This is a genomic window from Embleya sp. NPDC050154 (assembly GCF_044460165.1).
Classification (GTDB): domain Bacteria; phylum Actinomycetota; class Actinomycetes; order Streptomycetales; family Streptomycetaceae; genus Embleya.
The window spans coordinates 1-55,633 of sequence record NZ_JBITJP010000043.1; the positions used below are offsets into that span (position 1 = coordinate 1).

The 55,633-nt window shown below is 71.8% G+C and carries 53 protein-coding genes, 2 pseudogenes and 1 riboswitch (1 of these 56 cut by a window edge); of the genes and pseudogenes, 28 read left to right on the forward strand and 27 right to left on the reverse strand.

Going from position 1 to position 55,633, the window contains the following annotated elements; translation table 11 throughout:
- Positions 1-578 precede the first annotated feature (578 nt).
- Positions 579-3,098, reverse strand: a complete 2,520-nt coding sequence (locus ACIBSV_RS47845; protein WP_395873873.1) for a hypothetical protein — start codon at positions 3,096-3,098, stop codon at positions 579-581.
- A gap of 143 nt (positions 3,099-3,241) precedes the next feature.
- Here ACIBSV_RS47845 and ACIBSV_RS47850 point away from each other — a divergent pair, with 143 nt between their 5' ends.
- On the forward strand, positions 3,242-5,464 hold the full coding sequence (locus ACIBSV_RS47850; protein ID WP_395873874.1) for a copper-translocating P-type ATPase: 2,223 nt from the start codon (positions 3,242-3,244) through the stop codon (positions 5,462-5,464).
- Between the two features lie 162 nt (positions 5,465-5,626).
- The gene (locus ACIBSV_RS47855) at positions 5,627-6,598 is read left to right on the forward strand and encodes a phosphotransferase family protein (RefSeq protein WP_395873875.1); all 972 of its coding nucleotides are present in this window, start codon (positions 5,627-5,629) and stop codon (positions 6,596-6,598) included.
- A gap of 94 nt (positions 6,599-6,692) precedes the next feature.
- Here the strand turns inward: ACIBSV_RS47855 and ACIBSV_RS47860 are convergent, their stop codons facing one another.
- Positions 6,693-7,784 carry a Gfo/Idh/MocA family protein gene (locus ACIBSV_RS47860; RefSeq protein WP_395873876.1) on the reverse strand — a complete coding sequence of 364 codons (1,092 nt, stop codon included), beginning with the start codon at positions 7,782-7,784 and terminating at the stop codon, positions 6,693-6,695.
- A gap of 168 nt (positions 7,785-7,952) precedes the next feature.
- Entirely contained in the window at positions 7,953-8,414 is a 462-nt protein-coding gene (locus ACIBSV_RS47865; RefSeq protein ID WP_395873877.1) for a hypothetical protein, read from the reverse strand.
- 121 nt (positions 8,415-8,535) lie between these two features.
- On the opposite strand from ACIBSV_RS47865, the gene ACIBSV_RS47870 reads away from it, so the two are divergent.
- The 3 genes from ACIBSV_RS47870 (at position 8,536) to ACIBSV_RS47880 (ending at position 11,811) form a co-directional block, all read left to right on the forward strand.
- Entirely contained in the window at positions 8,536-9,024 is a 489-nt protein-coding gene (locus ACIBSV_RS47870; protein WP_395873878.1) for a PaaI family thioesterase, read from the forward strand.
- Positions 9,025-9,269: 245 nt separating this feature from the next.
- Positions 9,270-10,922, forward strand: coding sequence for an AMP-binding protein (locus ACIBSV_RS47875; RefSeq protein ID WP_395873879.1), 1,653 nt, complete (start codon positions 9,270-9,272; stop codon positions 10,920-10,922).
- A gap of 37 nt (positions 10,923-10,959) precedes the next feature.
- Positions 10,960-11,811, forward strand: coding sequence for a PaaX family transcriptional regulator C-terminal domain-containing protein (locus ACIBSV_RS47880; RefSeq protein ID WP_395873880.1), 852 nt, complete (start codon positions 10,960-10,962; stop codon positions 11,809-11,811).
- Between the two features lie 258 nt (positions 11,812-12,069).
- On the opposite strand, the gene ACIBSV_RS47885 is transcribed toward ACIBSV_RS47880, so the two are convergent.
- Together ACIBSV_RS47885 and ACIBSV_RS47890 are read right to left on the reverse strand one after the other, a co-directional pair.
- Positions 12,070-13,164, reverse strand: a complete 1,095-nt coding sequence (locus ACIBSV_RS47885) for an alpha/beta hydrolase (RefSeq protein WP_395873881.1) — start codon at positions 13,162-13,164, stop codon at positions 12,070-12,072.
- Positions 13,165-13,204: 40 nt separating this feature from the next.
- Positions 13,205-14,230, reverse strand: coding sequence for an alpha/beta hydrolase (locus ACIBSV_RS47890; RefSeq protein WP_395873882.1), 1,026 nt, complete (start codon positions 14,228-14,230; stop codon positions 13,205-13,207).
- A 350-nt stretch (positions 14,231-14,580) separates the two neighbouring features.
- Here ACIBSV_RS47890 and ACIBSV_RS47895 point away from each other — a divergent pair, with 350 nt between their 5' ends.
- Positions 14,581-15,075 (forward strand): hypothetical protein, encoded by a 495-nt coding sequence (locus tag ACIBSV_RS47895; RefSeq protein WP_395873883.1) that lies wholly within the window; start codon positions 14,581-14,583, stop codon positions 15,073-15,075.
- A complete protein-coding gene (locus tag ACIBSV_RS47900) occupies positions 15,072-16,310 on the forward strand; it encodes a PrsW family intramembrane metalloprotease (RefSeq protein ID WP_395873884.1) in 1,239 nt (412 codons plus the stop codon). The genes ACIBSV_RS47895 and ACIBSV_RS47900 overlap by 4 nt, the downstream gene beginning before the upstream one ends.
- Before the next feature lie 129 nt (positions 16,311-16,439).
- On the opposite strand, the gene ACIBSV_RS47905 is transcribed toward ACIBSV_RS47900, so the two are convergent.
- Together ACIBSV_RS47905 and ACIBSV_RS47910 are read right to left on the reverse strand one after the other, a co-directional pair.
- Positions 16,440-16,661: a hypothetical protein gene (locus tag ACIBSV_RS47905; protein WP_395873885.1), complete on the reverse strand. Its 222-nt coding sequence runs from the start codon at positions 16,659-16,661 to the stop codon at positions 16,440-16,442.
- Between the two features lie 115 nt (positions 16,662-16,776).
- Entirely contained in the window at positions 16,777-17,151 is a 375-nt protein-coding gene (locus ACIBSV_RS47910; protein ID WP_395873886.1) for a hypothetical protein, read from the reverse strand.
- Between the two features lie 158 nt (positions 17,152-17,309).
- Between ACIBSV_RS47910 and ACIBSV_RS47915 the strand changes: the two genes are divergently transcribed.
- Positions 17,310-18,074: a GNAT family N-acetyltransferase gene (locus ACIBSV_RS47915; protein WP_395873942.1), complete on the forward strand. Its 765-nt coding sequence runs from the start codon at positions 17,310-17,312 to the stop codon at positions 18,072-18,074.
- Positions 18,075-18,214: 140 nt separating this feature from the next.
- Here the strand turns inward: ACIBSV_RS47915 and ACIBSV_RS47920 are convergent, their stop codons facing one another.
- A complete protein-coding gene (locus ACIBSV_RS47920) occupies positions 18,215-19,132 on the reverse strand; it encodes an NAD-dependent epimerase/dehydratase family protein (RefSeq protein WP_395873887.1) in 918 nt (305 codons plus the stop codon).
- Between the two features lie 323 nt (positions 19,133-19,455).
- Between ACIBSV_RS47920 and ACIBSV_RS47925 the strand changes: the two genes are divergently transcribed.
- The 4 genes from ACIBSV_RS47925 (at position 19,456) to ACIBSV_RS47940 (ending at position 21,485) form a co-directional block, all read left to right on the forward strand.
- Positions 19,456-19,992, forward strand: coding sequence for a hypothetical protein (locus ACIBSV_RS47925; RefSeq protein WP_395873888.1), 537 nt, complete (start codon positions 19,456-19,458; stop codon positions 19,990-19,992).
- Positions 19,993-20,367: 375 nt separating this feature from the next.
- On the forward strand, positions 20,368-20,832 hold the full coding sequence (locus tag ACIBSV_RS47930) for a hypothetical protein (protein ID WP_395873889.1): 465 nt from the start codon (positions 20,368-20,370) through the stop codon (positions 20,830-20,832).
- Between the two features lie 111 nt (positions 20,833-20,943).
- Positions 20,944-21,240 carry a DUF6247 family protein gene (locus ACIBSV_RS47935; RefSeq protein WP_395873890.1) on the forward strand — a complete coding sequence of 99 codons (297 nt, stop codon included), beginning with the start codon at positions 20,944-20,946 and terminating at the stop codon, positions 21,238-21,240.
- Positions 21,237-21,485: a hypothetical protein gene (locus tag ACIBSV_RS47940; RefSeq protein ID WP_395873891.1), complete on the forward strand. Its 249-nt coding sequence runs from the start codon at positions 21,237-21,239 to the stop codon at positions 21,483-21,485. The genes ACIBSV_RS47935 and ACIBSV_RS47940 overlap by 4 nt, the downstream gene beginning before the upstream one ends.
- Positions 21,486-21,582: 97 nt before the next feature.
- Here ACIBSV_RS47940 and ACIBSV_RS47945 read toward each other — a convergent pair whose 3' ends face one another.
- Positions 21,583-22,212 (reverse strand): hypothetical protein, encoded by a 630-nt coding sequence (locus ACIBSV_RS47945; protein ID WP_395873892.1) that lies wholly within the window; start codon positions 22,210-22,212, stop codon positions 21,583-21,585.
- A gap of 235 nt (positions 22,213-22,447) precedes the next feature.
- Between ACIBSV_RS47945 and ACIBSV_RS47950 the strand changes: the two genes are divergently transcribed.
- Positions 22,448-23,371, forward strand: coding sequence for a sigma-70 family RNA polymerase sigma factor (locus tag ACIBSV_RS47950; RefSeq protein WP_395873893.1), 924 nt, complete (start codon positions 22,448-22,450; stop codon positions 23,369-23,371).
- A gap of 106 nt (positions 23,372-23,477) precedes the next feature.
- Here the strand turns inward: ACIBSV_RS47950 and ACIBSV_RS47955 are convergent, their stop codons facing one another.
- The 5 genes from ACIBSV_RS47955 to ACIBSV_RS47975 all read right to left on the reverse strand — a co-directional run bounded on the left by ACIBSV_RS47955 (position 23,478) and on the right by ACIBSV_RS47975 (position 27,400).
- A complete protein-coding gene (locus ACIBSV_RS47955; RefSeq protein WP_395873894.1) occupies positions 23,478-24,152 on the reverse strand; it encodes a response regulator in 675 nt (224 codons plus the stop codon).
- Positions 24,149-25,450, reverse strand: coding sequence for a sensor histidine kinase (locus ACIBSV_RS47960; protein WP_395873895.1), 1,302 nt, complete (start codon positions 25,448-25,450; stop codon positions 24,149-24,151). Before ACIBSV_RS47960 ends, ACIBSV_RS47955 begins: the two co-directional genes overlap by 4 nt.
- A 112-nt stretch (positions 25,451-25,562) precedes the next feature.
- Positions 25,563-26,123, reverse strand: a complete 561-nt coding sequence (locus ACIBSV_RS47965; RefSeq protein WP_395873896.1) for a hypothetical protein — start codon at positions 26,121-26,123, stop codon at positions 25,563-25,565.
- Positions 26,124-26,719: 596 nt separating this feature from the next.
- Complete coding sequence (locus ACIBSV_RS47970) at positions 26,720-26,875, reverse strand: hypothetical protein (protein ID WP_395873897.1); 156 nt, start codon at positions 26,873-26,875, stop codon at positions 26,720-26,722.
- Positions 26,876-27,079: 204 nt separating this feature from the next.
- Entirely contained in the window at positions 27,080-27,400 is a 321-nt protein-coding gene (locus ACIBSV_RS47975; protein WP_395873898.1) for an SRPBCC domain-containing protein, read from the reverse strand.
- A gap of 435 nt (positions 27,401-27,835) precedes the next feature.
- Between ACIBSV_RS47975 and ACIBSV_RS47980 the strand changes: the two genes are divergently transcribed.
- Together ACIBSV_RS47980 and ACIBSV_RS47985 are read left to right on the forward strand one after the other, a co-directional pair.
- A complete protein-coding gene (locus tag ACIBSV_RS47980; RefSeq protein WP_395873899.1) occupies positions 27,836-28,390 on the forward strand; it encodes an EboA domain-containing protein in 555 nt (184 codons plus the stop codon).
- 227 nt (positions 28,391-28,617) lie between these two features.
- Complete coding sequence (locus ACIBSV_RS47985; protein ID WP_395873900.1) at positions 28,618-29,826, forward strand: hypothetical protein; 1,209 nt, start codon at positions 28,618-28,620, stop codon at positions 29,824-29,826.
- Between the two features lie 67 nt (positions 29,827-29,893).
- On the opposite strand, the gene ACIBSV_RS47990 is transcribed toward ACIBSV_RS47985, so the two are convergent.
- Positions 29,894-32,116 (reverse strand): SDR family oxidoreductase, encoded by a 2,223-nt coding sequence (locus ACIBSV_RS47990; protein WP_395873901.1) that lies wholly within the window; start codon positions 32,114-32,116, stop codon positions 29,894-29,896.
- A gap of 441 nt (positions 32,117-32,557) precedes the next feature.
- On the opposite strand from ACIBSV_RS47990, the gene ACIBSV_RS47995 reads away from it, so the two are divergent.
- The 4 genes from ACIBSV_RS47995 (at position 32,558) to ACIBSV_RS48010 (ending at position 36,874) form a co-directional block, all read left to right on the forward strand.
- The gene (locus ACIBSV_RS47995; protein ID WP_395873902.1) at positions 32,558-33,466 is read left to right on the forward strand and encodes an MEDS domain-containing protein; all 909 of its coding nucleotides are present in this window, start codon (positions 32,558-32,560) and stop codon (positions 33,464-33,466) included.
- Positions 33,463-34,092, forward strand: coding sequence for an ATP-binding protein (locus tag ACIBSV_RS48000; protein ID WP_395873903.1), 630 nt, complete (start codon positions 33,463-33,465; stop codon positions 34,090-34,092). Before ACIBSV_RS47995 ends, ACIBSV_RS48000 begins: the two co-directional genes overlap by 4 nt.
- 14 nt (positions 34,093-34,106) lie before the next feature.
- A complete protein-coding gene (locus ACIBSV_RS48005; protein WP_395873904.1) occupies positions 34,107-35,669 on the forward strand; it encodes a hypothetical protein in 1,563 nt (520 codons plus the stop codon).
- Between the two features lie 62 nt (positions 35,670-35,731).
- Entirely contained in the window at positions 35,732-36,874 is a 1,143-nt protein-coding gene (locus tag ACIBSV_RS48010; protein WP_395873905.1) for an FAD-dependent monooxygenase, read from the forward strand.
- 126 nt (positions 36,875-37,000) lie between these two features.
- On the opposite strand, the gene ACIBSV_RS48015 is transcribed toward ACIBSV_RS48010, so the two are convergent.
- The 3 genes from ACIBSV_RS48015 to ACIBSV_RS48025 form a co-directional block, all read right to left on the reverse strand.
- Positions 37,001-37,396 carry a PPOX class F420-dependent oxidoreductase gene (locus ACIBSV_RS48015; protein WP_395873906.1) on the reverse strand — a complete coding sequence of 132 codons (396 nt, stop codon included), beginning with the start codon at positions 37,394-37,396 and terminating at the stop codon, positions 37,001-37,003.
- A gap of 188 nt (positions 37,397-37,584) precedes the next feature.
- On the reverse strand, positions 37,585-38,487 hold the full coding sequence (locus ACIBSV_RS48020; protein ID WP_395873907.1) for an aminoglycoside phosphotransferase family protein: 903 nt from the start codon (positions 38,485-38,487) through the stop codon (positions 37,585-37,587).
- A 210-nt stretch (positions 38,488-38,697) separates the two neighbouring features.
- Positions 38,698-39,090 (reverse strand): carboxylesterase family protein, encoded by a 393-nt coding sequence (locus tag ACIBSV_RS48025; protein ID WP_395873908.1) that lies wholly within the window; start codon positions 39,088-39,090, stop codon positions 38,698-38,700.
- Here ACIBSV_RS48025 and ACIBSV_RS48030 point away from each other — a divergent pair.
- Positions 39,053-39,238 (forward strand): annotated as a pseudogene (locus tag ACIBSV_RS48030) (GNAT family N-acetyltransferase); the annotation flags it as partial. The gene ACIBSV_RS48025 and the pseudogene ACIBSV_RS48030 sit on opposite strands and share 38 nt — an antisense overlap.
- A 24-nt stretch (positions 39,239-39,262) precedes the next feature.
- On the opposite strand, the gene ACIBSV_RS48035 reads toward ACIBSV_RS48030, so the two are convergent.
- The gene (locus ACIBSV_RS48035) at positions 39,263-40,369 is read right to left on the reverse strand and encodes a hypothetical protein (protein ID WP_395873909.1); all 1,107 of its coding nucleotides are present in this window, start codon (positions 40,367-40,369) and stop codon (positions 39,263-39,265) included.
- A gap of 337 nt (positions 40,370-40,706) precedes the next feature.
- Here ACIBSV_RS48035 and ACIBSV_RS48040 point away from each other — a divergent pair.
- Positions 40,707-40,838, forward strand: a pseudogene (locus tag ACIBSV_RS48040) (RidA family protein); the annotation flags it as partial.
- A 157-nt stretch (positions 40,839-40,995) separates the two neighbouring features.
- On the opposite strand, the gene ACIBSV_RS48045 reads toward ACIBSV_RS48040, so the two are convergent.
- Positions 40,996-41,421: a hypothetical protein gene (locus tag ACIBSV_RS48045; RefSeq protein WP_395873910.1), complete on the reverse strand. Its 426-nt coding sequence runs from the start codon at positions 41,419-41,421 to the stop codon at positions 40,996-40,998.
- 278 nt (positions 41,422-41,699) lie between these two features.
- Between ACIBSV_RS48045 and ACIBSV_RS48050 the strand changes: the two genes are divergently transcribed.
- Positions 41,700-42,059 carry a peptidase inhibitor family I36 protein gene (locus ACIBSV_RS48050; RefSeq protein WP_395873911.1) on the forward strand — a complete coding sequence of 120 codons (360 nt, stop codon included), beginning with the start codon at positions 41,700-41,702 and terminating at the stop codon, positions 42,057-42,059.
- A gap of 120 nt (positions 42,060-42,179) precedes the next feature.
- Here ACIBSV_RS48050 and ACIBSV_RS48055 read toward each other — a convergent pair whose 3' ends face one another.
- On the reverse strand, positions 42,180-43,805 hold the full coding sequence (locus tag ACIBSV_RS48055; protein ID WP_395873912.1) for an alpha/beta fold hydrolase: 1,626 nt from the start codon (positions 43,803-43,805) through the stop codon (positions 42,180-42,182).
- Between the two features lie 580 nt (positions 43,806-44,385).
- On the opposite strand from ACIBSV_RS48055, the gene ACIBSV_RS48060 reads away from it, so the two are divergent.
- Positions 44,386-45,582 carry a CHAT domain-containing protein gene (locus ACIBSV_RS48060; RefSeq protein ID WP_395873913.1) on the forward strand — a complete coding sequence of 399 codons (1,197 nt, stop codon included), beginning with the start codon at positions 44,386-44,388 and terminating at the stop codon, positions 45,580-45,582.
- Between the two features lie 507 nt (positions 45,583-46,089).
- A riboswitch (TPP riboswitch) is annotated at positions 46,090-46,230 on the forward strand.
- Positions 46,226-47,593: a purine-cytosine permease family protein gene (locus ACIBSV_RS48065; RefSeq protein ID WP_395873914.1), complete on the forward strand. Its 1,368-nt coding sequence runs from the start codon at positions 46,226-46,228 to the stop codon at positions 47,591-47,593. It overlaps the preceding riboswitch by 5 nt.
- A 150-nt stretch (positions 47,594-47,743) precedes the next feature.
- Here the strand turns inward: ACIBSV_RS48065 and ACIBSV_RS48070 are convergent, their stop codons facing one another.
- Positions 47,744-48,067 carry a plasmid stabilization protein gene (locus ACIBSV_RS48070; protein ID WP_395873915.1) on the reverse strand — a complete coding sequence of 108 codons (324 nt, stop codon included), beginning with the start codon at positions 48,065-48,067 and terminating at the stop codon, positions 47,744-47,746.
- Positions 48,068-48,228: 161 nt separating this feature from the next.
- On the opposite strand from ACIBSV_RS48070, the gene ACIBSV_RS48075 reads away from it, so the two are divergent.
- Positions 48,229-49,425 carry a MerR family transcriptional regulator gene (locus tag ACIBSV_RS48075; RefSeq protein ID WP_395873916.1) on the forward strand — a complete coding sequence of 399 codons (1,197 nt, stop codon included), beginning with the start codon at positions 48,229-48,231 and terminating at the stop codon, positions 49,423-49,425.
- Positions 49,426-49,482: 57 nt separating this feature from the next.
- Here the strand turns inward: ACIBSV_RS48075 and ACIBSV_RS48080 are convergent, their stop codons facing one another.
- Genes ACIBSV_RS48080 through ACIBSV_RS48095 form a run of 4 tightly spaced genes read right to left on the reverse strand, consistent with a single transcriptional unit; the run spans position 49,483 to position 52,716 of the window.
- On the reverse strand, positions 49,483-50,292 hold the full coding sequence (locus tag ACIBSV_RS48080) for an amino acid ABC transporter permease (protein WP_395873917.1): 810 nt from the start codon (positions 50,290-50,292) through the stop codon (positions 49,483-49,485).
- Complete coding sequence (locus tag ACIBSV_RS48085) at positions 50,289-50,933, reverse strand: amino acid ABC transporter permease (RefSeq protein ID WP_395873918.1); 645 nt, start codon at positions 50,931-50,933, stop codon at positions 50,289-50,291. The genes ACIBSV_RS48080 and ACIBSV_RS48085 overlap by 4 nt, the downstream gene beginning before the upstream one ends.
- Before the next feature lie 18 nt (positions 50,934-50,951).
- Positions 50,952-51,950, reverse strand: a complete 999-nt coding sequence (locus ACIBSV_RS48090; protein WP_395873919.1) for a glutamate ABC transporter substrate-binding protein — start codon at positions 51,948-51,950, stop codon at positions 50,952-50,954.
- Positions 51,951-51,963: 13 nt separating this feature from the next.
- Positions 51,964-52,716 (reverse strand): amino acid ABC transporter ATP-binding protein, encoded by a 753-nt coding sequence (locus ACIBSV_RS48095; RefSeq protein ID WP_395873943.1) that lies wholly within the window; start codon positions 52,714-52,716, stop codon positions 51,964-51,966.
- 301 nt (positions 52,717-53,017) lie between these two features.
- Between ACIBSV_RS48095 and ACIBSV_RS48100 the strand changes: the two genes are divergently transcribed.
- Together ACIBSV_RS48100 and ACIBSV_RS48105 are read left to right on the forward strand one after the other, a co-directional pair.
- Complete coding sequence (locus tag ACIBSV_RS48100; protein WP_395873920.1) at positions 53,018-53,224, forward strand: DUF2191 domain-containing protein; 207 nt, start codon at positions 53,018-53,020, stop codon at positions 53,222-53,224.
- Positions 53,225-53,416: 192 nt separating this feature from the next.
- The gene (locus ACIBSV_RS48105) at positions 53,417-53,803 is read left to right on the forward strand and encodes a hypothetical protein (RefSeq protein ID WP_395873921.1); all 387 of its coding nucleotides are present in this window, start codon (positions 53,417-53,419) and stop codon (positions 53,801-53,803) included.
- 183 nt (positions 53,804-53,986) lie between these two features.
- On the opposite strand, the gene ACIBSV_RS48110 is transcribed toward ACIBSV_RS48105, so the two are convergent.
- Positions 53,987-54,637 (reverse strand): GntR family transcriptional regulator, encoded by a 651-nt coding sequence (locus ACIBSV_RS48110; protein WP_395873922.1) that lies wholly within the window; start codon positions 54,635-54,637, stop codon positions 53,987-53,989.
- Positions 54,638-54,915: 278 nt separating this feature from the next.
- Between ACIBSV_RS48110 and aceE the strand changes: the two genes are divergently transcribed.
- Positions 54,916-55,633 carry the 5' portion of a pyruvate dehydrogenase (acetyl-transferring), homodimeric type gene (gene aceE / locus ACIBSV_RS48115; protein ID WP_395873923.1) on the forward strand. 2,051 nt of this gene lie beyond the right edge of the window, so the window shows 718 of its 2,769 coding nt (coding positions 1-718); it begins with the start codon at positions 54,916-54,918; its stop codon lies off the right edge, out of view.

The following is a 55,633-nucleotide window of genomic DNA, read 5'->3' on the forward strand; positions in this document are numbered from 1 at the left end:
GATCCGAGAACCGCTCTCCCGTCGACGACTTCACCTGCCCAGGCCTTGGCACAACCCACCCAACGACCGAACCCCACCAAAGTCACTGGTATTGCCCCTAGACGGAACAGGTCCCGTGGACGCGAGCGCGGGCCGGTACGCCCGGTGCGACCGCGTCGCGCGGGCGGACAGGGGGCCGGGCGAGGGGTGCGGGTGCGGGTGCGAGTGCCTGCGGTGCTGCCTGTCGAGTATCCGCGCTCGTCCCGGGTGAGCCGCATTGTTCGTCCCGGTTCCTGTGCTCGTTCGCCTCTGCCCGCGCTCGCGCCCGCACTTCGTGTCGGCCCTCGCCCGCGCGCCCGCGCCTGCTCTCCGCGTCGGCCCTCGCTCCCGTGTCTGCCTCCGCGTTCGCGTCTGCCTCGGTCGTCGGCGCTCGTCCGCGCGTCTGCGCCCGCGCCTGCTCTTCGCGTCGGCCCTCGCCCGCGCGCCCGCGTCCGCGCGCCCTCCGTCGTTGGCGCTTGCACCTGCCTCCGTGTCGGGCTCCGCCCTCGCGTCTGCGGCTGCGCTTGTTGCGTACGTGTTCGTGGCGTGTCGTGTTGGGGTCAGTCGGTAGTGGGGGCACTGGGGGGCAGGAGGGTTTCGGGGGTGGGTTCGGGGCCGGTCAGGGGGCGGCCGTCGAGGAGGTCGAGGGTCGCGGACAGGCTCGCGGCGGCGGCTCGTGCCGCGCCGGCGGCGAGTGGGTCGCCGGTGTGTGCGGCGAAATCGGCGAGTTCGCGGTCGGCTTCGGGGCGGTCGGCGATCAGGGTGTGGCGCAGGTCGGCCAGAGGGCCGGCGATCCAGGACTCCGCCTCCGACTCGGTCTCGGCGACCCGGCGCATGGCGTCCACCCAGCGGCTCACCGTGCCGAGCGACTCGCGGGCGTACTCCAGCAGCCTGCGTCGGGCCGGCCCCTCCAGGCGGTGCCCCTTGCCGTTGCGGAACTCCTCGTCGATCGCGGAGAGTCGGTTCTCCAACTCGTGGTGCTTGGTGAGCCGGCGCAGCGCCTCGGCGACCTCGTCCACGTCGCTCCGTTCGTTGCCGGCCGCCAGCCGTAGCAGTCGGCCCAGCAGGCCGTCCTCGGGTCGCCACCACAGTTGGGCGATCGAGGTGGCGCGTGGGAAGCGCAGGTGGCGCGGGTGCAGCAGGGCCTCGGCGGCGTCCGCCGCGCACGTGGCGGCGCCGGCCTCCGCCTCGGCGAGGGCTTCCAGCGCGCCGAGGTTGCGGGCGCCGCCGAGCAGTCCCTGCGCGGAGCCGGTGGCGATGTGTCGGGCCAATGTGGCCACGGCGGGCAGGTCGCTCAGCCCGGCGGCGGCCTCCTGGAGCAGGCCGTAAGTGCTGTGTCCGCACAGTACGGCGGCGCGCGCGGCCGCGGCCACGGTCAGCAGTTGGGTCGCTCGGTCGTGGCCGGGTACGCGCAGGGCCATTTCGTCGAGTTCGTCGCGCAGGGACACTGCGAGGGCGCCGGTGTCCGAGCGCGCGCCGTTGGCGTAGGCGAGGGCGCGCAGCGCGGATATGCGCTCCGGAGCGTCGGCGGACATTGCCCGCACGGCCGAGGCGTAGTCGCCCCGACCGATCAACTCGCCGATCAGCGTCGCGGAGTCGGGACCGGGGTCGGGTCGGGGGGCGGGCTCCGGGTCGGGGTCGGACTCGATCGGCACCGTGCCGACGGTCTCGACCCCGCCGCCGCCATCGTCGGCGTCGTCGGCCCGGCCGTCCGTGTCGGCAGCCGCAGCCTCCGCCCCCGACGACGGATCGTTGGCGTCGAGCGGTGGAGCCTCGGGCGTCGGGGCGGGTTCGGTGTCGCTTGTGCTCTCGGGTGCCGTCCCCGTTTCCTCGGCGATCGGCGGGGGCGTCGCGGCGTGCGGGGTGGCCGTGGTCGGTGTCTCGTTCCAGGACAACCGGCCGCGCAGCGCGGCGTTGACGATGGTCGGGTCGGGCAGGTGTGGGCGGACCGTCTCGGCCAGTGCGTCCACGCCCTCGTCCCGGTCGGCCGCGATCTCGTCGATCAGCGCGCCGAGATCGGCCAGGGCCAGTACCCGGCGCCGGTCGGTCGGCTCCCAGTTTTCGTGACGCGTACTCAGATCGGTTGCCAGCTCGCGCAGTTCGGTGATCGCCGCGCCGTGCACCGACGGGCCGACGAGATTCCGGAAGCGGTCCACGCCGGCGAGTTCCCGGGCGTGTACGGCGGCCTCGTGCACGGTGATCGCGGCGGCCAGCCCCGGTCGGTCCTCGGGCAGTGTGTCCGGCTCGGCGCCGACCAGCGCGCCGACCGCCTCTCGGGCTTCCGCGACGGCTGGACCGACCAGCGCGAGCATGGTCAGGTCGGCCTCCTCCGGCGCGCGGCCGGCCGCTACGGAGGCGGTCACCGAGTCGGCGGCGGCCCGGGCCCGGCCGAGCGCGTCGTCGAGCGAGCGCAGCGGCGACGGGGGTTCGCTCGCGCCGCACATCCGGTCCCGGCAGAACGCCTCGAACCGCCGACACGCCGTCACCACGTCGGCGATCACGTCTGCGGGCCAGCCGGGCAGTGCGAGATCGGCTTCGGTCAGCGTCAGTCGCAGCAGCGCGGCGGCCTGACAACTGAACCCCCAATCGGCGATCGCGGTGAGCCGGATCAGATCGGGGGTCAACGTCGTGGTCTTCAGGCTTTCCAGGATCTCGCCGTCCAACGCCTCCGAGTCGGTGTCCAGGGTCGCGGGCAGCAGTACGCGCAGCACCGGCAGGGTGACGACCTGGGCGGTGTAGCCGCGAACGCTCGCGGTCTGTTTGCGCAGCCGCTTGAGCGCGTGTTCGGCGATCGCGGGAGTGGGGCGGCGCGCGGGCGGTACCCGCAGCGCGCGCAGCGTGTCGGTCCGGGTGGGGTTCGGCAACCGCCACAGGGCGTCGGCCAGGACGTCCGGGGCGATTGCCGCCAGACAGTCCACGAGCGGATCGCCGAGGCGGGCGAGTTGGACCGCGACCGCCGACTTCTCCCGGGCTATCTCCTGTTGATCGTGATCCGGATGATCCAGGAAGGGTTGCAGTTCGCCCGACGAGGTCGCCCACCACAACCAGTCGACACTGCGGGATCGTGGCTGACGCACCATGTTGGCCTCCCGAGGGAGAGGGGGCTGGTCTCTGGTTATACCGCCGCCGGCCCGAGATGCGGATGGTTCCGCCGGAATCGCAAGGAATGAGCGCGGGTCGATCGACGCTACTTATACCCCTGTGGGGTATAAAGGGTAAGTCGATGGCGGGCGAGAAGGGAAGCGGCATGGAGCGCGGGCGGGCTGAGCGGGACGGACGAGACGCACACGCGGGCCGCGAAGGACCGGGCGAGGGTGGCCGTCACGAGGGGCACGCGGCGCACGAGGGGCACGCGGCGCACGCGGGGCATGCCGCGCACGAAGGCCCCGCCGGGCACGGCGAGCCGCGAGGCCATGCGGGGCACGGAGGCCACCAAGGCCACGACGAGCACCAGGGGCACGGCGGTCACACCGGGCACGCCGAGATGTTCCGCGGCAAGTTTCTGCTGAGCCTGCTGCTGTCGCTGCCCGTGCTGGCGCTGAGTCCGATGTTCGCGGACGTGCTCGGGTACGAAGAACCGTCGTTCGCGGGTTCGTCCTGGATCCCGCCACTCCTCGGCACGGTCGTGTTCGGCTACGGCGGATGGCCTTTCCTGACCGGCGCCCGCACCGAACTCGCGGCCCGGCGCCCGGGGATGATGACGCTGATCGCGATGGCGATCACGGTAGCCTTCCTCGCGTCCTGGGCCTCGACGCTGGAAATCGCCTCGCACGAGCTGGACTTCTGGTGGGAGCTGGTCCTGCTGGTCGACATCATGCTGCTCGGCCACTGGCTGGAGATGCGCGCGCTCGGCGCCGCCTCGGGTGCCCTGGACGCACTCGCGGCGCTGCTCCCCGACGAGGCGGAACGGGTCGGACCGGAGGGGGAGTTCGAGCGCGTCCCGGTGGCCGACCTGGCGGCCGGCGACACCGTGCTGGTCCGCTCCGGGGCACGCGTCCCGGCGGACGGCCGGATCGCGGACGGGGCGGCCGAGTTCGACGAGTCGATGATCACGGGCGAGTCCCGAGCGGTGCCGCGCGGTGCGGGTGACACGGTGGTCGCCGGCACGGTCGCGGTGGACAGCGCGGTGCGGGTCGTCGTGACCGCGACCGGCGAGGGCACCCAACTCGCGGGGATCCGTAGGCTGGTCGCCGAGGCGCAACAATCCCGGTCCCGGGCCCAGGCGTTGGCGGATCGGGCGGCGGCGCTGCTGTTCTACTACGCGGCGGGCGCGGCGGTGCTGACGCTGGTGGTGTGGTCGCTGCTCGGCGAGGGCGGGTCGGCGATCGAGCGGACCGTCACGGTGCTGGTGATCGCCTGCCCGCACGCGCTCGGGCTGGCGATCCCGCTGGTGATCGCGATCTCGACGGAGCTCTCCGCGCGGCAGGGCATCCTGGTCAAGGACCGGATCGCGCTGGAGCGCATGCGCAACGTCGACGTGGTGTTGTTCGACAAGACCGGCACGCTCACCCGCGGAGCGCCCGCGGTGACCGGGGTCGCGGCGGCACCCGGCCGGGACGAGGGCCAGGTGCTGCTGCTCGCCGGCGCGGCCGAGCGGGAGAGCGAACACCCGCTCGCCCGGGCCATCGTGCGCGCTGCCGAGGAGCGCGGAAAGCCGGTCGTGGCAAGCGGGTTCCGGTCCATGACGGGCCGAGGCGTCGAGGCGGACGTGGCCGGCACCCGGGTGCGGGTCGGCGGGCCGGCGTTGCTGCGCGAGACGGCCGTCCGCGTGCCCGACGGGCTGTCGGCGACCGTCGGGGACTGGGTCGGGCGCGGCGCGGCCGTGTTGTACGTGCTGACCGGTGACGAGGTGGCCGGGGCGCTCGCGCTGGAGGACGAGATCCGCCCCGAATCCCGCTCCGCCGTCCGTGAGTTGCACACCGTGGGAGTCCGCGTCGGGATGCTCACCGGGGACGCGCGGCAGGTCGCCGAATGGGTCGGGCGCGACCTGGGGGTGGACGAGATCTTCGCCGAGGTACTGCCCGGCGACAAGGACGCCAAGGTCGCCGAACTCCAGGCCCGGGGCCTGCGCGTGGCCATGGTCGGCGACGGCGTCAACGACGCGCCGGCGCTGGCCCGAGCCGACGTCGGCATCGCGATCGGCGCCGGCACCGACGTCGCGGTGCAGTCGGCGGGTGTCGTGCTGGCCTCCGACGACCCGCGCGCGGTGCTCGGCGTACGTCGCCTGTCCACCGCCGTCTACCGCAAGATGCGGCAGAACCTGGCCTGGGCGGCGGGCTACAACCTCGTCACCGTGCCGCTGGCCGCGGGTGCCCTGGCCTGGGCGGGTGTGGTCCTGCCGATGGAGGTCGGCGCGATCCTGATGAGCCTCTCCACGGTCGTGGTCGCCCTCAACGCCCAACTCCTGCGCCGCCTCGACCTCCGCCCCGGCGCGCACGAGGCGTGATCAACCGGCGGCGCGGATCCGGCGCCGCCGGAACTTCCGCCACCGAGCTTCCGAGCCTGTCGTCCAGGGCTTTGCGGGTGGTGGGTCTCGAAGCTCGTCATACGCGGACGGTGGGGTGCGCGGGCGGGAGTCGGCGGGTGGGTCGGTCGGTACGCTGCCGGCGTGGGTGACGAGGGTGTGGAGTGGGCCGCGACACGGGCGTGGGTCGAGTCGGTGTTGCCCGCCGGGGAGCGGGTGGTCGGCGCCGAGCGGCTGGTCGGTGGTTGGACGTCGGTGATGCGTCGCCTGCGCGTGGCCGGTCCCGCCGGTGAACGAGCGCTGGTATTGCGGTCGTTCGTGAAGCCGTTCTTCGTGCGGCACGCCGAGGGGCTGTTGGGCCGGGAGGCGGCGATCCTGGAACTGCTCGCGGGTAGCGGCATCCCGGCGGCGACGCTCGTGGCCGTGGACCCGCGCGGAGAGTACTGCGACCATCCGTCCCTGTTGATGTCGCTGCTCCCGGGGGAGATTCGGCTGGGTGACGACGACGGGGCGCAGCAACGGATCGTGTTGTCGGCCCGCTTGCTTGTCGCCGTACACGCGGTCGAGGTCGACGATCGCACCCGGCCCCGGGGCTATCAGGCGTGGACCTCCCCGGAACGGGTGCGCGTACCCGAGAGAACCGGGCGGCCCGAACTCTGGCGACGCGCGATCGACCTGATTCGCCGCGAACCGCCCCCGTATCGCGGACGCTTCCTGCACCGTGACTTCCACCCGGGGAACGTGCTCTTTGCCGGGCACGGGCCAAAGGCGCGGGTCGCCGGGGTGGTCGACTGGGTGGAGACCTCGTGGGGACCGGCCGACCTGGATGTCGCGCACTGCTCGACAGCGTCGGCCCTGCTGCACGGCCCGGCCGCCGCGATGGGCTTCGCGACCGCCTACGCGGCGGCCGGTGGGCGGCTTGCCGACGATCCGGCCGAACACCTGTACTGGCGTCTGCTCGACGCACTCGCCTTCGCGCCGGACGCGGAGAAGGTCGCGGTCCCGTGGCGGGAGTCGGGTCGCCCGGACCTGACTCCCGCGCTGCTCACCACGCGGCTGGAGGAGTACGTCGGCGCTCTGCTCGACACCTTCGACGTACCCTCGCGCCCGCGCTGATCGCTCCGAGGGGTGGGTTTCCTGGATCGACCCCGCGCACGCATCCCGGCGCCCGCGCGGAGCGATCCGAGACAGGCCGCGTGGCCGCCCGCGGTCAGGCGCAGGGCGTCCAGTGGCCGCCGGCGGCGGCGGAGGCGCGGATCGCGTCGAGGACTCGTTGGCCGGCCACGCCGTCGGCGAAGCCGGCGTGGCGTGGGGCCTCGGGGACCGGGGCGCCGTTGATCAGGGCGGCGAAGGTCGTGGCGAGCCTGGTGTACGGCGCGCGGTCGATGCCCATCGAGTGCAGGAGGTCGTAGGCGGTGTGCATCAGGTCGGACGGGGGTGCGATCGGGTCCGGGTTGGCCAGGTCGGCGGGGGTGTCGACGCGCCGGTCGCCATTGGCGTCGGCGAGCCAGACGTCGTCGAACTCGACCCAGGCCGTGCCGTGGGTACCGGCCACGCGCGTGGTCAGCAGCGGTGGTCCGTAGACCCCGGCGGAGCTTTGCAGCGTGCCTTCGACGCCGGTCACCGTGCGGAAACGGATGTTGAAGGTGTCCTCGGCGGTCTGCCCCGGCCGGTCGGCGACCAGCGGCAGGCCCGCGCTGACCCCGGCGAACTCGCCGAGCGTGTGCCGGATCTGGTCGATCCAGTGCGACGCGTGCGCCCCCAGCCAGCCGCCGCCTTCCTCCGCCCGACCCCACCACGCGGGTACCTCGGCGTCCGGCCCGGTCAGCACCGGGATGTGCAACAGCCAGGTGGCGAGCCGGGGCTCGCCGATCGCGCCGTCCGCGATCAACCGCGCGAGCAGGGCCTGCGAGGACTGCCAGCGGAACTCGGTGCCCAGCATGTGTACGACGCCGGCCTTCTCGGCGGCGTCCAGCATCCGGGCCGCCTCGACCGCGTCGGTCGCGAACGGCTTCTCGCACACCACGTGCTTGCCCGCCGTCACCGCCGCGATCACGATGTCGGCGTGCGTGTGCGGCGGGGTGGCCACGGTCACCGCGTCCACGCCGTCCAGCGCGAGCGCCGCGTCGAGATCGGTGAACGCGTGCGGCACCCCGAACCGCTCGGCCCGCTCGGCGGTACGCGCCGGGTCCCGGCCGACCAACGCCCGCACCTCGAAGCCCGCGTCCCGGAAGGCGGGCAGATGCGTGATGCATCCGAATCCGGTCCCCACGATCGCCACACCCAGCTTGTCCCGCGCCATGACGCCGCTCTCCTTTTCGGGGCCGAGGATGCCCGGGATCGGACCGGGACCGTGGCCGGTCGTCCGGGTCCCGGCCGGGCCGAAACGCGCGCCCACGGTAAGGGAAGCTGTCCAATTTCACCATCGCGCCGTGATGTGACGAAGCACATCCGACGGCGCCCGGTGGCGTCAGCCGATCCGGCGCGCCGATCCGCCCTCGGTGGTCAACCGCGCCCGCGCCATCCGGGTCGCCGCCTCCGCCGTGCCCCGGGTCAGGAACAGCCCGACGGCCTCGCGCGCCGCCTTCGGCGCCAACGCGGCCTCAACCTCGTCGGCGGGATACCCGAACACGTCGACGTCCCGCCACACCACCGGATCCGTGGTGGTGCCGGGCTCCGGTTCGAAAGTGATGGTGCGACACCCGTGCTCGGAGCCGGTCACGTCGATGCGCAGGGTGCCCAGGTGACCCCCGAAGCTCCAGAACTCCCGGTGGCCGTCATCCCCGTAGCCGGCCCCGGCACAGGACCAGTACGGGCGTACGTCCACCACCGTGGACAGCACCCACTGCGCCTGCGACTCGCTCATTTCGAACCGCAACGTCCCGGCGCCGCGCGGCAGCACCACCCCGACACCCGGCAGCAGTTCGAACATGACCCGATTGTGCCCGGGAAGCCCCGACGCGGGTGATCGGGACTCTGGTTCGATGATCACCCGTCGGGGGACGCGCCGCCCGTGGCCCTCCCGATCCCTCCACGCGAAGGGCGACACCACGATGACCCAGAGCCCCGCAGATCCGCCGACCACGCCCGAGACAGCGGATGCCCCCGACGCGCGTGCGGCGCGTGAGGCGCTCGACTTCGCCCGATCCGTATTGGCCGCCCAGCCGTTCAGCCGACTCGTCGGTGCCCGGGTCACCGCCTTCGGTGCCGGGGAGGCCACGCTGGAGGTGGACGTTCGCGACGAATTGCGGCAACAGAACGGCTACTTGCACGGCGGTGTGCTCGCCTATGCGGCCGACAACGCGATCACCTTCGCGGCCGGCAGCACGCTCGGCTCGGCCGTACTGACCGGCAGCGTCTCCGTTCAATACCTGCGCCCGGCGCTGGGTGCCACGTTGCGTGCCGACGCGCGGATCGTGCACGCCGGCCGCCGACAGGCGGTCTGCGACTGCACGCTGACCATGGTGTCCGCCGACGGCGGCGAGACGGTCTGCGCGATCGGTCGGGGCACGGTACTGGTGGCGAACGGGACCGGCGCGTGACGGGATGCCCACCCGACGAGATGCCCGCACGGCGGGACGCTCGCCCGACGAGATGCCCGCATGGCGAGATGCCCGCTTGGCGGGACGCCGCGCGAGCGAGGCCCTCGTGACGGGATGCCCGCGCGACGACCGCCGACGCGTCCCGCTCGGCGCTCGGCGCTCGGCGGGAAGGGGATGCCATAGCGGGCCGATGTCGCGTACCGTTGACTGTCGTCACGATGGCAACAGGATGATGAGGTGCCGGCATGCAGCTCCGTCCCTCCGCGCACGTCGACACGTTCTCCCGGGATCGGCTGCCGCCGGTCGAGCAATGGCCCGAGCTGATCTTCGAACTGCCGGACGTGCGCTACCCCGACCGGCTCAACTGCGCCGCGGCACTGCTCGACGACACCATCGCGCGACACGGGGCGCACCGACGGTGCCTGGTCACCCCGGACGAGACCTGGACCTACGGTGACCTGCTCACCCGCGCCAACCAGGTCGCGCACGTCCTGACCGAGGACCTCGGCGTCGTGCCCGGCAACCGGGTACTGCTGCGCGGTCCCAACAACCCCTGGCTGGTCGCGAGTTGGTTCGGCGCGCTGAAGGCCGGCGCGGTCGTGGTGACCACGATGCCACTGCTGCGCGCGCACGAACTCGACGCGATCCACAACATCGGCAGACCCGCGGTCGCGCTGTGCGACCACCGTTTCACCGCCGAACTCGACGCGGCCGACACCCCGGGCCTGCGCGTACTCACCTACGGCGGCCCGGGCGAGGACACCCTGCCCGCCCGCTGCGCCGCGAAGAGCACCGTGTTCGAGACGGTGGACACCTCGGCCGACGACGTCGCGCTGATCGCGTTCACGTCCGGGACCACCGGGCGGCCCAAGGCCACCATGCACTTCCATCGGGACGTGCTCGCCATCGCCGACACGTTCTCCGCGCACATCGTGCGTCCCGAGCCCACCGACCTGTTCACCGGCACGCCGCCGCTGGGCTTCACCTTCGGGCTCGGCGGCCTGGTGGTGTTCCCGCTGCGCGCGGGTGCGGCCACGCTGCTCCTGGAACGCGCGACGCCCGAGGAACTCGCCGCCGTGGTCGCCGAGCGGCGGGTCACCGTACTGTTCACCGCGCCCACCGCCTACCGGGCCATCCTCGGCGCGGGCCTCGCCGACCTGCTCGCCGGCGTGCGGCGCTGCGTGTCCGCCGGTGAGGCGTTGCCGGCGGGGGTGTGGCAGGCGTACCGGGACACGATCGGCCTGCGGATCATCGACGGGATCGGCGCGACCGAGATGCTGCACGTGTTCGTCTCCGCGGCCGACGACGCGATCCGCCCGGGCGCGACGGGGCTTCCGGTGCCCGGTTTCCAGGCCGTCGTACTCGGTCCGGACGGCAAGCCCGTCCCGGACGGCACCGCCGGGCAGCTCGCGGTGAAGGGCCCGACCGGGTGCCGGTACCTGGACGACCCGCGTCAGCTCGACTACGTGCGGGACGGCTGGAACATCACCGGGGACACCTACATCCGTGACGCGGACGGGTACCTCTGGTACCAGGCGCGCAGCGACGACATGATCGTCTCCTCCGGCTACAACATCGCCGGGCCCGAGGTCGAGGCGGTGTTGTGCACCCACCCGGACGTGGCCGAGTGCGGTGTGGTCGGCGCGACCGACGAGAGACGCGGCATGGTGGTCAAGGCATACGTGGTGCCGGCTCCCGGGGTGAGCGCGGACGAGGCGACCGTCCGCGCGCTCCAGACCTTCGTCAAGCGGACCATGGCGCCGTACAAGTACCCGCGGCTGATCGAGTTCGTCGACGAGTTGCCGCGCACCGGCACCGGGAAGCTGCGGCGCGGCGAACTGCGCCGGCGCGCGGCCGAGGGCACGCCGGTCGCCGGCGCGGAGGCGGACCCCGGATAGGATCGCCGGCGAACCAGACTCCGCGAGGAAGGCGACCATGGCGGAGACCCCGGCCCGGCCCAGCTCCCTGATCAACACCGTGTACGGCGCGTTCGTGCGCGGACTCGGCGGCTGGATCTCGATCGCCGACCTGATCGTGCTCATGGGCGAACTCGGCGTGGACGCGCCGGCGGTGCGATCGGCGATCTCGCGGTTGAAGAAGCGCGGCACACTCACGCAGGAGCGGCGGGACGGTACCGGCTATCGGCTCAGCCCGGCGATGGAGTCGATCTTCGACGAGGGCGATCGGCGGATCTTCGGCAACCTGGAGCCGGCTCGGCTCGAGGACGGCTGGGTGCTGGCGATCTTCTCGGTGCCCGAGTCCGAGCGGGCGCATCGGCATCAGTTGCGGTCGCGGTTGACGTGGCTGGGGTTCGGCAACGTGTCGCCCGGTGTGTGGATTGCGCCGGCGCGGCTGCTGGAGGATGCGCGGCGCACTTTGGTTCGGGTCGAACTCGCGGACTACGTACACCTGTTCACCGGCGACGCGGCGTTTGCGGAGCTGGGGTCCGCGGTGGGGGACTGGTGGGACTTCGAGGCGATCGAGGAGCAGTACGCGCTGTTCACCGACGAGTATGGGCCGGCCGCCGCCGAACTCGTGCGGCGTCCGGGGGTGGATCCGGGCGAGGCGTTTCGGACGTATGTTCCGATGCTTACGCAATGGCGGCGGTTGCCGTATCTGGATCCGGGGTTGCCTGCGGAGTTGTTGCCGGCGGATTGGAATGCGGTCGAGGCGCGGAAGGTGTTTTCGGCCCTGCGGTCGCTCCTTGCGGAGGGGGCGGGGCGGCACGTTCGGGAGGTTGCGGGGTTGGCCTCAGTCGCCGGCCGGGCTGATGGGTCGTTTGTCTGACCTCACGCGTCGGTCGGGCTGGGGTGGCCTCAAGCGCCGGCCGGGCTGATGGGTTGTTCGGCTGACCTCACGCGTCGGTCGGGCTGGGGTGGCCTCAAGCGCCGGCCGGGCTGATGGGTTGTTCGGCTGACCTCGGGTGTTGGTTGGGCTGGGGTGGCCTCAAGCGCCAGCCGGGCTGGGTTTGGCCTTAAGCGTCGGTTGGGCTGGGTTTGGAGTTGGGTGCCGGCCGGGCTGGAGGGGGTCCGGCCGGCGGGTGGGTTAGACGAGGGTTTTGGTCAGCCAGCGGAAGACGTCGGGGACCATTCGGCGCCAGACGTCGGTGCCGTGGCCGCCGCCCGATATTTCGGCGATGGTGATTGCGGTGGGGGGCTTGGCGATGGATTTGAGCGCTTGGGCGTCGCCGTAGCCGTCGCCCTTTTCGCCGGCCAGGTAGAGGGCGACCTTCGGGGGCTGGGGGGCGTTCTTGAGGATGGTGAGCGGGTTCGAGGACTCGCGCAGGGCCGGGTCCTTCGAGGTGACCGAGTCGGGCTCGCCCTTGGGGTCGTTGTAGCCGGACAGGCTCACGCCCGCGCCGTAGCGGTCCGGGTGCAGCAGCGCCATCCGGGTCGCGCAGTGGCCGCCGGCCGAGTAGCCCGCGATGGCCCAGTGCTTGGGGTCGGACTCGGCGCGGAAGTTGTCGATCACCATGCGGCGCACGTCGCCGGAGATCCAGGTGTCCGCGTTGGCCTTGCCCGGCACGTCCGCGCAGCCGGTGTCCTCCTGGCCCGCGAGCAGCCTGGTCCGCGGCGAGACCAGGATGAACGGCGCCACCTCGCCCTTGGTCATCAGGGCCTTGAGCTGCTTGTTGACGTCCAGCGTGCCGAACCACGCCTTGGCCGAACCCGGGTAGCCGGGCAGCAGTTCGACCACGGGGAACTTCTTGTCCGCGAACGCCGGGTCCTTGTACTGCGGCGGCAGCCACACGTAGACCTCGGCCTCGACGGCCGACTGCGGACCCTTGAGGGTGGTCTCCTGGACGCCCTCGCCCATCTTGCCGTCCGAGGCGGGCTCGAACTTGGTGAGCAGCTTGACCTCGGGCGCGGGCGGCGGCGCCGGCTCGCGGGCCTCGGTCACGTGGCCGCCGCCGGTGCCGAGGAAGTCGTCCCAGGTGTCGTAGAGGCTGTTCGCGTTGTTGACCATCACGAAGACCATCAGGATGGCCGTCGCCTGGCAGGTCACCAGCATGAACAGCCGCGCGACGATCTTGACCGGTTTGGGTCCGGGGATGCGGTTCCACGCGATCATGGCCGCCGCGACGGCGGCGATCGCGAGCACGATGGTCGTTATATAGAAGGGCGTACCGGTCAGGCTCACTGTGGTCTTCCAGGGTGATTCAGCGACGGTCCGGACACGGTCAGTCGGTGGTGGGTGGGGACATGTGTCGGCCGAGCCAGCCGAGCAGGTCGGGGATCATCCGCTTGAAATGCGAGGTGAGATGCCTGCCACCGGGCTGCTCGTAGTACTCGATGCGCACGGGTGGCGCCGCCTTGGCGACGAAGGCCTTGACCAGCCGGACCTCGGCCGGATCCCCGCCGCCCGCGGTAGCGAGCACGTCGATCCCGGCCTTGCCCGCCGCGATGAGCTGATCCGGGCTGTTGGCGAGCCGTTCGGCCTCGTGGCCCTTCCACAGCGGCGAATCCGGGTTGAAGTAGCCGTCGATCGGCACCGCGACCTTGAACTGCTCCGGGTGTCGGAGTGCGAGCTTGACGCTGCAGAACGCGCCCGTGGACGCGCCCATCACACCCCATCCGGCCGGGTCGCGGAGCGTGCGGAAGTTGGCCTTGACCAGGTCGGGGATGTCCTGCGCCATCCAGGTGCCCATCTTCGGCTGACCCGGGATGTCGCTGCACTCCAGGCTGCGCTTCTCGTCCTTCTCCAGGTTCTGCACCGGCATCACCATGATGAACGGATGCGTCCGGCCGGCCTTGGCCTCCTGCACGTTCAGTTCCTGGATCGGCAACTGGTTGTCGGTCCAGGTGTTGTAGCCATTGCTCTGGCCACCCGCGTACAGGGTGAGCACCGGGAAGCCGTGCTTCGCGTAGGCCGGGTCGTGGTACTCCGGAGGCAGCCACACCCACACCTTGCCGGTGACCCCCGACTTGGGGCCCGTGTACGAGGTCATCAGGATCGGCCCGACCGAAGTGGTCGTGGCGGTCGTGAAGTTCGTGGCAGGTCCGGTCGGCGTGACGACCTTGCTCGGCAGCGCGGGCTTCGCGGGCGGGTTCACCGGGTGGCCGCCGGACTGGGTCGGCGCGCTCGTGGACTTGGCGTTCTCCGCCGATGAGTCGCCGGACGAGCCGCACGCGGACGCGGTCACCGCGACGAGTACGGCACCGGCCAGTGCCGTCGCGCGACGACGGCGTGCGGAAAGGGAGTTCAAGGGAAGGGCTCCGGCAGGCGTTCAGGGGGTGGTGCTGTTGACAAAAACGACCCTAACCGGACGGCGAGACGGTCCTTCGACGGCTCTGTAACAGCCGTCCATCGATCGGTGGGACGAAAACAGCGTTTTCGTGATTTTACCGTGACCGAATCACTCCTTCGGTCGAGCACCGAGTGACATTCGGCGACGGCGGGGGTACCGGCGGAGACGCCCACGACGCCAGACAGGAGTCGCGTTTGTCTCTCACCGCACCCGTTCCGCGACCACCTTCGCCGGATTCGAGCCCGAGTTCGAGGTCGGCACCGATCCCGTCCACCCACGGACTGCGCGCGACGCTCGTGGTGGCGGTCGTGATGCTGCTCCTGATCGCGATCCCGTACCTGCTCAACCGCTCCGTCGTCGGGGCCGCGCCGGTGCACCTCGGCCAGGTGGTCACACTGGGCACGTTCCGGTACCACCCGGCACCCGGCTGGCAGATCGACCGGGGCGCTTCCCAGGCCGATCTGGTCAGCGTGTTGGTCAAGGGCGCGACGAGGTACCGGCTGACCCCGCTGGGTCGGCAATCCTCGGCGGCGAACGCGTTCAAGGCGGCGGCGCGGCGCTACGAGGCGACCGGGCGCGGGCGAGTCGGTGGCGATCCGGCCTCGGTGACCACCGCGCGCGGGCTCACCGGCCTGGTCGCGCCGATCAGCGGGAACACCGTGGCCGGCACGCTCACCGTGCTGGTCGGCGGCGGCCAGGGACTGGGCGTCTCGCTCACCGCGCGGCACACCGCGCCGCTGACCGAGGCGATCGCCGACGACGTGGTGACCATGCTCGACTCGGTGGAGGTGGTCGAGTCGTGAGCGTGGCTCCGCTGACCGACCGCCGGGGCCGGCGGGACGCGGGCAGCATCGTGCGGCCGGCGAGCGCGGCGTTCTGGCTGTATCCGATCGTGCTCGCGCCGGCCGCGGCGAGCGTGGTGCCCAACTTCATCCGGCTGTCCTCGGCGGCACCCTCCGGCGCGCTCGTACTGAGCGTGGTCATCCACACGATGTGGCTGATCCCGGCGCTCGCGGTGATCACCCACCTGGACCTGTTCGAGCGCGAGCCGCTGTCGTTCTGCGTGGCCGCCGTGTTGTGGGGCGGCGTGGTGGCGACCGGCTTCGCGCTCGTGGCCAACGACAACCTGCTCAGCTATCTGTCCAAGCTGGATCCCGCGTTCGCCACCGACTGGGGCGCCTCGATCTCGGCGCCGATCGTCGAGGAGACGCTCAAGCTGCTCGGCGTGGTGGTGCTGATCCTGATCAACCGACGAGTCTTCGAGAGCGTGCTCGACGGCTTCGTCTTCGGCGCGCTGGTCGGCCTGGGCTTCCAGGTGGTCGAGAACGTGATGTACGCGCTGAACGCCGCGATCCAGGCCGGCGAGACCTGGACCGGCGGGATCGTGGCCAGCTTCTTCGTCCGCGCCATCGTCAACGGGTTGTGGAGCCACGCGGCGTTCACCGCGATGACCGGCGCGGGTGTCGCGTACGTGGTGGTCGGGGTGCGGCGGCCGCTCGGGGTGCGGCTCGCGGCGGCCGGCGCGCTGTACGCGGTGGCGTGGGGCCTGCACTTCGTGAACAACTCGCCGCTCCTGGAGATCGTCCTGGGGCGCACCGACTGGTACCTGACCATCGTGCAGATCGTGCTCAACGGTCTGGTGGTGCTCGCCATCGCGAGCTTCGTCTATCGGCTCGCGGCCCGGCAGGAGTACCGCTGGTTCGCACACGCCGTGGGCGACGAGCCGGAACTGTTGCCGCTGCGCGAACTGGCCGCGCTCGCCTCGAACAAGACCCGCAAGGAGGCGGTGGAGGCGGCCCGACGCGAGCACGGCCGCAAGGCGGCCCGAGCACAGAGCCGCTTGCAGCGCGCCCAGCTCGGCTACGGCGTCGCGCTGGCCAGGTCCACCGATCCGGACAACGACCCGGGTGTGGCCCGCTGGCACCGCCGGATCGACCGGGCCCGGGCCCAGGTGGTGGCCGCCGACGCGGAACCGCCCGACGCTCCCGACGCGCCGACGGCACACGCGAGAGTGCGCGGCGAACCCGACGCGCCGTAGCGCGCGTCGTCGGAGCCCGCGCTCGGTCGGGGCGGAAGCCGGAAGCCGACCCCGGCATCGGCGCCCGACCGGCCGTCGATGCCGGACCCGGCACCGCTGCCGACGCGTGGCGGGCTCTGCCCGGCCGAGTCAGCGGCAGGTGCGCGAGTCCGGCGCGGTACCGGCATCGGTCTGCCGAGGCCATTCGGTGTCCGGTGACCACTCGGCCGCGTCGAGGTCGGCGACGCCGTCCTCGCGCAGCAGGTCCCTGGGTGCGGTGCTGAGGTCGCGACGGCCGAGCGAGCGCACCACCAGGAGCACGGTCAAGCCGAGCAGACACGCGGACACGGCGAGCACGACGAGTCCGTCCATGGCGCTCCTCCCTACCTACATCTATAGGGCAGTTGCCCTCCATGGTCCCGTGCGAAGCCGGAGTTGTGAACCCGACCCCGGATGAACACCGGGCGACGGCTGTCGCGGCGGGCGGTCACCGGGCGTCCGGGGGATCACTGTCGGCCATGACCCGACGTTGTCGCTCGGTGCCCGTGTCGAAGAACGCGTCGAGGTACTCGGTCGGTTCCAGCGGGCTGTCCCGGGCCAGCGAGAAGACCTCCGTACCGTGTCCGACCTGCGCGTCGAACAGCCGGAACGCCTGCGCGAGACCCAGGTATTCGGCGTCGTTCACGTCGCGGGCGTATTCCAGCGCGTCCGCCTCGGCCAGCGCGATGGCCTCATCCAAGTCGGCGGCGCGCCACAGCGTGATGCGTTCCTCGTAGATGTCCGGCTGATGGCGGAACAGACAGCGCACGGAGTGCCAGGCGGGATCCTCGGCGGGGGTCGGGGCGTCAGTGGATTCGGTCACGCGGCCGAGTGTGCCGGCGCCCGGTCACGGGTTCGGCACGTTTGCCGGTCGAAGGGGTACGCCGGCGCTCCCGGAACCGGGCGGCCGGTGCCCGGTCGTTGCGGGGTTCGGGCGGGGCACCCGGTGACAATGGCCGGATGCGCGCACCGATCGAAGCCATGGACCGCAACCTTGCCGAGCACGCGTGCCACCTGCATCGGGTCACTCCCGGGATGCGGGTGGACGAGGACGACCGGGTGGTCCTCGCGGACAGCGGTCTGGCGCACGATTCGTACAACATCGTCGCGGGCGCGCGGCTGACCGCCGAGACGGTCGACGCGGCCGTCGAGCGCACGGTGCGCCGGATCGCGGCGACCGGGCGGCCGTTCTCGTGGTGGGTCACCCGGGGGTCGCGGCCGACGGACCTGGCCGAGCGGCTGGTGGCACACGGCCTGCCGGTCAACGAGACCGAGGTGGCCATGTGGGCGCGGTGGACCCGGAGCACGCCCGCCGAGGCCGCGCCGCCGGCCGGGTTGCGGATCGAACCGGTGCGCACGCGCACGGGGTTGCTCGACTTCGCCGAGGTGTTGTCGACGCTGTGGACGCCGTCCGCGGGTGATGTCGTGCGGTTCGTCGAACTGACCGCCGAGGCCGCGCTCGCATCGGCCGCGCGCTACCTGGTCGGGTACCTGGACGACCGGCCGGTGGCCACCGCCGAGGTGTTCGCGCACGCCGGTGTCGCGGGCGTGTACAACATCGCGACGTTGGCCACCCACCGCATGCGCGGGTACGGCGCGGCCCTGACCCGGGCCGCGCTGGACACGGCGGTCGACGAGGGGCATTCGGTCGCGGTGCTCCAGGCGTCGGCGGCCGGCGAACCGGTGTACCGGAAGCTGGGCTTCGAGGCACTCGGGCCGGTCACCGAGCACGCGTTCGCGAGGTGAGCGCGCGTTCGCGAGGTGAGCGCGCGGGGCGAGCGTGAACCGGACGCGGGCCGACCGCGGGCCGAACCCGGACGCACGCGGGCCGGATCGACGCGTCGCCGGACAACGTGCGCTTCGACGACGCGCGGCCCGGATCGGTCCTACTTGAGCAGTTCCGGGTGCAGGGCCTCGACCATCCGGCGCATCCCGTCCCGCCAGTGCACGGTGGTGCGGCCGGTGATTTCGTGCATCCGGGTCAGGTCCAGCGTGACCGAGTCGATGGTCGCGTCGGTGGCGTTGAACTCGGGTGTCACGCCGGTGAGTTCAGCCAGGTAGCCGCACCATTCCTCGATGCTCACCGGGTCGCTGCCGCCCCAGTTGACGGTGGTGACCTCGGGTGTGGCCGCCGCGAACAGCGCGGGCAGCGTGCCGGCGATGTCGTCCACGTGGATCGGGTGGTAGACGCTCGGGGCGTTGGTGTGCACGTCGACGGGCGCGCCGCCGAGCATCATCTCCAAGTGGATGCCGGGCCAGCCACCGTTGTCGCCGTAGGGCACCGACAGGCGGGCGATCGTGGTCGGCAGCGCGAACCGGCGCGCACCCCAGCGGGCGGCGCCCTCGGCGGCGATCTTGCAGATGCTGTACGTCTCCAGGAACGACCACACGCCGTGGTTGTCTCCCAGAGCAGCGCTTTCCCTCAGTTCCTTGTGGCCGGCGGGCTGGTAGACAGCGGTGGAGGAGCAGTGCAGGAAGGCCCGGGCGGCCTGGTGATGCTCCATCAGGGACAGTACGCCGCCCGCGTTCGCGTCCAGGTCCACGTTCCAGTCGCCGTTCTTGGCCACGGCGAAGTTGACCACGTAGTCGGCGTCGGCGGGCAGCGCCGCGACGTCGCCGGCGGCCAGGTCGATCTTCACGCACGTGACGCCCGCGGCCTCCAGGCGCTCGCGGGCCTCGTCGTCGTGGAAGCGGGCGGCGCCGTACACGTCGTTGTCCCGGGCGAGGATCTTGGCGACCGGTTCGGCGACTTGGCCGGTGACACCGGTGACGACGATCTTCGCGCCGGTGAGGGTCGATGCCATGGGGACAACCTCCGTGCGGGTCGCTGCGCTGTGCGTGGGGCCGGATTCCGCCGCGAGTTCGGCGGACGCCGGTGGGGCCGGGTGGGTTCGGCCCGCGGTCGTGGTGTCCGGTGCACGGATCGTCCGAGGACGCCGGGCGGCCGGGTGTGCCGGCACGTTAGTGCAGGATGCGATCAGGGGGAAGGGAGGGAACGAGGGGCTTCCCTTATCCGCGGACGAATGCGGAACGGGTCTTCTCGGTTGGGCGTCTTCGGACGCGGGGGGATCGACGTTCGGGGGCAGCCATGAGTGTGACGGGGCACTGCCGACTATGTGGGACTCCGGTGGCGGACGAGCGCCACGGATACTGCGAGGGGCCGCTGTGCGGGGCCGATCTGGCCGGGCAGCGCGTGGGCGATCCGGCCCTCGCGGTGCAGGTCGGATTCGAACGGGCGCGGATCGCGGCCACCCCCGGGGAGGTGGTGGAGGCTCGGTTGCTGGTGCGCAATCGCGGGGGCGGGGCCGAGCGGTTCCGGGTCCGGGTGTTCGACCAGGAGCGGGTCGCGGTGGTGGAGCCGGAGCCGGGCGCGCCGATCGGCCCGGGCGCGGAGGTGGTGTGGACCGTGCGCTATCGGGTCCCGCGCGAGAGTGGTCCGATGGGCGCGGGGGCGTTCGCCGGCGCGGCCGGGCCGTATCACGCGGCGGTGCGGGCCGAGGCGGTACGCGACGGGCGGGTGGGCGCGGCGGCGGTGCTCGACGTACGCGTTCGCGACGAGGCCGAGCGGGCCGGGCCGGAGCCGGGCGGTGACCGGGCGCTCGGCGTGCCCGGTCGGGTGCATGGCGCGCGCCCGGCCCCCGCCAGGCGGGGACGCCGCCCTTGAGCGGCCGGGCGCCCGGGTCGGGCCGTAGCCCGCGCGCGGCCGGTGCAGGTCGCGCGCGAGTTGCCGGCCCGCGTCCCGTACCGCGTTCGCACCGGCGTCGGGAGCCGCGGTGTATCGATGCCATCCGCTGCTCGTAACCGTCCACCGGGCCCTCTACGTGGGCGCCGTACGCCATCGGGCGGGACGACACCAACAGCGGGGCCGCGGCCGGCTCGTCGACCGGGACGAGCTTGCGGGTCCCCGCCACCGGCAGGCGCAGCGACGGCCGCACGGACTCGGGTACATCCAGGCGCAGCGCGTCCCATGCGCCGGCCGGACGGGTGAGATTCGTGCGATCCATGCGGTGATTCCAGGAAGGCCGGCAACATGTCCGGAATGAAGGCATCGCTGTGGTTCACCTGGACCCTTTCGGGTTCCGGCTGGGCCGACTGCACCATCGCCGACACCACCGGGGAGGCGCAGTTGGTCGTCTCCTACATCACCGACGCGCCCGCGGAACTGATCGACGCGGCGACCCGGCTCGCGCTCGGCGAACCGGGCGACCACAAGGTGATGTTCGAGGCCGAACCCAACGGCTATCTGTGGCACCTGAGCCCGGACGGCGACGCGGTGGAGATCAGGATCGTCGAATACGCCGACGCATCGATGCGGAACCGGCCCGGCGAGGTGTTGTGGGAGGCGCGCCACCCGATCGAACTGCTCGCGCGGAGCGTACTGCGCGGATTCGACCGGGTGGACTTCGACCTCGGCGAGGACCGCTGGTACGCGGACTGGCGGCGGCCGTTCCCCCGTCGCGAGCTGGAGGCCCTGCGCACGGCGTGGCACAAGCTCCGGTTGTGAGCGCGCGGTGGGCGCCGGGGCGTCGGATTTCCGCGAGCAGGGGTGGTCGAGTGGGGGCGTGGTGCGACGCTTGGGGGCATGACCGCGCCTCGTGATCCATCCGCTTCGGCCGTGACCGTCCATACCGGCGGTGCGCTGTGGCCCACGCCGGGGCAGTTGCGGGCCGAACTCCCGGAGGGGGCGCGGGAGGAGTTCGATGTCGAGTACGGCCGGGCCCTGGAGCACGCGCGCGACGCGGGCGATCTGGCCCTGCTCGCGCACGTGTTGCTCCCGTGGCAGCGGCGGCTCGTGCATCACCGGAACGGCGACCACGAGGCCGTGTTGGAGCGGGCCCGGCGGATCCGGGAGGGCGATCTGTCCGGGGTCGTCCGGCCCCGGGTGGACCGGTTGTTCCGGGCGCAGCGGTGAGCTATGGCGTCGAGTACCACGTCGAGGCCGAGGCGATTCGGCGCACTCTGCCGACCGCCGCCCGCCGGGCCTGGATCGAACTGGAGCGGCGACTGCGCCACGACCCGTGGAACGCGGGCGCGCGGATGAGCGGTGGCCTCAAGGACACCCTGGAGGCGGCCTTCGCGGCGCACGGCTTCGCGACGTACATCGTGCAGGAGAACCGGGTGATGGTGAGTGTGATCAACCTGGTGTGGATCGGGTGACGGGCGGGTCGGTCGGCTCGGCCTCCCGGGTCTACCGGGTCCCTCGGCTGTCCTGGCTCCCCTGGCTTGCCTCGCTCGGCTGGGTGGTTCGATCGGCTCAGTCGGCTCTGAGGGTGAAGTGGTGGGTGGGGAAGGTCAGCGGGATGTCGGTCGGGCCGGTCGGGCAGGCCGCGCGCAGGGTGCCGGTCGGAGTCAGGGCGAGGGTGCCGGCGCGGAAGGACTCCGGTACCTGGAAGGCGAGTTCGACCGAGGCGGCGTAGAGGTCCGGCTGCGGGGAGGCGTTCAGAACCGGGACGCGACGGCCGTCGGGCAGCCGCAGCACCACCTCGTCGGCGAGCTTGTGGCCGTAGGCGAAGGTGCAACGGGCCGGGTCCGCACCGGAACCGGAACCGGAGTCGGGGTGGGCCGTCGGGCGCAGGGCCGCGTGCAGGCCGATCAGGACGAACATCGTGCCCTTCGGGGCGGTGCCGACCTTGGGCAGCCGGTCGGTGATCCGCGGCGGCTCGGGCGAAGTGGTGACGCCGACCGCCACCTCGAAGGTGATCGACCGGCCCTGCCACGGGACCGTGGCGGACACGACGCCGTCGGTGTAGCCGGTGACGGCTCGGTCCGGCGCCGCGGCCGCGGTGTCGCCGCACGCCGCGCAGCCGGCGGCGGCGAGCAGGGCAAGGGCCGACAGTTGCGCCGTGCCGCGTCGCGCGGGCACATTCGGCCGTCGCCTGGGCACGCGGTCCCTCCTCGATCCTGGTCGCCGCCCATGCAACCAGGGGTTCGGCCGAGGGGACACCTTTGCGGGCGGATCGGCGGGAAGTCCCTCACCGGGCACGGCCCGGCGCACGAGCGGCGGACCCCGGAAGGCCGAGCCGGTGGGCGGGGCGCCGGGACGGCGGTTTCCGGGTGTCATATCGTCTGGAATCCGTCGCTCACAGCGCCGGGGGAACGGGAACGGGAGAAAGCGAACGATGACGGAGCACGAACTGCTTGCCGAACGGTTCGAGGAGAACCGCAGCCATCTGCGGGCGGTGGCGTATCGCATGCTCGGCTCGCTCAGTGAGGCGGAGGACGCCGTCCAGGAGGCCTGGCTGCGACTGGACCGCTCCGACATCAGCGATGTGCACAACCTCGGCGGCTGGCTGACCACGGTCGTCGGGCGGGTCTGCCTGGACATGCTGCGCTCGCGCAAGTCCCGGCGCGAGGACATGTGGGACACGCACGTGCCGGACCCGATCGTCTCGCACGCGGAGGGGGCCGACCCCGAGGAGCTCGCGGTCCTCGCCGACTCGGTCGGGCTGGCGATGCTGGTCGTGCTGGACACGCTGCCCCCCGCCGAGCGGCTCGCCTTCGTGCTGCACGACATGTTCGCGATGCCGTTCGACGACATCGCGCCGATCGTGGACAAGTCGACCGCGGCGACCCGGCAGCTCGCCAGCCGTGCCCGGCGTCGGGTGCAGGGCGCGGCGCCGGAGCCGGATCTGCCGCGTCAGCGCCGCGTCGTGGACGCCTTCCTGGCCGCCTCCCGGGCCGGCGACTTCCAGGCCCTGCTGGACCTGCTCGACCCCGACGTCCTGCTCCGTGCCGACACCGGCAGCGGCCCGATCGGTGTCTCCCAACTGGTCCGCGGCGCCCGCGCGGTGGTCGAGCAGGCGCTCACCTTCGCGCGCTTCGCGCAGTACGCCCGACCCGTGCTCATCAACGGGGCTCCGGGTCTGCTGAACGCGCCGGGCGGCAAGGCGTTCGGGGTGATGGACTTCACCATCGTGGGTGACAAGATCGTCGAGATCAACATCCTCGCCGACCCCGCCCGCCTGGCCCGTCCGGACATCAAGGACGTGGTCGGACCGGGAGACCCGGCCGAGTTGCGCGCCCTGGGGCTGCCCACGGAGTAGGCGCGAGGCGGCCGGGAGGGTTCGCGTACGAGCGGGTCGGCAACGGAGCGTCGCCGACCCGCTCGCGGACGCTCGGTTCGGCGCGGTCCGTTTCGGCTCGGTCGGGCTACCCCGGTGTGCCCGGGGTGATCAGGCCGCTCTCGTAGGCGAAGACCACCGCCTGGGCGCGGTCGCGCAGGTCGAGCTTGTCCAGGATCCGGCTCACGTGCGTCTTGACCGTCTGTTCGGCGAGCACGAGGTGGGCGGCGATCTCGCCGTTGGAGCGGCCCTGCGCGATCAGCCCGAGCACCTCGGTCTCGCGCGGGGTGAGGGTGCCCAGGCGGGTCGAACTCGCACGTGTGATCGGCCGGTTGCGAGCGAAGTCGGCGATCAGCCGACGGGTGATCGAGGGCGCCAGGAGGGCGTCCCCGGCCGCGACGATCCGCACGGCGGCGATCAGATCGGCGGGGGAGGCGTCCTTGAGCAGGAAGCCGCTCGCACCCGCGCGCAGCGCCTCGTACACGTAGTCGTCGATGTCGAACGTGGTCAGCATCAACACCCTGGGCATCGCGTCGAACGCGTCGGTTTCGCCGAGCAGTTCGCGGGTCGCGGCCAGGCCGTCCAGGATCGGCATCCGCACGTCCATCAGGACCACGTCCGGCCGGGTCTCCCGGGTCAGCCGGACCGCCTCGCGCCCGTCGGCGGCCTCGCCGACCACCTCCAGGTCCGGCTGGGCGGCGAGCAGCGCGGCGAAGCCGGCACGGATCATCGCCTGGTCGTCGGCGATCACTACGGTGGTCATGCCGCTCCGGGGGTGGTCGGGGCCGACGTGGCGTCGGCCGGCGGTAGGGGAAGCATGGCAGCGACCCGGAAGCCGCCGTCCTCCAACGCCCCGGTGTGCAACTCGCCGGCCAGCATCGCGACCCGCTCGCGCATGCCGATCAGGCCCTGGCCGGTGCCGGTCGGGCCGGAATCCTCGACCGGCCCGCGCGGCTCCACGGGCCTGCCGGCCGCTCCAGGAGCGGAGTTGACCACGGTCAGCCGCAGCGCCGAGGCGTCCGCGGTCACGGTGACCCGTACCGAGGCGCCCGGGGCGTGCCGGACCACGTTGCTGAGCGACTCCTGGATCAACCGGTACGCGGAGAGTTGTACGCCCACCGGGATTCGGTCCGGCGCGGGCACGGAGTCCTCGATCGACAGATGCGCCTCCAGGCCGGCCCGATGCGCGGTCTCGATCAGTACGGGCAATTCGGCCAGACCCGGTTGCGGGCTGTGCTCGGCGCCGGCGTCCGCGTCCTGGCGCAGCACGTGCAGCAGGCGGCGCATCTCGGTGAGCGAGCGGCGTGCCTCGGCGGCGATCGTGCCGAACTCGGTGACGGCCGCGGGCGGCAGGTCGACGATGCGATACGGCGCGCTGTCCGCCTGAACGGTGATCACCGACATGTGGTGGGCCACCACGTCGTGCAACTCGCGGGCGATCCTGGTGCGTTCCTCCAGGAGGGTGCGCCGGGCGTGTTCGGCCTGGCTGATCTCCTCGACCCGGACCAGTCGGCGCTGCACGGCACTTCGGCTGCCGATCGCCTCGGCGGTGAGTGGGGCGAGGGCGGACAGGACGGCTATCGGCAGCAGTTCGTCGACGTCGATCGGACAGCGGGTGAGCATCAGCACCGTGCCGGCCGCGAGCAGCACCAGCCACAGGACGACCAGCACCCGACGCGGCGCCCGCAGCGCGATCACGCTCAGGACGACGACCAGCGAGAACACCGAGGTCACCGCCCACGGCCACGGCTCGGAGTCGGACACCGGGTGGGTCGGCACCGCCGTCGCGATCGCCGCGGTCAGCGCCAACCACCAGGCAGCCGGCGGGCGATACAGGCACAGCAGCACCGGGACCGCGCGGGCGATGGCGGAGACGGTCGCGCCCGCGGCCGACACGTCGTAGTGCTGGTACAGGTCGAGCCAACCGGCCACGCCGATCAGCAGCGCGGTCAGCGACAACACCCGCCTCGCGCGGCGGGTGTTGGGCAGCGGGGCCACCGAGTCCAGGGACAACGCCTCGCGGAGCGTGGCCAGGACGGTCGGCGGTCGAACGATCTTCACGGTTGGTGATGCTATGCCCGGATGGACCGATCGGTCGGGCGGGGCGAGGGCGGTGTCCATCGCGGTCTCCGGGGCGGGAGCGGGAGCGGGCGGGCGAGTGCCTGCGTGGCGGTCAGGTCCGCGGCCCGAACGTTCGGCGGGCCACGGTCGCCGGTACGTCGGTGAGCGCCTTGATCAGGCACAGACACACCGCGAAGAAGGCGAGGCCGCCGATCGCGTGCACGGTCCAGACACCGGCCAGGGTCGGCCCGCCCCACGCGTCGTGGTAGTCGGTGTCGCCGTACCAGATCGGGTAGGTCAGGTTGCGCAGGGTGTTGCCGTACGCGTACCCGGCCAGGATCAGCGTCGGGATGCCCAGTGCGGCGTCGAGCACGCCGTCCCGGAGCACCCGGAGCGGGCCGGGGCCGGGCCGTCCGGTCGTCTCGTCCGACTTTGTGTCCAGGAACCGCCGGGCCGCCGCGAGCCGCACGCGGGCCGCGCGGGCGGGCCGGCCGCCGAGCACCAGGCCGATGCTCAGCAGACCGAGCGGCAGCGCGATCAGCGCGTACATCGAGCGCCGACCGGCCTCGCGCACCGAACCGGGCGCGAAGCGGCGGATCGTGCGGCGCGTCGTGCGCCGGCTCGGGGAGCGGGCGAGGGTTGCGGCGGCGGGGTGAGCGGTCGTGGATGTCATGGCGCAGTCCTCGGGGCTGTGCCCGCGAGCCGCGCGGGCGGGGCGATACCGGCGCGGGTGCGGCCGGTTTCGGCGTGTTCCCCAAGGTAGGAGTCGGGCCCCGCGGGGGCATCACACCGCGGCGCCAACTCCGGAGTGATACCCCGGTAGGGGGTCGGGGTCTGCGCGGTGGGGCCGAGGATGCCGACGCGACGGCGCTCCGGAGTCGGCGCGCTCGAACCCGTGTCGGTGCCGCGGTCGAAGTGCGGGAAACGACGCGACCGCCGGGTCGACGACCCGGCGGTCCGGTCCGGCCGCACTGTGCCGGGAGAAGCAGGCGGCCCGCCGAGATCGAGGCGGCCGCGGAGACCGGGACTCTGGGCCCCGTACATTTCACTGCCCTTGAAGGCTCCATGGAGTATCCGCAGCCTGCGCACCGGAAGGCCGCGGAAACCGTAGCGTGGCCCGCCGATTCGGGGCCAGGCGATTTCCTCCGGCGGGCCGGTCCACCCGGCTGCTCGGCCGGTGCCGCTCCGTCGGCCGAGTGCTCTCCGCGCGCGACGCCGGGCCGACCGCAGGCGCCCGAGGGTCAGCCCCGGCGACGTCCGACGCGATGGTCAGGACGAGGGCACCTGAGTCTCGGTGTCCTGCTTGGCGTAGTGCTCGCGCTCGCGCCGGTCCGCGCGCAGGATGCCGCGGATCACGAAGGTGAAACCGACCGCCACGACGAGGAAAGGGGTGAGTTCGGCGAGGGCGCCGAGGGCGTTCAACACGATGACTCCCAAAGGTGGTGCAGCCGGCCGACCACGCCACCGGCGACACCGATCGCGCGAACCGGACCCGGCTCGCTCCGCCGTTCGTCCTCCGAACGGCGCCACAACACTACCGTCCGCCCCCGCGTCAACCGCCGGCGACCACCGGTCCATGGCGGGTGGTGCCGGCGCGGACCGGTACGACGCCGAGCACACCCCGCGCGGTCAACGCGGGCCGCCGGCGGCCTCGGTGAAGCGGCGCAGGTCCTCGACGTGCGCACCCCAGCCGTCGCGGTGCGCGGCGGCCAGGCTCGGGCCGTCCCGGAGGCGACTCCAGCCGGTCTCGCGGATCCGGATCTGGGCGCCCGGACGAGCCCGGGCCGGCTCGATGGTCACCGTCGTGGACATCGCCCAGTCGTCGTCGGCCCAGGTGAAGCGCAGCAGGCGGCACGGTTCCAGTGCCCGGACCCGGCCGGTGGTCAACCGGGCCTCGCCGTCCGCTCCGCTCCAGCGCTCGCTGAGCCGACCGCCGACCCGCGCGTCCATCGAGATAGCGCCACCACATCGCGCGCGTGTCCGCGTCCACGAGGGCATGCCAGACCGCCTCGGCAGGCGCGGCGATCACGACACTGACCTCGACGAGCGGTTCACGGACCATTCACCAACGGTAGATCTCGTCAACGTTCGCGTCAGCCTGCGAACGGTCCGCGAAAGGTCCGCTGAAGGTCAAGAATGCGCCGTGCGCGCGCCCTGTGCGCCTCCTCGGCCGAGGCCCGCCGCCCGAGCGGGCGGACGCCGGGCGTGAAGATCGACGGATGACCGAAAGTTCGGCTTTGTCGGGAATGCGATTCGGCTTGAACGTCCGCCCCGCGGCACCGCTACGCCCATCCGTGAATCGTTCGATTGGCGATCACCTCGGATGGGGAACGCACAGCCACAGGTGCGTATCGCGCATCGCCGGCCACCGGGAGGAATCCGCCCATGCCCCACCCGCCGATCGCAGCTCTGCGAAGCGCGTTCACCGCGTCCGCCAAACCGGGCAGCGAGGACTGGCCCACGCTCGCCGACTTCACCGCGTTCGCCGCGGCCGGCCGCGCCTGCGGCCGAGCGCCGCTGATCGGCCTGCCCGGGTGGACCTGCGACGACGCCGCGCGGGTCCTGGCGCTGGCCGAATTGGCCGCGCGTACGCCCGAGTGTGACCTGTCCGCGCACCTGCGCACCCTGTACTGGCGCGGCGACGCGCACGAACGTCGAGCCGTGTTGCGGGCCTTGCCCTACCTCGCGGTGTCCGAGCGTGATCCGGCCCTGGCCGGCGCGCTCGTCGAGGACGCGCTGCGCACCGGCGACCCGCAACTGATCGCCGCCGCCCGCTTCGCGGAGGTCGTCGCCGGCCCGGAACCGGCGGAGTCGGCACGATCGGACGCATCGCAAGGAGCGCAAGGATCGGATGGTTCGGACCGGGCGGTGGTGCAGCCGCGCCGGGCGGAACGGTCCGAACAGGCGGAGCGGTCCGTACAGCCGGTGCAGCCCGGCTAGCGCGTCCCGGGCCGGCCGACACGGTGCGGACCCGCCGGTGCGGAGCGAACCGCACCGGCGGGTCCGCACCATGCCGGCGACCGGGCACGGTCGCCGGGTGGGGACCGCCGAATCCGTCGGCCCGCAGCGGCCCGGCCGGGCGTGTGCTCGTGGCGGATCGCCGCGGGTACTTGTGGCGTGCCGGGTGCGCCGACCAGGCTTGACGTCGTCGAAGGAGGGGGAAGGCGATGCGACGCAGGAAGGCGTTGGCCGTGCTCGCGACCCCGGCGCTGATCGGCCTGGGAGCGGGCACCGGCCGGGCGGGTGGGCAACCGGTGGCGGAACGCATCGCCGGCGCGCTGGGCGGCGACCTCGAGGTGCGCGGGCGCGAACACGGCTCCGGCTGGACCCGGACCCGGCTGGAAGTACGGGACGCGGCGGTGCCGTTGGTGGTGGACGTGGTCGCCGACACCCGACACCTGCCGCGCCGGCTCGTTTACCTGCTGCCCGGCGGCGGCCTCGACTTCTCCTCGAACTTCTTCACCCCCACCGCCCACAACCTCACCCATCACCTGCGCGAACGCGGCTACCTGGTGATCGGCGTCTCGCCGCGCGAAAACGACGCGACGGCCGCCGACCTCGGCCCCGCGTGGGGCCAGGCCGCGCACAAGCGGGACGCGCGCAAGGTGATCGACGCGGTCGACGCGGCGCTGCGGGTGCCCTACGACCTGCTCGGCCACTCCGCCGGCGCCGCGCTCGCGCTCGACCTCGCGGCGGACCGATCGCCCAGGCTGCGCCGGGTGATGGTGCTGGACACCACCGGGCCGTACGAGGGCGAGCTCGCGGTACGGGCCGCGCAGACCAGGGTCGCGCTCGACCGCGAACTCGCCGCCGGCGGCTACGCGAGCGACCCGGGCCTGAAGGGCCTGCTCGCGCGGGCGGTCGGCGACCCGAACGGCGCCTCGCCGGTACCGCGACCCGTCGACCCGGGCACCCGCTTCACCAACGCGGCACTCGCGCACTTCGCGCTGATCCACACGAACAGCCTGCCGGGGCTCACCAACTGGGTCTACGAACAGGGCTTCGCCGCAGGCGACTTCACGTTCGGCGCGACGCCCGACCAGGACCGGTTCGCGCTCGCGCACGCGCCGCTGTCGGTGTGGGCCGAGGCCGGCGCCCGGTTCGGCGGCGGCCTGATCCCCACCGCGCTGATGCGCGACCTCACCGCGATCTGGGCCGGCGAGGACTCGGTGTATCGCATCGACTGGTCGGCCATCGACGCCGAGGTCACCTGGGTGAACACCGCCCTGGGACGCGGCGACCACCCCCGGGGCGCGGAACTGATCCGGGCCGGCGGCAACCCGAAGGTGGGCTTCACCGTCGTGGCGAACTACGGCCACGGCGACGCGACCTGGAGCCGCACGGCCGACGTCGACGTGTGGCGGCACCTGGTCTGACGAGGGATCCGGCCGGTTCGGCCGCAGGGCGGGTACGGGCCCGCCCGACGGCCGAACCAGGACCGGCTCAGGCCGCGAGTTCGTCCAGCGCCGTCGACCACGACGCGCACAGGGATTCCGCCAGCTCGCCCGGCAGGGCCGTGTCGACCGTGGCGCTCACGTACAACGTGTCCTCGAACGTGCCCAGGAACACTCCGAACGGCACACCCCGGGGCACACCGCCGAAGGGGACCGCACCCACCATCGAGGACCCGCGGAACGCGTACGGCCGGCGCAGCCACCCCTGAGCCGGCTCCGCCGCCACGTCCACCTGCCATGGCGACATCGCCGCGCGCAGCCCCCAGCGCACGCCCGACGCCGCGGGCGTCTGCGCGATCAGCGCCAGGCGCCGCGCGGGGTCCGCCTGGTCGCAGGGCAGCCGGACCCGGGTCGGCCGGGCGTGGCTGCCCGGTTCCGCACGGGCCCAGCCGCCGGCGGCGGACGGTACGAGGGCCCAGACCGGCTTCGGCCCGCGTCGCCACGGGACGCCCGGGCAATCCCGCAGCGCGCCGGTGAGGGCGGCGAGGAACAGCGCGTCCGGCTCGGCGCCCGTGTCGTGTACCGCCGCGCGCAGCCGCTTGGCGTCCAGGCCCAGCCAGGCCATCCGACGGGTACCGGTCAGCCCGCGCGTCGCGAACGGCCGCGTGCTCGGCGGAACCAGGCAGCGCAGCCGCTCGCCCGCGCCGAGCTCGTCCATCCCGGCCGCAGGCGTCGGGGCGGTGTCGATCGGCTCCACCCCGAACAGGCGCCGACCGACCTCGACCACCGACGCGCCGTCCAGCAGCGACCGATGAGCCTTGAAGACCACCGCCCACTCGTCCGCCGCGTACCCGTGCACGAGTCGGGCCTCCCACAGCGGCCGATCCCGAGGCAGCCGATCCGCGAGTGCTTCGTCGACGGCGGCGCCCAGGCGGTTCACGCCGGCCGGGTGCACGTGCACGTGCCGGGCCAGGTCGAGCGCTCCGCGCCGCCGGTACGCGCCGTCCACGCGATAGGCCAGCACCGGCACCCGCCACAGCCGGGCTGCGATCCCCTCGCGCAGATCCTCGACGCGCGGCGCGAGGCCGCGAAAACGCAGGACGCCGCCGAGCTCAAGTGCGTCGACCCGGTCCGCGCGGCCGTGCTCCCGATACACGTTCTCCGCCGCGTGGGCGCGCCGACCGCCGCGGCCGGGCCGGACGCAGTCCACGAGGTAGTCGCGATCCACGCCGATCCTCGAACGCGGCTCACCGAGCAGCGCGCGCACGCCCGAGTCGTCGTAGCCACGACGGTGTGTCAGATACGGCGTGAACGCCGTGTGCGCCTCGGCGAGCCGTTCCACCCCGGTCGGCCGCTCCGGCGGTTGGTCGACGAACCGCAGCCGGACCGGCAGGAATTCGGCGAGCACCTCGCGGACAACCCCGATCGGGACGTCGTGCGGATGCCGTACGTGGTAGACGTCCACGCCCCCGGAACCGGCGAGATCGGCGAGCCGGGTCATCACCCGCGCGGCCTCGTGCACGGGGACGAAATTGAGCCGGCCGTCCGGCGCCGCGGCCAGCCGCAACACCGGCCGCACCCGGCGCGGCAACCGGGCGGCCCAACCCAGGGCCGCGCAGCCTCCGGTCGCCTCCGCGCGTTCGACCATGTACCGCAGAACGTTTCCGGGCAGACCGGGCCGGTCGGAGACCAATGTGGTCGGCCGCAGGATCATCGCCGAGCGTCCGCACCGCGCGGCCCAGTCCCGCACGAGCACCTCGGCCTCGTACTTGGACCGCTCGTAGTCGTTCTCGAAACCACCCGAATCGTCCGGGAGTTCCTCCTTCACCGTGCCATCGCGCCGGCCGCCGGCCACGTACGCCGTGCTGATGTGCAGCACGCGCGGACGACGCCGGCCGACCTCGGCCAACTCCAACAGGTGGCGGGTGCCTTCGACGTTGGTCGGGCGCAACTCGGCCAACGGCGCGTCGATCCGGGAATCGCCGGCGCAGTGCCAGATCACGTCGACCGAGTCGGCCAGCGAGGCGAAGTCCGCCCGCGTCAGGCCCAGTCGGGGCAGCGTCAGGTCGGTCTCGACGATCCGCAGCCGTTCGGGGAGTCGCCGCACCAACTCGTCGGGAGCGGCGGAGACTTCCAGAAAGGCCCGAATCCGGTCGATCGCGCCGCGCGAACCCGCGTGGGCCAGGACGGTGATCGTACGGTGCCGGTCGAGCAGTTCGCGGAGCAGATGGAGACCGAGGAATCCGGTGGCTCCGGTGATGGCGACGCGCATGGCTCAGCAAACTCCTTGCAGGTTTTCCCGATTGGCCTGACGAGGCGTCACGTCGACGGTGTCGACGCGCGGCGAGTCCGGCCCGATGGCGCGCCGCGCCGGGGCATGCGTGGTCAATGTCTTCCCTGGGACGAGTGGGTTTCGTCAGGACGCTAGTCGCCGGATGGCCGGCACCCGGGCGGTATTGGGCCAACCGGTGTCGGCGTCACCCGATCGGGTTCGCGATCGTGGTCGCGGGATGATGCGGGGCCGACCGTGGTGTCGGCCGTGGTGTCGACCGGGACCCAACGATTGTGCCGTGGTCGGGCGGCGGATACCCCCGAAAGAAGCTTTCTTGACTGTTTTCGCGCGGGGGTACCGGTCGGGGGCACTACGGTCTGGAGCGGGGCGAGCGCCCGGGCCGGGCCCGAGGCATGCCGGGACCACAGGGGGCATACGCGGATGGACACTTCCCAGGCCGGGGCCACGGTGGCCGCGGTGGGAGCGATGGATTACGGCAGCCACTGCTGCTTCGTGTCGGCCGACGAGGCGGTGGTCCGGCTCGCGGTGCACAGCTACGTGCGGGACGGGTTGTCCGCCGACGAGCGGGTGATGTGCCTGCTCGGCCGGCGCGATCGATCCTGGCTGATGAGTACGCTGTCCCAAGGACCCACGCGGCCGGCCGAACGCGAGGCCGACGGCTCGCTGGTGGTCGTCGATGTCGGCCGAACGCCGCTGTGGGAAGGTGAGTTCACGCCCGAGGGGATGGCGCAGACGTTCTTCGCGGCGGTGGACCAGGCGCTCGAGGACGGCTATCGGGGCCTGCGGGTGTGCGGTGACATGACGTGGGGCCGAGCCGGTGGCGTCGGGTACGACGAACTGCACGAGTTCGAGCGGCTCGCCGGCCTGGGCCTGCCCGGCCGCCGGGCGATGGGGATCTGCCTGTACGACCCGCGCGAGTTCAGCTCGGTGCAGATCGACGCCCAGGAACGATTACACCCGATCGTCGCGGGCACCGGGCGGGCCCGTCCGCCCAGCCTGCAGGTCACCGACACGACCAAGGGGCTGCGGCTGATCGGCGAGGCCGACGTGGCGACCCTGGGTCTGTTGGAGGAGGCGTTGCGGCGGGCCGCCGCGCAGCCGGGACGCGATCTGGTGGTCGACCTGTCCGCGCTGGAGTTCGCCGACCTGAGCACGATGGAAACGTTGTACCGGGCCGCCGCGGCGCTGGGCCCGCACCGGCGACTGGTCCTGCGCGCCGCCGGGCCGGCCGTACGCAAGGTGGTCGACCTGCTCGGCTGGAGCGGTGCCGGTGGCCTGATCGTGGACGGGGACCGACCGTCCGGCGAGCGTAGTGGGGGAACGCAGTGACCGGCCCGAACCGCGACCGCGCCCGCTCCGGTACCGGGGGCCCGGTGGAGGTGCTGCCGTTCGGCGCGTCGGACCTGTGCCTGGTGCGTGCCGTGGTGCGTCGGCACGCCGACGCGGTGGGCCTGGCCGACGACCGCCCCGACTGTCTGGTGCTCGCGGTGCACGAGATCGCCGCGTGCGCGGTCACGAACGGCTCGAAGCCGGCCCTGTTGCGATGTGTGCCCCGGGCGGGCCGGGTGGTCTGTGAGATCCACGCGAGCCGTGAGGAACAGAACGGCTGCCGACGGCGGAGTTTTCCGCGGCTGACCGACAAGCACGAGACCCCGGGGCGGGGATTGTGGATCGCCCGCGCGTTGTGCGACGAGGTCGAAGTGGCCGAGTGTGCCGAGGGTGTGGTCGTGCGGATCACGATGCACCTGGGCACGTCGGCGGGCGCGGCATCCCCCGAGGCGAGCGGTCGACCCCAGGCGGGAGGTCGAGCGGACGTGAGCGGTCGAGCGGACGTGAGCGGTCGAGTGGACGCGGGCGGTCGACCGGAGGTGGAGGAGACCGCGGCGGCTTCGGGGCCGACCTCGATCGACCCCGACGGACGCCGCAATTCGATGGGCCCGCCGCCTGCGGTGTGACACCGTCGATCGCGATGACGGACGAACGGGCGATTACGGTCGAGCAGGGGATGGCGGCCGAACAGGCCATGGTGGGCGAGTGCGCGGTGGCGGACGCACAGGTCATGGCGCGGGGGCGCGTGATGCCGCTCGGGCCGGCGATGCCGGACGGGCGCACGATCGAGTGGGCGGTGGGGTCGGGCGCGGCGGCGGTGGCAGCAGGGCCGGAGCGGACGGCGATCTTCGAGGCGGTGCGCGCGGACCGGGACGGACCGATGACGCGTGTGCTGCTGGGACTCGCGGACGCGGGAGCGGTCGAGATGCGCGTGCGTGCCATCGAACTGCTGTGCTCGTTGCGCGAGTTCGGACGAACCTGGCCGATTGTCGCCGAGCGTGCCGCGGCGTATGTGGTGGACCCGGAGCCTGCCGTCCGGATGGCGGCGGCACCGCTGTTCGTGGCGACGGGCGAGGTCGAGGAGGTTTCGGCGCGGCTGCCGGGGTCCGCCGATCCGGCGGTGCGGATGGCGGGCGTGAACGCCCTGCTCGGGACCGGTGACAGGTTCGCGGCCCTGTTCACGACGCTGTCGGAGGATGGCGACCCGACGGTCCGGGTGCCGGCGGTGCTCGGGTTGTCGGGCGCGGAGGGTGTTCCGTGGGCCCGGTCTCGTGCGCTGAACGACGCGATCCTGGCGGACCTGCCGGCGGCGGTGGACCGGATCGGCCTCGACGCTCGCTCGTGGGGCTCGACTTGGGCGTGGCGCCTGGCCCGCAACGACCACGAGGACGAATGCCACCGCGTCGTGAGGACGTTGCTCGCCGCCGAGGAGGAGGGCGTGCGGTGGGTCGGGGTGGAGATGGCGGCGGCGGCCGTCCGGCTGTGGCGGACCGGGCCGGTCGAGATCCTGCCCGCCCTGGCCGAGGTCGCGGCCGGCGCGGGTCCGGCCTTGCGCGAGGAGACGCTGCGGGTGTTGCGGCTGTCGGGTGATCTGTGGCGGGCCGCGGCCGAACGGTGGGCGGCGGGTACGGGTGAGGCGGACCGGCTGACGGCGCGCGAACTGGGCGAGCCACCGCGAGTCGACGTGGCCGTACCGGAGTTGCATGCGGTCTTCGCCGCCCGGCGGGTGGTGGGCGGGCGCGCCGGCGTCGACGCGTGGTTGGCGGAACAGCCGATCGAGGTGGTCGAGTCGCGGCGCAGGGCCGCTCGGGCACTGATCGGGTTGATGGCGTGCGGCGGCTTGACGGAACGTCAAGGCCGGCAGGCGATGAGCCTGTTCGAGCGTGGATCGGTGCTCAAGTACGAGTTGGCGAGCGTCGTTTGGCGAGTGCACGGTGTCGTGGACGCCGGGATCGCCGATCGTCTCGTCGGGGAATTGGCCGCGGTGGTCGGGGACCAGTACGTGGGGGCGCACGCGCTTCCGGTGCTTGCCGACATGGGCCGGCACGCGGCCGGAGCGCTGCCGAGGCTGACCACGTTGATCGACGCCCGGCGCCGACTTCCGGTGAACGAACCCGACACGGAGGCCGAGATCCGCTTCGACGAAACCAGGCGAGCCCAACTGATCGTTGTCCGTGATCGGATCGCCACCGACATCCCGTAGGGTCCTTCCGGGGCTCGTGCGGACATCTGTACGAAGTCGGAAGCGGACAAGGGGAGATGGGCATGCCGATAGGCAGGGTCGCCGTGGTCGGCGGAAGTATCACGGGCTGCGCGTTCGCGCTGGCGGCGGCGCGCGGCGGGGCCGAGGTCACCGTGTACGAGCGCACCACCGGCGAACTCGCCGATCGAGGTGTGGGCATCGCGCTGCACGTGGACCGTTACGTGGAGTTGGAGGCCGCCGGCTATGTCGACGACACCACCCCGTGGCGGGACGTGGTCGGGCGCAAATGGCTCGTCGACGACGGCGGTTCCGCGCGGGGCCGCTTGTTGTGGGACCAGTCGGCCGCGTTCCGGGTCTACAACTGGGGCCAGTTGTGGCAGGGGTTGCGCCGCCGGGTGCCGGCCGAGGTGGACTATCGCGGCGGTACGCCGGTCACCCTCGGCGCGGACGGCGACGTGGTGCTGCCGGACGGCACCCGGGAGCGCTACGACGTGGTGGTCGGCGCCGACGGATACGGCTCCGCCGTACGGACCGCGCTGTTCCCCGCCGCGGTACCGCAGTACGCGGGTTATGCGATGTGGCGCGGGAGTGTTCCGTGGGAGCACGAGCCGATCGACCACCTGATCTCGATCTGCATCCCGAACGGCCAAGGCGTCATGTACCGCATCCCGAGCAGCACGGGCGACCGCATGTCGTGGGGCCTGTACAGCGCGGTCGGCGGCACGGCCGACCCCCGGCCGGGGCTGCTCGCGCTGGTCCGCAAGTACTTCCCGCCGTTCTGGGCCGACCTGGTGACCGCCACCCCGGAGAGCGAGACGTTGATCCAGCCGATCAACGACCTGGTGGTGGACGCGTACACGAGCGGTCGCACGCTGGTCGCGGGCGACGCGGCGGCGATCGCACGTCCGCATGTGGCGAGCGGTGCGGTCAAGGGCATCCAGGACGCGGTGGCGTTCGAGAGCGCGTGCCTGGCGGTGGGGCCGAACGGGTCGTGGGACGACGTGCTGGCGCGCTATCAGGCGGACCGCTATCCGGCGGGCGCGGACCTGGTCCGGGTCGCCCGGGCGATGGGCTACGCGATGGTCGAGGACACGCCGGACTGGACCACGATGACGCCCGAGCGCATGGTCGACTGGTGGGCCGCCCAGCACGCGGACGACGGCTTCGGCGGACACGCGTTGGGGGCGTCGATCGGCACTCGGTGACGACGGCGGTGCGTCGGCGGCGCGATGCCCGCGCGATGCCTGCGGTCGGGCACGTCCGCCGACATCGTCCGGGAATCGGGCGATGTCGGGGGAGGGAGTGGTCGGAGTGCCGCGTGCCCGCTCGGGTCAGGAACCGTCCTCGAGGTTCCAGCCGATCACTCGCTCGGGGTGGATCCGCAACACCTCGTTGCTGAAGAAGTCGGCTGCGAACGGCGGTTCGTGGTCGCGGAGCAGCTCGGCCCGGCCGCGGATCTCGACGCCGCGACCCCAGCCCGGCCGATAGGCCCCCGGCTCGTCCGGCGTCATGTCGTCCACGACGAACGCCACCGCCGGATTGCGCTCGGCGTTGCGCCACTTCTGGCTCGTGCTGAGCTTGGGTCCGCCGATGTCGACGGTCCCGTCCTCGTTCAGCCGAAACCCGACGGGCCGCACCTGCGGCATGCCGTTCGGGCCGACAGTGGCCAATCGGCCCAGGCCCTGCCCGATCAGGTACGTACGTTCGACCTCGGTGTAGATCGCCATGTTCGCCGCGCTCCGTCCGTGTGGGCCGGGGCTCCCGAGGCCCCGGATGCTCGTCTGGAGCCTAGAAGTTCAACTTGACTTGATGTCAAGGCTCGATGGCTTGGGCGGGCGGGCGGATGGATGCGTGGGTGGTGGGTGGGTGCGCGTTGGGCGCGTTGGGCGCGTTGGGTGCAGGGTGCCGGCCGACCTCAGGCTTCTTCCAGCACCGTTCGGATGACGTGTCGGGCGTTGCGGGTCATGGTCGGGTTGGTGGTGCGGTAGTACGGCAGGGCGATCAGGGCCTGGGAGAGCGTTCGGCCCCGGCCGCGCCGCCAGGTCGCGTCGTCCACGTCGAGTACGTTGCGAAAGGTCTTTCCGGCCTCGATCGGCAGCAGGTTCCAGGCCGGGAACAGGTCGCAGGCCGGATCGCCCACGCCCAGGCAGCCGAAGTCGATCACCGAGGTCAGCCTGCCGCGATCGTCCACCAGGAGATTTCCCGGCATCAGGTCGGCGTGCAGCCACACCGGCGGCCCGTCCCAGGCGGGCGCCCGGAGTGCGTCCTCCCAAACGGCGGTCACCGCATCGCAGTCGATGCCCTCGTCCGGGATCGTGCGCAATGCCTCGATCGCCGCCCGGGTCGAGGTGTCGAGTGCGGTCAGCGGCCCGCCGCGATGGGCCCGCGGTGCGCCGGGCAGGGTGATGCCTCGCATGGCCGTCACGAAGCCGGCCAGATCCTCGGCGAGCGCCGTGGGCTGGGTCAGCGCCCCGGCCTCGGGGTTGGCGCCCGGCTGCCACCGGTAGATCGACCACGACCACGGGTAGCCTTCGGCCGGCTCTCCGGCGCCGAGCACCTCCGGGATGGCCGTCGGTAGCAAGGGCGCGAGTCGAGGCAGCCACTCCCGTTCGAGGGCCACGTCCCCGGCACCGCCCTTCACCAGCGGCAGCCGTACGACCAGGTCCGGTCCGAGCCGGTACATGGCGTTGACCGTGCCGCCGGAGGGGAATCGCCGTACGGCCGCCGCGGACCATTGCGGGAACTGCCCGGCGAGCAGCCGCCGTACCAGGTCCTCGTCGACGGGGTGCAGATCGGGATGCATCGGGGCGGTGCTCATGGATGGCCATCCGACCGGCGGCGGGGGCGAGCGTCAAACCATTTCCGGCCGGCGGCGCGACGAGGCGCGGCGCCGGCCGGTTGGTTGTGGCTCGGGCAGGTTCGGCCCGGAGGGCGGTTCGGCCACTGGTGCGGTGCTCGCCGGGGGCTTTGCTCGATGGGCGGTTCGCTCGCCGGGCGCTTTGCTCGCCTTCGCTCGCCGGCGGTTCGCTCACTCGGGGTCGAGCGAGCCCTCCCACAGGAGCCGTTCGTGTCCGCGCGGGTCCGGGACGATCTCGTTCACCGGCTCGTTGTCTCGGCGGAAGGTCATGACCGGGCGCTGTGTCGTGTCGTACGCGGGCCAGTCCGTCGGTGCGCCGGTCAGGATGAACTCCACCCAGCGCCGGTGCATTTCGTCGGCGAGATCGCGGGGAGGACTGACGACGAGTTCGTCCACGCCGGAGGCGTCGAGGGATTGCCAGATGAACGGGATCTCCGCGATGTGGCATGCCCCGAGGGGCCGGGAGTCCTCGCGCGTCTTGGGCGAACGCCGGCCGAACTCGTATACGTGGGTGGTGGCGGAGGATGGCTTCGACACTCTCGGCCTGACCGAGGTGCATGCCACCGTGGCCGCGTCGAACGATGCCTCGCTGGTCCTGCTGGACAGAATCGGCTTCGAGCATGTCCGCGACATCGAAGAGGACGACGGCCACATCACCCGCGTGTTGACCCGCCGTGCGACGGCGATCGAGAACGCGCCGCTCGGCCAATAGGGACCGGCCTGCCCTGGTGACCGTTCAGCGGTGAGGGCAATCGAGTTGGTGGAGGATTTCCTGGGTCAGGAGGTCCTCGCGGCCCTTCAAGGCGTCCGCCGGTTGTGGGTTCAGGGGGAAGACCATTTCCGCCGCGACGTTGTCCTGGACGATTCGGGCCAGGTTGTCGAGGGCGACGTGGATGGGGTCGGTGGGTGGTTGGGCCGTCTGGAGGTCGATCAGGTGTGAGTCGGCCCTTGCGGGGTCCATGAAGTGTTTGACGATGATCGAGTTCTGGTTCTGGGCGGACGTCGTCCAGATGGACAGGACGACGATGTACAGGCCGGGCCAGTCCGCTCGGCCGACCTTGTCCCGCCAGCGCCCCATGAGGGCTTCCACGCCCTCGATCTGGGCGCGGGACGCGTGCTTGATGTTGGTTTCGATGGCGTCGTTCAAGCCGCCTGTGAAGGTCTCGAAAGACGCCATGTCGAACGAGCCGCGCCGCGCCGACTCGTCGATGAACTCGATCGCGGCGTCGAGGATCCGTACGCAGGACGCTTCGAGTTCGCGCGCCATGCGCGCGTTGCCGAGCTGCCGCCGGGCGGTGGTCAGGGTGGCACCGAAGTCCTGAAGCGGGCTGATCCATCCGTTCGTTCCCGGGCCCTTGAACGCCACCATGTCCAGGTCGTGCTGGTCGAGGCGGGCGGAGCTGGGGAGTTCCGGGATTCGGCGGCTCAGATACGGCGCGATGATCGAGTAGATGCCCAGGGGCGCGTGGGCGACCGACTTGGCCAGCTCGAACATGTCGGAGACGGGGTGCAAGGACTCCCGCTCGCCGTTGTGGATGAGCGTGTACCGGCCGCCCCGGTAATCGTTCTCGATGACGATGACCGGGCCGAGCTGCTTGATCACCTCGGCCCGGAGCGCGTCGTAGCTCTCACGCATGGCGGTGTCGATCGCGAAGATCGCCTCGCGGGCCCGCAGTTCCGGTGCCGGCCCCGGATCGCCCGTCGCCGCGGACGCGGTCCGGGTGCCGCCGAGATACGCGCCGGCACCGACCGCGGTGGCGATGCCGAGGAATCGTCTGCGTGTGCTCCTGCTCCGCCCCCACAAGCCGTTCGGAACGATCCCACCCGACCCCGAAGTTCCCATGCCGACTCAACGGCGACGCGATCTCCTAGGACACGGCCCGACCGCCGAACCTCCGAGAGCCGTCCGGCGGATCCTGGTCGATGGCCGTCAAAAGGCTGCCCACCAGCGGGCTGTCGTCCTCCTTACGCGACGCGACGGCGACCCGGGTGCGGGGTGCGTCCGGTCGATGGTGCGGAAGGCGACGCCCCTGAGGCGGATGCGTCGGATGCTCGCCGGGGCCAGGGACACCCCCAGGCCGGTTTCCACCTGGGCGCAGACGGTCTGCCATTCCACCGCGTGCTGGGTCACCTGCGGGTGAAGCCCGACGCGGTGCACAGGCCGATGATCCGGTCGTAACGAGCCGTGTTGGCCGGTGCTGCGCCGCTGCTTCGGCGAAGTGCGACCGGCCGCCAGGATGTTGATGTGCGGCCTTGCCGATCCCCGGATGAGGATCGAGATCGAGGTGTACGCGCGGCGGGCCATCGCGTAGTGGCCCGCCGCCCGTGGGGTGGCCGCGCGTGGATCGGGGGGTGGGCCCGAGGGACCGCCTCCTCGGGCTCAGCCGGAGTGGTCGGAGTCGTTGAAGGCGTCGATGTCGCCGAAGGAGAGGGCGATGCGGCGGCGCTCGCGGTCCATTTCGGTGATGGTCACACGTACTCTCTCGCCCGCTTCGACCGCCGGGTCGGCGGGTCCGGGCATACCGTCAATCGCGCGCGTGGCGTCAACCGGGCGCCCGTGGAGCGGATTTCGGCTCCGCCGGCGAGCCGGTGCCAGCGAAACGCGTTGCCTATGCGGTGCTCTTCCAGAAGCTCCGGGCCTCGGGCGGCGACCAGTTCGCTCAGTTCGGCCCGGAGTCCGTCGTCCGCGGTGCGATCGTCGGAATGGAACCCGTTCGCCACCGGATTGTCGATCGCCAGGCGATGGATGGCGGCGTCGAGGGCGAATCCGGCTGTCGCGGCGGTGTACGCGGTCGCGATGGCCTCGCGCGCGTCGTGCCGGATGCGGGTGCGGGTGGGAATGCGGCCGGAGGTCGAGTTTGCCGCGGCCGGGTCGTACGGAGTGATGCGGTCCACGAAAGGCGCCATGTCAGCGCCCGGTGCGGCTCGAAGGTGCCCTGAGGGCCGGTCGCGGGTGGACAAGGAGAATGATCACCGGCGCAGCGTAGTGGCATGGGGCGGACGACGACCAGCCATTGCGACGCTGGGCCGTATGGGGACGGCATGTCCCCGATCGGGTGGTAACAACCGGGAGGTATGGCGAGTTCGGGGCCCGGGTCAGGAGCATGGCGGCGTCGCGGCAGATCGCCGTTGCCGTCTCGATTGTCTCGAGTGCTTCGATTGTGGAGTAACCCATGATGCGCATGCGTACCCTGGCGCTCGCCGCCGCTCTGTCCCTTACCGCCCTGTTGCTGCCGGCGACGAGTGCGAGTGCGGCGCCGGCCGCGCCGCCGTCCTGCAACGACGGCTCGGTGTGCTTCTGGACCGGGGAGGGTTTCCACGGCAACACGTGGGAGTGGACCGCGCGCAGTGGCTACCGCGATATGCCGCCGGCCTTCCACGATCACGTCGGATCCGCCGTCGCGAGCACCAGGGCCTGTTTCATCAACTGGAGCCCGGTGGAGAAGCGCGACGTGTTCAACGGTGACTGGCGCTCGAAGTACCTCGGCGACTTCGGCGGTCGGATCGACGGTGTCGGGCCGGGCGCCTGCTGAGGTCTGTTGCGGTGGCAACGGCCGGTGTCCGAGGGGCACCGGCCGTTGCGTGGGCGAATTCGGGCTCGACCTTGGCCCCGGTCGCCGCCTTGGCCTCCGTTCTCGGCCTCGGCCTCGGCCTCAGTCGCGGACCGGCACCGTTACCGTGGACGGGTCGTTCGCCGGTGACGAGAAGGCGAGTCCGGCGGCGAACGGGTTGTGCTCCAGGTACAGCGGGTCGACGGTGTCCACCACGACCGCCAGGCGGTGGCCCGCCGGGACGTCGTAGGCCGTCGCGAACATGTCGATGTCGACTGGGAAGGCCACACCCGGCGTCCTGCCGTGGAAGCTCAGCGGCGAGTGGGTCACCAATTTGCCGATACCCAGCGGGCCGACGTCGTACAGGTAGGCGAAGATCGTTCCGCTTTCGTGCGACGCGGTGACGGTGGTGTGCAGCTTGGTTGTACCGCGCACCTTCGTCTGCGTGTCGTAGCGGTCGCTCTGCCACACGCCCGCGAACGCCCTGGGCAGCAGCGGGATCGAGGCGACCGGCGGGACCTGGAGGAACTGGTCGAGGATGCTGGACAGGAAGATCGTGCCGCCGTTCGCCCCGGAGTCGATGTTCGCCAGGACGTGCTGGGTTCCGTTGAGCGCGATGGTGCGGGTCGAGGACGGTACGGCCGCCCAGCTCGAAAAGCCCTCGTAACCGCCCTCACCTGTACGGGACTTGAGCTGCACGGGCTGCTCGCGGTCGATGCCGTTGTCGACGCCCTTGAGGTGGTGGTCGAACCAGCGGGTCGAGTCGGCCCACATGTCGTTGGGAAGTCCGAACAGGCCGCCCGCCTCGGCGGTGGCGTGGTCGCCCGGACGGAATTCCAGTCGCTTGGGGCCGGTCAACTTCCCATAGAAGTCGGCGTATTGGTTCGGCGGGAAGAGCGAGTCGCCCCACGCGTTGCCGAGCATGATCGCGGCGCCGTTGGCGTTGATCCGGTCGAGGTAGGTCGCGGGTGAGCGCTTGGCGCCCCACGCGATCATCTCCGCCTCCTTGGCCAGGTTGCCGGAGAGGAAGTTCTGCAGGATCTCGGTGAGTTCGGCGCTGGGACGACCGGTGAGGAAACCGGCACCGCCCAACAGCGTGGCGGCCTGGGCGTGTTCGGTGCGACCGCTGTAGATGGAGTCGATCAGGTCGGCCCAGCCGCTCATCGCGACCACGGCCTTGATCCTGGGATCGAACGCGGACGCGAGCAGGCTGATCCCGGCGCCGTAGGAGACGCCGGCCATGCCTATCCGGGCCGGATCCGCGGGCGTGTTGGCCAGCGCCCAGTCGATCACCCTGGACGCGTCGGCGATGTCCTTCGGGCCGGCCGTCTCGATCTCGCCGCCGGACTGCCAGAAGCCGCGCGAGTTGTAACCGACCACGACATAGCCCTTGTCCGCGAGCTTTTGCGCGGGGACGACGTACTCGATCTGGGGCATCGCCCAACTGGTCGGCAGCACCACGATCGGGTAGCGGGTGCCGGGGGCGCCGCCGGTCGGGGTGGTCACGTTGGCGGCGAGCTTGGTGCCGCCGTCGCCGGGGATGTCGACGAAGCGCAGGGACGTCCCGGCGGCGGTCTGCACGGCGGCCGCCGGGGCGCGAGCGACGGTGGTGCCGGCCGAGGCGGCCGGACCGAGGGCGGTCCCGGCGAGAATCGCGGCCGAGACGACGGCGACCGCACGAGCGCGTGGGCGCACACCAGCGCGTGGGCGCATGCGGAATTGACCCATGAGGGTCTCCTGACGTCATGGTCGGGGCGTGGCCCGACCAGCGGGAATGCGTGGCGAAGCGACGCCCTGGGACGGCGTCGGAGGGTGACTCACGAGTAAGTTACGCGCCGGTAAACCAAGACGGAAGAGCCATGGACCGCTCCGCTACGGCAACCGGAAGGTTCGGCTGCGCGCCCGCCGGACACACCACCGGAAGCAACGGTTCCGGCACGAGGAGGCACCGCCGGCGAAGCGACGGGGTGCCCGAGGGGCGGGCGGGGAGGTGTGTCGATAGACCGGCGGAGTGGCGGAGTGGCGGGCGCGGTTGGTGGGGTGGTGGGGGCGGGAGTGAAGTGGTCTATCGGCGAACCGGTGGGGTGGTGGAGCAGCGGGTCGATCGGGCGATCGGGCTGTGATGCGCCCGGACGGTGGGCAGCGGCGTGGGCGGGTCGACGTGCCGGCGGTGTGGTGGGTCGGGTGGGGGGTGGAGTGGTGGCATGGGGCGGTGGGATTCGGCCGCGGTTGTGATGGCGCGTTCGTTGGGGCGAGTTCGTGCCCCGGTACCGTGGTTTCGGCGTGCGGGGGCTAGCGGGGGGTGGGCGTGGAGGATGTCGACGCGGAGACGCGGCGGGCTCGGGAGCGGGGTGAACGCGGTCGGGCACGGTGCGCCGAGGCGTTGGCGGCCGAGTCGGGCGAGGGCGGCCCGGACGCCGTGCGGGAGTTGTTCGCCGAGGCGATCGAGTTGCTGACCGAGGCACTCGGCACGCTCGACGGCGCCGACGCCCGGTGGCCGGAATTCGCCTACGTGGCGGGCGTCGCGTACGCCGCGAGCGCGGCACCCGTCGGCGACCGTCGGGCCTGGGACCAGGCGCGGCTCTGCTTCCGGCGCGCGGATCGGGCCGCGCCGGCGGATGCCCACCTGCTCCGGGCCGCCGCGCAGGTGGCCTCGGCCCGGATCGGGCTCGACCCGCGCGGCACCCCGTGGCGTACGCTCCTCGACCCGCCGTCGGCCGCCGAGATCGCCGCCGCGCTGGTTCGGCTCGGTCACGACGTGCTGGTGCAACTCGTTCCCGGAGCCGCGGTGATCACCGGCACCGACGGCGCGACGCGGGTGCTCGACCTGCCCGAACTCGAATACGGCCTGGACCTGGGCAGGGGCGATCGGGAGAACTGGGCCGACCTGCTCGACGCGCTGTGCGAATGGGCCTGGGCAGCGGTGATGGAACCGGTACTGACCGCGCTGCCCGACGCGTTCGGCCACACGCCGTCCCTGGTGCTGCTGCCCGCCGGACCGTTCGGCATGGTGCCCTGGCACGCGGCTTGGACGGTCGTCGACGGCCGCCGCCGGCACGCGCTGCAGAGCACGCGCATCTCGTACATCGGCGCACCGCGGTTGTTGTGCGACGTCGCCGCGCGGTCGGTGGGCGACCTCGACAGGCGGTACCGGGTCGAGGTCGGCCGCGCCGCCGGCGATCCGATCGCCTTTGTGCCGGCGGGTGGTCACGACGAGAACTGGCGACGGGCCGCCGAGTACCTGACGGCCGGCAGCCACACCGTGGTGTCCACGCTGTGGCCGGTGGACGAGACGATCACGGCGCTGGTGCTGTACATGGCCCGCCACTACCTCGACCGCCGCGACCTGCCGCCGGCTCAGGCCGTACGCACAGCCCAGTTGTGGCTGCGCGACCCCAAACGCGGCATCCCGGCCGCGATGCCGCCCGAACTCGCCGCCAGGGCCCGCGCGATCGCCCCGGACGCGCTGACCGCCTGGGCGGGCTTCACCCACTCGGGATGGTGAGCGCGTGGGCGTGCTGTCACCCACTCCGGGTGGCGGCGGGCGTGTGTTCACCCACTCGGGGTGGTGAGCCGCGAAGTCCGTTCACCCGCCCGGGGTGGCCGGCTCGATGGGCAACAGCGTTCACCCACCAGGGGAGGTGGGCGCGAGGGTGTGTTCACCCACTCGGGACGGTGGGCGCCTTTGTGTACACCCACTCGGGATGGCTGGGCGCGAGCCTGTGCTCACCCACTTGGGATGGCGGGCGTGAGGGCTGCGTGCAACCACTCCGGACGGCGGTCGCGGGCCAGGGTGCACCCCTCGGGAAGGCCGACGCGAGCCGGGGTTCACCCCCTCGGGAAGGCTGACGCGGGCATGGTGCTCACCCACTCGGCATGGCCCGCGCGAGCATGTGTTCACCCATGCGAGGCGGCCGGCGTGTGCGTGTGTTCGCCGGCGCGAGGCGGCGGGCGCGAGCGTGTGTTGGGTCACCCCGCCTTCCCAAGCGACCCGCGAGGCGCGTACTGTTCGCCACGCCATCGCGGGAGCTCGGACCAACCGGGCTGAGAGGGCGGCATGGGGTGTCGGCGTAGCGCCGGCGCATCCGGGGCCACCGACCGCTTGAACCTGTCCGGGTAATGCCGGCGTAGGGAGAGCAGGTAGAGCCATGTCGGCTCCGGTCATCGACGACGCGCGCCCCGAGACACCGCACGGCGGCGTCGAGGCGCCTCTGGTCCTGGACACCGCGCCGCCACGTACCCTCGGGTTCCGTGACCAGGCGGCGTTCTGGGCCAACCTCGGAGTGAGCCTGCTCGGCTTCTCCGGCGCCCTGTTCGTGCTCGCCCCGGCCGGCTATCCGCAACTGTCGATGGTGGCCGCGATCGTCGCGGCCGTCGGCGGCACGCTGATCGGCACACTCATGGTCGCCGTCGCCGGCATCCCCGGTGCCCGCAGCGGCGCGCCCGCGATGACCGTGCTGCGTGGCCTGTTCGGCACGAAAATCTCCTACGTGCCGACGGTGTTCAACATCGTCCAGTGCATCGGCTGGGGCACCTTCGAGCTGTTGGTGATCTCGATCGGCATCGAGGCGATGACCGACGGTGACGGCCCGCATTGGCTTTACATCGTCGCCGCCGGCGCGGTCACCACGGCGATGACGCTGCGTCCGCTGGGCATGCTGCGGATCCTGCGCCGCTACGTGACGATCGCGGTGGGCATCGCGATGCTCTACTTCTCCATCCAGTTGTGGCGCGAGGGCCTGCCGCCGATGACCGAGGGGTCGTGGTCCGGGTTCTTCCCGGCGATGGACGCGGCGCTCGCGGTCGCGGTCTCCTGGGTTCCGCTCGCGTCCGACTACACCCGCCACTCGCGCGGCACCAAGCCCGCGTTCTGGGCGGCGTTCAGCGGATTCTCGATCACCAGCATCTGGTGCTACCTGCTCGGCCTGGTCGCGCTGGCCCAGGTCGGCGGCGACGCGGACAAGATCTTCGACTCGTTCCTGGGCGTCACCGCCGGATGGGTGTTCTTCGCCGTGCTGGTCGTGCGCGAGGTGGACCAGAGCTTCGCCAACGTCTACAGCACCGCGATGTCGATCCAGAACCTGGCGCCGCGCGTGGACCGCCGGGTGTTGTGCCTGGGCGTGGGCGCGCTGGTCACCGCGTTCGCGCTGATGGTGAACGACTTCGACACCTACGCGAGCTTCCTGTCGCTGATCGGCTCGATCTTCATCCCGCTGCTCGGCGTGCTCGCGGTGGACCTGTTCGCCGGACGCGGCCGAGCCGGCTGGGACCTGGGCGACCGCGCGCCGGCCCGCTGGGTGATGGTCGTGCCGTGGGTGCTGGGGTTCTGCATGTATCAGCTGATCAACCCGGGTTCGGTCGAGTGGTGGGCGAAGTTCTGGGGCCGGCTCCAGGACGCGCTGCACATCCACGCGCAGACGTGGACCTCGGCCTCACTGTTCTCGTTCGCGCTCGCGGGCGTGACCGCGTACCTCGCGGTCGCGTGGGACCGGCGGCGGGCGGTCGCGGCGCGTTGAGGTGGGCCGGCCGCGTCGGTCGGGTGCCTCCTCCCGACGCGGCCGTGATCCACCGCCCGGGCGGACCCCGGTGTCCCGGACCGGAACGCAGACGCCCCGACCCGCCCCGACCCACGCCGCCCCGAGCCGACCCGCCCCGACCGGCCTCGTCTAGCTGCCCAGGGCCTTGGCCAATTGCGCCTTGTTCATCGACGAGCGGCCCTTGATGTTGCGGCGCTTGGCATCCGCGTAGAGCTGGTCGTACGTGGGTGCCTGCGAACCCTTGTGCGAGTTCTTGCCGCCCCGCTTCGCCGAGGACATGTCGTGCAGCGACGAGCGGCTCGCGGTCTTGGCCTCGCCGGAGCGGGCGCGCTCCTTGTTGACCGTGCGGGCGGCGATCTCCTCGGCCCGCTTCTCGCCGGTGCCGCGCTGTTTGGCGCTCTCCTTGATGTGCTCGTACTGACGTTCGCGCTTGGGGCTGGATCCGCGTGGCATGGTCGTCCACCTCACTCGTATTACTCGCCACTCGATGCCATGTCGGCCTTTTTCGCGGCCTCCTTCATCGGCCTGTTTCGGCTACCCGCACTGGCGTCGATCACCCGTGCCGACCGACCGCAGTTGACCTTCGAGCAGGTCGAAGCCGCAGACTCGCCGCCATGGACGACGACACGAACAACGAGGTACGGGACGCACTGGTGGGCATCGGCGCGTTCGCGCGGCGGGTCGGGCTGAGCCCGAGCGCGTTGCGCTACTACGACGACTGCGGTGTGATGCGGCCCGCGTCGGTGGACCCGGGTACGGGCTACCGCTCCTACGCGCCGGAGCAGGAGGCGCGGGCGCTGCGGCTGCGGGCGTTGCGCGAGGCGGAGGTGCCGCTGCCGGAGGCGGTCGCCGTACTGGACGGTCCACCGGAGCACGCCGAGGCGCTGCTGCGCACCCACCTGGACCGCATGCGCGAGCGCGCCGACACCGCGCGGGTCGTGGTCGAGGGCGTGCTGCGCTCGCTGACCACGACCGGTACGCGGGCGAGCATCGGCGGGGCCGAATGGGCGAGCGCGGTGCGGCAGGTGGCGCCGGCGGCGGGTGCGGGGGAGCCGGCGGTGCTCGGGTGTGTGCTGGTCGAGGTGGCCGACGGGGAGGTACGCCTGGTGGCGACGGATCGCTACCGGCTGTCCGTTCGTACACTGCGCCCGGGTCGGATCGAGGGCGGCCCGGGACAGGCGCTGGTCCGGGTGGGTGACCTGATCGCACTCGGCCCCTGGGCGACCCGACACCGCGAGATCGACCTCGAACTCGACGCCGACGGCTTCCGCCTGCGCGCCGGCGACGAGGTCCACGAGCCGGCGACGTCCGCCGACACCTACCCGGCCTACCGCGACATGCTCGCCGCGTTGGCCACGCCGCAGACCCGCGTCGTGGTGGACCGCGCGGCCCTACGCGAAGCGCTGCTCGGCGAGGGCCGGGGCCTGGGCCGAGGGCGGGACGAAGACGAGAACCACGACCCGGGCGAGGACCACGACCATGGCGAGGACCGGGACCAAGGCCGGAAAGAGGACCAAGGCCGAGACCCCAGCCCCAGCCCGAGCCCGAGCCGGGTCCGAGTGTTGACCACGACCCTCGACGGGATCCGAGTCGACGCCGGCGCCCTGCCGGCGATCTGCGCCGGCCCCGCGACCCGACTCGCCTTCGACCCGGGCACACTCGTACCCGCCCTGGACGCCGGCGTCGGCCCGGACGTGCTCCTCGACATCGCCGCCCCCGATCTACCGGTCCTGGTCCGCTCCGCCGATCAGGGCAGCTTCACCACATTGGTGATGCCGGTGGCCCTCCCGAAAGCCGGGAACCCGAAATAGGGCCGATCTCGTCCGGAGGCCGCGGGCGGGCCGAAGCATCGATCCGCCGACGTGGCGTCAGGCGCCCTTGTGGCGGCGGCGTCCGCTGCTTTCCAAGTAGCGGGCAAGGCCGGAGAGAAGCATGCACATGCCGATGTAGATCGGGGCGATCACGATGACGACCGGGATGAAGGGGAGGCTGTAGTCGAGGTTGGTGGCGATCTGCTTGCCGGCGTAGAGGAATTCCTCGTACGAGATCAGGTAGCCCAGCGAGGTGTCCTTGAGCGTGACCACCAACTGGCTGATGATCGTGGGCAACATGGTGCGGACCGCCTGGGGGATCAGGATGTGCACCATCACCGAGGTCTTGCGCATGCCCAGTGCGTAGGCCGCCTCGCTCTGGCCCTTGGGGACCGCGTTGACGCCGCCGCGGAAGACCTCGGCCAGGACCGAACCGTTGTACAAGGTAAGGCCGGCGATCAGGGCCAGGCGGGGTTCGACCTTCATCGCGATGAAGATGAAGAAGATCATCACCAGCACGGGCATGGCCCGGAAGAACTCCACCACCAGGCCCGCGCCCCAGCGGATCACCCGGTGTTCGGAGAGCCGACCGGCCGCGAAGAAGGCGCCGAAGGCCAGCGAGAGCACCGCCGCCCACGCGAAGACCTCGAGCGTGTTCCTCAGGCCGCGCAGCAACAGCTTCTGTACGCCCACGTATTCGAAGGGTGCCCACTTGTCATGGGCGAACTGTCCGGTGTCGATCAGCTTGTAGATCACCCATGCCAGCACACAGATCAACAGCGCGGTGACGATCCAGCCGTAAGTGCGGTGCCGGGCCAGGGCCTTCGGGCCGGGGACGTCGTACAGCGCCGAGGTCTCGGTGCTCATCGGGCCACCTCCAGGCGCTTCTCCAGGAAGCGGAACAGGGCGCTGATGGACAGCGTGATGATCAGGTAGCCCACGGCGATCCACAGGAACGTGACGACGATGTCGTAGCCGAGTTCGTTGAGGGTGCGGTATGTGCCGAGCAGTTCGGTGACGCTGAACGAACCGGCGATCGCGGTGTTCTTGGCGAGCGCGATCAGCGTGCTGCCCACCGGTGGGATCACCGCGCGCACCGCCTGTGGCAGCACGATCAGTTGGAGCGTCTGGCCGAAGTTCATGCCCAGACTTCGGGCCGCCTCGCCCTGGCCGACCGGCACGGTGTTGATGCCGGCGCGGACCGCCTCGCAGATGAACGCCGAGGTGTAGCAGCCCAGGGCGAGCACCGCGAGGGTGAAGAAGGGGAGCACCACGCCGAATCGCGGCAGACCCAGCACGACCGCGAAGAACAGCAGGGTGAGCGGGGTGTTGCGGAGCACGGTCACCCACGCGCCGCCGATGATCCGCAGCGGACGGACCGGGGAGACCCGGCAGGCGGCCATCAGCACGCCGACCACGAGGGCGATCGCCGAGGCGGCCAGGGTCAGTTCGACCGTACCCACGAAGCCCTTGCGGAACAGGGTGAAGTTGTCGAGCAGCACATTCATCGTCGTCGACGCCCTCCGCTAGTACCGGTCCACCGGCGGCGGCGGGGGAGCCGGTACGCCGGAGAGGCCGAGGGTCGAGTCGTAGGCGCGCTTCCAGTCGCCGTTCGCCTCGTGTGCGACGATCGCGTCGTCGATCGCGAGGCGGAAGTTCCGGTCCCCGCGCGGAACACCGATTCCGTACGGCTCCTGGGAGAACGGCTCGCCGGCGAGCCGGAGTTGGTCGGGCACCTTCGCGGCGTAGCCCTTGAGGATGGTGTCGTCGGTGGTGACCGCGTCGACCTGAAGGCTGATCAGGTTGTCCACGCACACCGAATAGCTGTCATAGGCGACGGCGGTGGCCTTGGGATAGTTGGCCACCAGCCGCTGGTACGGCGTGGAGCCGGAGACCGAACAGACCTTCTTGCCGGCCAGGTCCTGCGGGCCGTTGATGTCCTTGTCGTTCTTGCGGACCAGGAGCGCCTGGCCGGCCATGTAGTACGGCCCGGCGAAGCCGACCAACTTCTTGCGGTTGTCGTTGATCGTGTACGTCCCGACGTAGTAGTCGACTTCGCCGTTCTGCAAGGACGTCTCGCGGTTGGCGGAGGTGATCGTCTTGAACTCGACCCGGTCCGCCGGGAAGCCCAGTGACGCGGCCACCATCTTGGCGATTTCGACGTCGAAGCCCGAGTAGTAGCCGCTCGCCGGGTCCTGCGCGGCGACGTAGGGCTGATCGGCCTTGGTGCCGACGATCAACCGGCCGCGCGCCTTGGCCGAGCGGAAGGTGGGCGAGTCGATGTCGACGTCGGTGGCGACCTGGTACGAGGGCAGATCCTTGGGCTTGGGGCCCTTGGGCGGGGGTGTACCGGACCTGCCGCAGGCGGCGAGGAGGAGTGCGGCGAGGAGGAGGGCGAGCAGGGTGGCTGCTCGGGGGGTGTTTCGGAGGGTGGCGCGGGTGCGGGCGCGGGTGCCGGCGTAGACGCAGGCGTGGGGGCCGGGGCCGGCGTGTGTGCGGGTGCGGGTGCAGGCGTGGGTGCGCATGTGCGATCCCCCGTCAGTGCTTGAGGATCTTGGACAGGAAGTCCTTGGCCCGGTCGGTCTCCGGGTGGTCGAAGAAGTCCTCGGGCCTGCGCGACTCCATGATCCGACCGTCCGCCATGAACACCACACGATTGGCCGCCGAGCGGGCGAAGCCCATCTCGTGGGTGACCACGACCATCGTCATGCCCTCGACCGCGAGCGTCCGCATGACCTCCAGGACCTCGTTGATCATCTCCGGGTCGAGTGCGGACGTCGGTTCGTCGAACAACATCACCTTGGGATCCATCGCCAGTGATCGGGCGATGGCGACCCGCTGCTGCTGTCCGCCGGAGAGTTGCGCCGGGTACTTGGGCGCCTGGTCGGAGAGGCCGACCCGGTCCAGGAGTTCGCGCGCCTTCTTCTCCGCCTCGGCCTTGCTGCGCTTGCGCACCTTGATCTGCGCGAGGGTCAGGTTTTCCAGTACCGACTTGTGGGCGAAGAGGTTGAACGACTGGAACACCATGCCGACATCGGAGCGCAGCCGGGCCAGTCCGCGACCCTCGGCGGGCAGGGGCCGGCCGTCGATGGTGATGCTGCCGGAGTCGATCGTCTCCAACCGATTGATCGTGCGGCACAGCGTCGACTTGCCGGAACCGGAGGGGCCGATCAGGACGACCACCTCGTTGCGCGCCACGGTCAGGTCGATGTCACGCAGGACGTGCAGCGACCCGAAGTGCTTGTTCACACCGGAGAGGACGACGAGCGGGTCTTCCGAGGTCACAGGTATCCGACTCGCCTTCGACACGGGGGCGGGGGCCGCGCGCGAGCGCACGTGCCCGATGCATCCACCTCGGCGGGTGGGTTCAGTCGCATCGCCACCGCCAACCCCTCTAACGGCCGATAGAGTCCCCTCGCGTGGGTGACGCACGGGTGACACGTGCGTGGTCGGCGGCCAGGCCGGTGCCCGAGCGGGACCGGTCGCGCGGACGTGTGGACTGTGAATGTGCCATTGCGCGGTCGTGTGGTCGTGGGGTCGCGCCGGCGGGTGTCGGGTTCGGGTGGAGCGGGTCGAGTCGAGGGAGCCGTCGATGGCGAAGGTCAACATCAGCCTGGACGCGAACGTCGTGATCGAGGTCATGGTCCTGTCCGGCGTGCGCAACGCGCAGGACGCGATCGAGGCGATCGTGCTCGACTACATCGCGCGCGGGCACCGTACCGAGGCGCTGACCGGCAACGTCGAGGAGCACCGGCGCACGGTCGAGGAGCGCGAGCGGCGCAACCCGGTCACCGACTAGGCGATTCAGCCCGGTCGGTGCGCGAATGGGTCGGTCCGGTATGCGCCGAGTTGTGCCGCCCGGCCGGTCCGCTTGTGTCGAGCCGCTGCGCGCGTCCGGAAGGTTCTGCGCGAGAATGATCCCGACCCCGTGTGGCGCTGAGCCGCAGGTCGGGGTCGTGGTCCGGGTCGGCGGGGGACGAGGTGCTTACGCATGCGGTTGTGGCTGAGTTATTTCGCGTTCATGTCCTCGATAGGCCTGACCAATCGCACCACCGACATCTGGCGCAGCGCGCGGGTGGCCGACGACATCGTGCTCGCGTTTCGGTTGTTGCCGCTCGGTGACCCGGCCCGGCGTGGGCTCGTTCGCGCGATGGCGCTGGTGGCGATCCAGATGTGGTGCGTGTCCGTCGTGATCGCGGTGTCGCCGTGGTTCGCGGCGGAGGGGGAGAGCCCGGCCGCGTTCTGGGGTTATCTGTCGATGGTCGCGATCCTGGTGCTGCTGGCCGTCGCGGTGGTCGAGGCGACGGTGATCCTGTTCAATCGGCCGCGCAATGTGGTCGCGCCGCATATGCGGGCGGAGCGCGGGTTGCTGCGCTGAGGGTGCGGCGGGGCGGGCGGGGCGGGGCGGTTTGCGCCGAGCGTCCGGCGGGCGGTTCCGCGAGCGTCGGGGCGAGCGGCCGGGCGGGCGGTCTCGCGGGTCGGGCCCGCGCGACGGCCGAACCGGTGGGTGGTCCGGGCCGGCGTGCGGGTGGGTACGGGGTGCGGGGTGCGATCGGACGGCCTACGGCAGCAGCGCACAGCCGCCGTAGCCGAGTACGTGTTCGCGCAGCAGGTCGCTCGTGGCCGGGTCGCGGCGGCGGAAGGCGGCGACGATCGGCTCGTGGTCGGCGGCGTTCTCGTGCAGGTCCATCCGGTAGACCCGGATCGACAGCGTCGTCCAGACCTCGATGCCCAGCGCCTCCCAGACCGAGCGCAGGAGCGCGTTGCCGGACGCGGCGACGATCTCGCGATGGAAGGCCACTCCGTGCCGGATCTGCGCGCTCGCGTCGCCCGCCGCCGAGGCCGCGTGCAGCGCGGCGACGTGCCGATCGAGCGCGTCGAGCCGCTCGTCGTCGATCCGGGGCAGCGCGAGCCGCGCCGCGGTCTCCTCCAGGCCGGCCCGTACCGGATAGATCTCGCGTAGGTCGCTCTCGCTGAACGAGCGCACGCGTACTCCCTTATTGGGCTCCGACTCGACCAGGCCCAGTTGTTCAAGCTCGCGCAGCGCCTCGCGTACGGGTGCCTGGCTGACGCCCAGTTCCACCGCCACACGACGCTCGACGATGCGCTCGCCGGGCGCCCAGCGGCCGGCGACCACGGCCTCGGTGACGTACTGGCGGATCTGCTCGCGGAGCGGGCGGCGTTCCAGGGTCGGGCGAGGCGGCTCGGTCATCGGGTCAGTCTAGGGCGCGGGAGGCGTCTTTGCGCAATGATCGATCATTGCGCAGAATGGAGGTGCAACGAAGACGCAATGAGGACGCGATGAAGAGGCTTCGCCGCGGGGCTTCACCCGGATGTCCGTCTCGGAAGTTCCCACCTTGGGAGTCCGCACCGGACGTCCCGACTCGGGAAGTCCGCACCGGACCTCCCCACCGGGAAGTCCGGACCCGGAAGTTCCACCCGGGGAGTCCGCACCCGGCAGCCTCACCGACACGAAGGAGGGCGGCCCGGATGTCACACCACACGTCGAGCCGTACCCCGAGCGGGCAGCTCGACCAGCTCCCCGACCGGGACCCCGAGGAAACCGCGGAATGGATCGAGTCGCTCGACGCCGTCGTACGCGCCGCCGGCCCCGGCCGCGCCCGCCTGCTGCTGGCCCGCCTGCTCGAACACGGCGCACACCGCGGCCTGGACCTGCCGCCCGTCACGCGCACGCCGTATGTCAACACCGTGCCCACCGCCGCCGAGCCGAGCTATCCCGGCGACCCGGACCTGGAGGAGCGGATCACCGCGTACAACCGGTGGAACGCGGCGGCGATGGTGACCCGGGCGAGCCGGTACGGGCTGGGCGGGCACATGGCCACGTACGCGTCGGCGGCCTGGCTGTACGAGGTCGGCTTCCAACACTTCTTCCGGGGGCGGGCCGACGGCGGGTCCGGTGATCAGATCTACTTCCAGGGGCACGCGTCGCCCGGGGTGTACGCCCGGGCCTTCCTGGAAGGGCGCCTGACGGTCGATCAGCTCGACCGGTTCCGGCGCGAGGTGGGCGGCGGTGGGCTGCCGTCCTATCCGCATCCGCGATCCCTGGGCGGCTTCTGGGAGTTCCCGACGGTGTCGATGGGATTGGGACCGCTGGCCGCGGTGTACCAGGCGCGGTTCAACCGCTACCTGCACAACCGGGGCCTGGAGGACACCTCGGGCAGCCGGGTGTGGGCCTTCCTCGGCGACG

Bases quoted from the DNA above. Each gene is read 5' to 3' on its own strand.
- ACIBSV_RS47845 (WP_395873873.1), bottom strand. From the start codon at position 3,098: ATGGTGCGTCAGCCACGATCCCGCAGTGTCGACTGGTTGTGGTGGGCG.
- ACIBSV_RS47850 (WP_395873874.1), top strand. From the start codon at position 3,242: ATGGCGGGCGAGAAGGGAAGCGGCATGGAGCGCGGGCGGGCTGAGCGG.
- ACIBSV_RS47860 (WP_395873876.1), bottom strand. From the start codon at position 7,784: ATGGCGCGGGACAAGCTGGGTGTGGCGATCGTGGGGACCGGATTCGGA.
- ACIBSV_RS47865 (WP_395873877.1), bottom strand. From the start codon at position 8,414: ATGTTCGAACTGCTGCCGGGTGTCGGGGTGGTGCTGCCGCGCGGCGCC.
- ACIBSV_RS47870 (WP_395873878.1), top strand. From the start codon at position 8,536: ATGACCCAGAGCCCCGCAGATCCGCCGACCACGCCCGAGACAGCGGAT.
- ACIBSV_RS47875 (WP_395873879.1), top strand. From the start codon at position 9,270: ATGCAGCTCCGTCCCTCCGCGCACGTCGACACGTTCTCCCGGGATCGG.
- ACIBSV_RS47880 (WP_395873880.1), top strand. From the start codon at position 10,960: ATGGCGGAGACCCCGGCCCGGCCCAGCTCCCTGATCAACACCGTGTAC.
- ACIBSV_RS47905 (WP_395873885.1), bottom strand. From the start codon at position 16,661: ATGGACGGACTCGTCGTGCTCGCCGTGTCCGCGTGTCTGCTCGGCTTG.
- ACIBSV_RS47915 (WP_395873942.1), top strand. From the start codon at position 17,310: ATGGACCGCAACCTTGCCGAGCACGCGTGCCACCTGCATCGGGTCACT.
- ACIBSV_RS47920 (WP_395873887.1), bottom strand. From the start codon at position 19,132: ATGGCATCGACCCTCACCGGCGCGAAGATCGTCGTCACCGGTGTCACC.
- ACIBSV_RS47930 (WP_395873889.1), top strand. From the start codon at position 20,368: ATGAAGGCATCGCTGTGGTTCACCTGGACCCTTTCGGGTTCCGGCTGG.
- ACIBSV_RS47950 (WP_395873893.1), top strand. From the start codon at position 22,448: ATGACGGAGCACGAACTGCTTGCCGAACGGTTCGAGGAGAACCGCAGC.
- ACIBSV_RS47955 (WP_395873894.1), bottom strand. From the start codon at position 24,152: ATGACCACCGTAGTGATCGCCGACGACCAGGCGATGATCCGTGCCGGC.
- ACIBSV_RS47965 (WP_395873896.1), bottom strand. From the start codon at position 26,123: ATGACATCCACGACCGCTCACCCCGCCGCCGCAACCCTCGCCCGCTCC.
- ACIBSV_RS47975 (WP_395873898.1), bottom strand. From the start codon at position 27,400: ATGGACGCGCGGGTCGGCGGTCGGCTCAGCGAGCGCTGGAGCGGAGCG.
- ACIBSV_RS47980 (WP_395873899.1), top strand. From the start codon at position 27,836: ATGCCCCACCCGCCGATCGCAGCTCTGCGAAGCGCGTTCACCGCGTCC.
- ACIBSV_RS47985 (WP_395873900.1), top strand. From the start codon at position 28,618: ATGCGACGCAGGAAGGCGTTGGCCGTGCTCGCGACCCCGGCGCTGATC.
- ACIBSV_RS47990 (WP_395873901.1), bottom strand. From the start codon at position 32,116: ATGCGCGTCGCCATCACCGGAGCCACCGGATTCCTCGGTCTCCATCTG.
- ACIBSV_RS47995 (WP_395873902.1), top strand. From the start codon at position 32,558: ATGGACACTTCCCAGGCCGGGGCCACGGTGGCCGCGGTGGGAGCGATG.
- ACIBSV_RS48005 (WP_395873904.1), top strand. From the start codon at position 34,107: ATGACGGACGAACGGGCGATTACGGTCGAGCAGGGGATGGCGGCCGAA.
- ACIBSV_RS48010 (WP_395873905.1), top strand. From the start codon at position 35,732: ATGCCGATAGGCAGGGTCGCCGTGGTCGGCGGAAGTATCACGGGCTGC.
- ACIBSV_RS48015 (WP_395873906.1), bottom strand. From the start codon at position 37,396: ATGGCGATCTACACCGAGGTCGAACGTACGTACCTGATCGGGCAGGGC.
- ACIBSV_RS48020 (WP_395873907.1), bottom strand. From the start codon at position 38,487: ATGAGCACCGCCCCGATGCATCCCGATCTGCACCCCGTCGACGAGGAC.
- ACIBSV_RS48035 (WP_395873909.1), bottom strand. From the start codon at position 40,369: ATGGGAACTTCGGGGTCGGGTGGGATCGTTCCGAACGGCTTGTGGGGG.
- ACIBSV_RS48050 (WP_395873911.1), top strand. From the start codon at position 41,700: ATGATGCGCATGCGTACCCTGGCGCTCGCCGCCGCTCTGTCCCTTACC.
- ACIBSV_RS48055 (WP_395873912.1), bottom strand. From the start codon at position 43,805: ATGGGTCAATTCCGCATGCGCCCACGCGCTGGTGTGCGCCCACGCGCT.
- ACIBSV_RS48065 (WP_395873914.1), top strand. From the start codon at position 46,226: ATGTCGGCTCCGGTCATCGACGACGCGCGCCCCGAGACACCGCACGGC.
- ACIBSV_RS48070 (WP_395873915.1), bottom strand. From the start codon at position 48,067: ATGCCACGCGGATCCAGCCCCAAGCGCGAACGTCAGTACGAGCACATC.
- ACIBSV_RS48075 (WP_395873916.1), top strand. From the start codon at position 48,229: ATGGACGACGACACGAACAACGAGGTACGGGACGCACTGGTGGGCATC.
- ACIBSV_RS48080 (WP_395873917.1), bottom strand. From the start codon at position 50,292: ATGAGCACCGAGACCTCGGCGCTGTACGACGTCCCCGGCCCGAAGGCC.
- ACIBSV_RS48085 (WP_395873918.1), bottom strand. From the start codon at position 50,933: ATGAATGTGCTGCTCGACAACTTCACCCTGTTCCGCAAGGGCTTCGTG.
- ACIBSV_RS48090 (WP_395873919.1), bottom strand. From the start codon at position 51,950: ATGCGCACCCACGCCTGCACCCGCACCCGCACACACGCCGGCCCCGGC.
- ACIBSV_RS48100 (WP_395873920.1), top strand. From the start codon at position 53,018: ATGGCGAAGGTCAACATCAGCCTGGACGCGAACGTCGTGATCGAGGTC.
- ACIBSV_RS48105 (WP_395873921.1), top strand. From the start codon at position 53,417: ATGCGGTTGTGGCTGAGTTATTTCGCGTTCATGTCCTCGATAGGCCTG.
- ACIBSV_RS48110 (WP_395873922.1), bottom strand. From the start codon at position 54,637: ATGACCGAGCCGCCTCGCCCGACCCTGGAACGCCGCCCGCTCCGCGAG.